This window comes from Pseudomonas frederiksbergensis, from assembly GCF_900105495.1.
In the GTDB taxonomy this organism is placed as follows: Bacteria; Pseudomonadota; Gammaproteobacteria; order Pseudomonadales; family Pseudomonadaceae; genus Aquipseudomonas; species Aquipseudomonas frederiksbergensis.
The window spans coordinates 3568398-3624928 of record NZ_FNTF01000002.1 but is presented as its reverse complement, the minus strand read 5'-3'; the positions used below and the strand labels follow the sequence as shown (position 1 = coordinate 3624928).

General features: G+C 58.1%; 55 protein-coding genes (2 of these 55 cut by a window edge). 26 read left to right on the top strand and 29 right to left on the bottom strand.

Going from position 1 to position 56531, the window contains the following annotated elements; all coding sequences use genetic code 11:
- Together BLW70_RS17230 and BLW70_RS17225 are read right to left on the bottom strand one after the other, a co-directional pair.
- Positions 1–78, bottom strand: the start of a protein-coding gene (locus BLW70_RS17230; protein WP_074875890.1) for a universal stress protein. The gene continues 825 nt to the left of window position 1, outside the view; the window shows 78 of its 903 coding nt (coding positions 1–78); it begins with the start codon at positions 76–78; its stop codon lies beyond the left edge, outside the window.
- A 148-nt stretch (positions 79–226) separates the two neighbouring features.
- Positions 227–847, bottom strand: a complete 621-nt coding sequence (locus BLW70_RS17225; RefSeq protein ID WP_074880628.1) for a cell wall hydrolase — start codon at positions 845–847, stop codon at positions 227–229.
- A 174-nt stretch (positions 848–1021) separates the two neighbouring features.
- On the opposite strand from BLW70_RS17225, the gene BLW70_RS17220 reads away from it, so the two are divergent.
- Complete coding sequence (locus BLW70_RS17220; protein ID WP_074875889.1) at positions 1022–1873, top strand: CAP domain-containing protein; 852 nt, start codon at positions 1022–1024, stop codon at positions 1871–1873.
- A 197-nt stretch (positions 1874–2070) separates the two neighbouring features.
- Entirely contained in the window at positions 2071–3069 is a 999-nt protein-coding gene (moaA, locus tag BLW70_RS17215; RefSeq protein WP_074875887.1) for a GTP 3',8-cyclase MoaA, read from the top strand.
- A gap of 2 nt (positions 3070–3071) precedes the next feature.
- On the opposite strand, the gene BLW70_RS17210 is transcribed toward moaA, so the two are convergent.
- Positions 3072–3860, bottom strand: a complete 789-nt coding sequence (locus BLW70_RS17210) for a DeoR/GlpR family DNA-binding transcription regulator (RefSeq protein ID WP_074875884.1) — start codon at positions 3858–3860, stop codon at positions 3072–3074.
- A gap of 297 nt (positions 3861–4157) precedes the next feature.
- Between BLW70_RS17210 and BLW70_RS17205 the strand changes: the two genes are divergently transcribed.
- The 3 genes from BLW70_RS17205 to BLW70_RS17195 all read left to right on the top strand — a co-directional run bounded on the left by BLW70_RS17205 (position 4158) and on the right by BLW70_RS17195 (position 9404).
- Positions 4158–5045: a serine hydrolase domain-containing protein gene (locus tag BLW70_RS17205; RefSeq protein ID WP_074875883.1), complete on the top strand. Its 888-nt coding sequence runs from the start codon at positions 4158–4160 to the stop codon at positions 5043–5045.
- A 130-nt stretch (positions 5046–5175) separates the two neighbouring features.
- A complete protein-coding gene (locus BLW70_RS17200) occupies positions 5176–7371 on the top strand; it encodes an ornithine decarboxylase (protein ID WP_074875880.1) in 2196 nt (731 codons plus the stop codon).
- Positions 7372–7727: 356 nt separating this feature from the next.
- Complete coding sequence (locus tag BLW70_RS17195; protein WP_074875878.1) at positions 7728–9404, top strand: MFS transporter; 1677 nt, start codon at positions 7728–7730, stop codon at positions 9402–9404.
- 299 nt (positions 9405–9703) lie between these two features.
- Here the strand turns inward: BLW70_RS17195 and BLW70_RS17190 are convergent, their stop codons facing one another.
- Together BLW70_RS17190 and BLW70_RS17185 are read right to left on the bottom strand one after the other, a co-directional pair.
- Positions 9704–10126 carry an HD domain-containing protein gene (locus tag BLW70_RS17190; RefSeq protein WP_074875876.1) on the bottom strand — a complete coding sequence of 141 codons (423 nt, stop codon included), beginning with the start codon at positions 10124–10126 and terminating at the stop codon, positions 9704–9706.
- Between the two features lie 65 nt (positions 10127–10191).
- A complete protein-coding gene (locus tag BLW70_RS17185; protein WP_046049313.1) occupies positions 10192–10563 on the bottom strand; it encodes a PH domain-containing protein in 372 nt (123 codons plus the stop codon).
- 198 nt (positions 10564–10761) lie between these two features.
- Between BLW70_RS17185 and BLW70_RS17180 the strand changes: the two genes are divergently transcribed.
- A complete protein-coding gene (locus tag BLW70_RS17180) occupies positions 10762–11187 on the top strand; it encodes a hypothetical protein (protein ID WP_074875874.1) in 426 nt (141 codons plus the stop codon).
- Positions 11188–11205: 18 nt separating this feature from the next.
- Here BLW70_RS17180 and BLW70_RS17175 read toward each other — a convergent pair whose 3' ends face one another.
- The 4 genes from BLW70_RS17175 to BLW70_RS17160 form a co-directional block, all read right to left on the bottom strand.
- Positions 11206–11685, bottom strand: coding sequence for a VOC family protein (locus BLW70_RS17175; RefSeq protein WP_074875872.1), 480 nt, complete (start codon positions 11683–11685; stop codon positions 11206–11208).
- Between the two features lie 103 nt (positions 11686–11788).
- Positions 11789–13558 (bottom strand): SulP family inorganic anion transporter, encoded by a 1770-nt coding sequence (locus BLW70_RS17170; protein WP_074875870.1) that lies wholly within the window; start codon positions 13556–13558, stop codon positions 11789–11791.
- Positions 13559–13607: 49 nt separating this feature from the next.
- Positions 13608–14429, bottom strand: a complete 822-nt coding sequence (ppk2, locus tag BLW70_RS17165) for a polyphosphate kinase 2 (protein ID WP_074875868.1) — start codon at positions 14427–14429, stop codon at positions 13608–13610.
- Positions 14430–14472: 43 nt separating this feature from the next.
- Entirely contained in the window at positions 14473–15135 is a 663-nt protein-coding gene (locus BLW70_RS17160; protein ID WP_074875866.1) for a VIT1/CCC1 transporter family protein, read from the bottom strand.
- Between the two features lie 347 nt (positions 15136–15482).
- Here BLW70_RS17160 and BLW70_RS17155 point away from each other — a divergent pair, with 347 nt between their 5' ends.
- The 7 genes from BLW70_RS17155 to BLW70_RS17125 all read left to right on the top strand — a co-directional run bounded on the left by BLW70_RS17155 (position 15483) and on the right by BLW70_RS17125 (position 22276).
- A complete protein-coding gene (locus BLW70_RS17155) occupies positions 15483–16793 on the top strand; it encodes a flavin-containing monooxygenase (protein ID WP_074875865.1) in 1311 nt (436 codons plus the stop codon).
- A gap of 24 nt (positions 16794–16817) precedes the next feature.
- Positions 16818–17234: a RidA family protein gene (locus tag BLW70_RS17150; protein WP_008027166.1), complete on the top strand. Its 417-nt coding sequence runs from the start codon at positions 16818–16820 to the stop codon at positions 17232–17234.
- A 153-nt stretch (positions 17235–17387) separates the two neighbouring features.
- Positions 17388–18065: a DUF1028 domain-containing protein gene (locus tag BLW70_RS17145; RefSeq protein ID WP_074875863.1), complete on the top strand. Its 678-nt coding sequence runs from the start codon at positions 17388–17390 to the stop codon at positions 18063–18065.
- Complete coding sequence (argE, locus tag BLW70_RS17140; protein ID WP_074875861.1) at positions 18062–19210, top strand: acetylornithine deacetylase; 1149 nt, start codon at positions 18062–18064, stop codon at positions 19208–19210. Before BLW70_RS17145 ends, argE begins: the two co-directional genes overlap by 4 nt.
- Positions 19211–19588: 378 nt before the next feature.
- Complete coding sequence (locus BLW70_RS17135; RefSeq protein ID WP_074875859.1) at positions 19589–21004, top strand: purine-cytosine permease family protein; 1416 nt, start codon at positions 19589–19591, stop codon at positions 21002–21004.
- A gap of 192 nt (positions 21005–21196) precedes the next feature.
- Complete coding sequence (locus BLW70_RS17130) at positions 21197–21415, top strand: PLD nuclease N-terminal domain-containing protein (protein ID WP_074875857.1); 219 nt, start codon at positions 21197–21199, stop codon at positions 21413–21415.
- Between the two features lie 567 nt (positions 21416–21982).
- A complete protein-coding gene (locus BLW70_RS17125; RefSeq protein ID WP_074875855.1) occupies positions 21983–22276 on the top strand; it encodes a fructose-bisphosphate aldolase in 294 nt (97 codons plus the stop codon).
- Between the two features lie 181 nt (positions 22277–22457).
- Here BLW70_RS17125 and BLW70_RS17120 read toward each other — a convergent pair whose 3' ends face one another.
- Complete coding sequence (locus BLW70_RS17120) at positions 22458–23063, bottom strand: LysE family translocator (protein ID WP_074875853.1); 606 nt, start codon at positions 23061–23063, stop codon at positions 22458–22460.
- 601 nt (positions 23064–23664) lie between these two features.
- Between BLW70_RS17120 and BLW70_RS17115 the strand changes: the two genes are divergently transcribed.
- Together BLW70_RS17115 and BLW70_RS17110 are read left to right on the top strand one after the other, a co-directional pair.
- Positions 23665–24165: an Hcp family type VI secretion system effector gene (locus BLW70_RS17115; protein ID WP_074875851.1), complete on the top strand. Its 501-nt coding sequence runs from the start codon at positions 23665–23667 to the stop codon at positions 24163–24165.
- Positions 24158–24844: a DUF4225 domain-containing protein gene (locus tag BLW70_RS17110; RefSeq protein ID WP_074875849.1), complete on the top strand. Its 687-nt coding sequence runs from the start codon at positions 24158–24160 to the stop codon at positions 24842–24844. Before BLW70_RS17115 ends, BLW70_RS17110 begins: the two co-directional genes overlap by 8 nt.
- An 11-nt stretch (positions 24845–24855) precedes the next feature.
- On the opposite strand, the gene BLW70_RS17105 is transcribed toward BLW70_RS17110, so the two are convergent.
- The 6 genes from BLW70_RS17105 to BLW70_RS17080 form a co-directional block, all read right to left on the bottom strand.
- Positions 24856–25278 (bottom strand): hypothetical protein, encoded by a 423-nt coding sequence (locus BLW70_RS17105; protein ID WP_074875847.1) that lies wholly within the window; start codon positions 25276–25278, stop codon positions 24856–24858.
- 381 nt (positions 25279–25659) lie between these two features.
- Entirely contained in the window at positions 25660–26109 is a 450-nt protein-coding gene (locus BLW70_RS17100) for a hypothetical protein (RefSeq protein ID WP_074875845.1), read from the bottom strand.
- Positions 26110–26176: 67 nt separating this feature from the next.
- On the bottom strand, positions 26177–26725 hold the full coding sequence (locus BLW70_RS17095) for a cupin domain-containing protein (protein WP_007895886.1): 549 nt from the start codon (positions 26723–26725) through the stop codon (positions 26177–26179).
- Between the two features lie 446 nt (positions 26726–27171).
- A complete protein-coding gene (locus BLW70_RS17090) occupies positions 27172–28458 on the bottom strand; it encodes an NAD(P)/FAD-dependent oxidoreductase (RefSeq protein ID WP_074875843.1) in 1287 nt (428 codons plus the stop codon).
- A 55-nt stretch (positions 28459–28513) separates the two neighbouring features.
- Positions 28514–30004, bottom strand: a complete 1491-nt coding sequence (locus BLW70_RS17085; RefSeq protein ID WP_074875841.1) for an aldehyde dehydrogenase — start codon at positions 30002–30004, stop codon at positions 28514–28516.
- A gap of 223 nt (positions 30005–30227) precedes the next feature.
- Positions 30228–31604, bottom strand: coding sequence for a glutamine synthetase family protein (locus BLW70_RS17080; protein ID WP_056745147.1), 1377 nt, complete (start codon positions 31602–31604; stop codon positions 30228–30230).
- 280 nt (positions 31605–31884) lie between these two features.
- On the opposite strand from BLW70_RS17080, the gene BLW70_RS17075 reads away from it, so the two are divergent.
- The 5 genes from BLW70_RS17075 (at position 31885) to BLW70_RS17055 (ending at position 37278) form a co-directional block, all read left to right on the top strand.
- Positions 31885–32646, top strand: a complete 762-nt coding sequence (locus BLW70_RS17075) for a gamma-glutamyl-gamma-aminobutyrate hydrolase family protein (RefSeq protein ID WP_074875839.1) — start codon at positions 31885–31887, stop codon at positions 32644–32646.
- Positions 32647–33015: 369 nt separating this feature from the next.
- Positions 33016–34158: a polyamine ABC transporter ATP-binding protein gene (gene potA, locus BLW70_RS17070; RefSeq protein WP_008151829.1), complete on the top strand. Its 1143-nt coding sequence runs from the start codon at positions 33016–33018 to the stop codon at positions 34156–34158.
- A gap of 29 nt (positions 34159–34187) precedes the next feature.
- Positions 34188–35069, top strand: a complete 882-nt coding sequence (locus BLW70_RS17065) for an ABC transporter permease subunit (RefSeq protein ID WP_162493971.1) — start codon at positions 34188–34190, stop codon at positions 35067–35069.
- The gene (locus BLW70_RS17060; protein ID WP_074875836.1) at positions 35066–35950 is read left to right on the top strand and encodes an ABC transporter permease subunit; all 885 of its coding nucleotides are present in this window, start codon (positions 35066–35068) and stop codon (positions 35948–35950) included. The genes BLW70_RS17065 and BLW70_RS17060 overlap by 4 nt, the downstream gene beginning before the upstream one ends.
- A 230-nt stretch (positions 35951–36180) precedes the next feature.
- Positions 36181–37278: a polyamine ABC transporter substrate-binding protein gene (locus BLW70_RS17055; RefSeq protein ID WP_074875834.1), complete on the top strand. Its 1098-nt coding sequence runs from the start codon at positions 36181–36183 to the stop codon at positions 37276–37278.
- Positions 37279–37560: 282 nt separating this feature from the next.
- Here BLW70_RS17055 and thpR read toward each other — a convergent pair whose 3' ends face one another.
- Positions 37561–38100, bottom strand: a complete 540-nt coding sequence (thpR, locus tag BLW70_RS17050) for an RNA 2',3'-cyclic phosphodiesterase (RefSeq protein WP_074875832.1) — start codon at positions 38098–38100, stop codon at positions 37561–37563.
- 60 nt (positions 38101–38160) lie between these two features.
- Here thpR and BLW70_RS17045 point away from each other — a divergent pair, with 60 nt between their 5' ends.
- Positions 38161–38355, top strand: a complete 195-nt coding sequence (locus BLW70_RS17045) for a hypothetical protein (RefSeq protein ID WP_033056474.1) — start codon at positions 38161–38163, stop codon at positions 38353–38355.
- Positions 38356–38369: 14 nt separating this feature from the next.
- Here the strand turns inward: BLW70_RS17045 and BLW70_RS17040 are convergent, their stop codons facing one another.
- The gene (locus BLW70_RS17040) at positions 38370–38723 is read right to left on the bottom strand and encodes a DUF1428 domain-containing protein (protein WP_074875830.1); all 354 of its coding nucleotides are present in this window, start codon (positions 38721–38723) and stop codon (positions 38370–38372) included.
- Between the two features lie 16 nt (positions 38724–38739).
- Positions 38740–39807 carry a hypothetical protein gene (locus BLW70_RS17035; protein ID WP_074875828.1) on the bottom strand — a complete coding sequence of 356 codons (1068 nt, stop codon included), beginning with the start codon at positions 39805–39807 and terminating at the stop codon, positions 38740–38742.
- 342 nt (positions 39808–40149) lie between these two features.
- Here BLW70_RS17035 and BLW70_RS17030 point away from each other — a divergent pair, with 342 nt between their 5' ends.
- Positions 40150–40410: a hypothetical protein gene (locus BLW70_RS17030; RefSeq protein ID WP_074875826.1), complete on the top strand. Its 261-nt coding sequence runs from the start codon at positions 40150–40152 to the stop codon at positions 40408–40410.
- Here BLW70_RS17030 and BLW70_RS17025 read toward each other — a convergent pair.
- The 6 genes from BLW70_RS17025 to BLW70_RS17000 form a co-directional block, all read right to left on the bottom strand.
- Positions 40382–41329: an NAD-dependent epimerase/dehydratase family protein gene (locus BLW70_RS17025; RefSeq protein ID WP_074875824.1), complete on the bottom strand. Its 948-nt coding sequence runs from the start codon at positions 41327–41329 to the stop codon at positions 40382–40384. The two genes, BLW70_RS17030 and BLW70_RS17025, sit on opposite strands and share 29 nt — an antisense overlap.
- Before the next feature lie 3 nt (positions 41330–41332).
- Complete coding sequence (locus BLW70_RS17020) at positions 41333–42448, bottom strand: HlyD family secretion protein (RefSeq protein ID WP_074875822.1); 1116 nt, start codon at positions 42446–42448, stop codon at positions 41333–41335.
- Between the two features lie 6 nt (positions 42449–42454).
- Positions 42455–43303, bottom strand: coding sequence for a hypothetical protein (locus BLW70_RS17015; protein ID WP_074875821.1), 849 nt, complete (start codon positions 43301–43303; stop codon positions 42455–42457).
- 2 nt (positions 43304–43305) lie between these two features.
- Positions 43306–44634 (bottom strand): glycosyltransferase family 2 protein, encoded by a 1329-nt coding sequence (locus BLW70_RS17010; protein ID WP_074880626.1) that lies wholly within the window; start codon positions 44632–44634, stop codon positions 43306–43308.
- 5 nt (positions 44635–44639) lie between these two features.
- Positions 44640–45977 carry a TackOD1 domain-containing metal-binding protein gene (locus BLW70_RS17005; RefSeq protein ID WP_459564930.1) on the bottom strand — a complete coding sequence of 446 codons (1338 nt, stop codon included), beginning with the start codon at positions 45975–45977 and terminating at the stop codon, positions 44640–44642.
- A 555-nt stretch (positions 45978–46532) separates the two neighbouring features.
- A complete protein-coding gene (locus BLW70_RS17000; protein WP_074875817.1) occupies positions 46533–47423 on the bottom strand; it encodes a LysR family transcriptional regulator in 891 nt (296 codons plus the stop codon).
- A 134-nt stretch (positions 47424–47557) separates the two neighbouring features.
- Here BLW70_RS17000 and BLW70_RS16995 point away from each other — a divergent pair, with 134 nt between their 5' ends.
- Positions 47558–48988 (top strand): MFS transporter, encoded by a 1431-nt coding sequence (locus tag BLW70_RS16995; protein ID WP_074875815.1) that lies wholly within the window; start codon positions 47558–47560, stop codon positions 48986–48988.
- A 13-nt stretch (positions 48989–49001) separates the two neighbouring features.
- Here BLW70_RS16995 and BLW70_RS16990 read toward each other — a convergent pair whose 3' ends face one another.
- The gene (locus tag BLW70_RS16990; RefSeq protein WP_074875813.1) at positions 49002–49442 is read right to left on the bottom strand and encodes a cupin domain-containing protein; all 441 of its coding nucleotides are present in this window, start codon (positions 49440–49442) and stop codon (positions 49002–49004) included.
- Between the two features lie 569 nt (positions 49443–50011).
- Positions 50012–51415, bottom strand: coding sequence for an MFS transporter (locus BLW70_RS16985; RefSeq protein ID WP_074875811.1), 1404 nt, complete (start codon positions 51413–51415; stop codon positions 50012–50014).
- A 691-nt stretch (positions 51416–52106) separates the two neighbouring features.
- Between BLW70_RS16985 and BLW70_RS16980 the strand changes: the two genes are divergently transcribed.
- Together BLW70_RS16980 and BLW70_RS16975 are read left to right on the top strand one after the other, a co-directional pair.
- Positions 52107–53081 carry a quinone oxidoreductase family protein gene (locus BLW70_RS16980; protein WP_074875809.1) on the top strand — a complete coding sequence of 325 codons (975 nt, stop codon included), beginning with the start codon at positions 52107–52109 and terminating at the stop codon, positions 53079–53081.
- 66 nt (positions 53082–53147) lie between these two features.
- Positions 53148–54077, top strand: coding sequence for a LysR family transcriptional regulator (locus BLW70_RS16975; RefSeq protein WP_074875807.1), 930 nt, complete (start codon positions 53148–53150; stop codon positions 54075–54077).
- 33 nt (positions 54078–54110) lie between these two features.
- Here the strand turns inward: BLW70_RS16975 and BLW70_RS16970 are convergent, their stop codons facing one another.
- Complete coding sequence (locus BLW70_RS16970) at positions 54111–54524, bottom strand: DUF1801 domain-containing protein (RefSeq protein WP_218022567.1); 414 nt, start codon at positions 54522–54524, stop codon at positions 54111–54113.
- Positions 54525–54565: 41 nt separating this feature from the next.
- The gene (locus BLW70_RS16965; protein ID WP_074875803.1) at positions 54566–54802 is read right to left on the bottom strand and encodes a hypothetical protein; all 237 of its coding nucleotides are present in this window, start codon (positions 54800–54802) and stop codon (positions 54566–54568) included.
- A 169-nt stretch (positions 54803–54971) separates the two neighbouring features.
- Between BLW70_RS16965 and BLW70_RS16960 the strand changes: the two genes are divergently transcribed.
- Positions 54972–56531, top strand: the 5' portion of a protein-coding gene (locus BLW70_RS16960) for an L-lactate permease (protein WP_074875801.1). The gene runs 204 nt beyond the window's last position; 1560 of the gene's 1764 nt are visible here — the first part of the coding sequence; the start codon lies at positions 54972–54974; its stop codon lies off the right edge, out of view.

Below are 56531 nucleotides of genomic sequence, written 5' to 3'. Positions count from 1 at the left end.
GGCGACAGCTCGCTCCAATGCCGGAGTGTGACGCATGCCTGGACCGGCTATCAGAAAGAGTCGTTGATACTGGCTCATGTAACACCTCCAAACGTTCCGGGATATCTAGCTCCCCCAGCGCTCTCGCCTGTCACACCACCGACGATTTACCATCGCCTCAACTATCGGGATCGACACTATCAATATACGCCTAAGAATGGCGAAGACCTCGCTCAGGCGAACATCCCTACTTCGCCGCCCCGGCACGCGGTTTATAAAAAAGAAACATCGAGGTCTCGGTGGTCTTGATGTATTTCCTGGCCCAAGCGGGTTTCACATTCCTGTCGTGAAAATACATTGCGCCGTGGGTTCGGTCGTTCAGTTGCTTGTTTAGCGCCTTGCGCGCGATTTCCTTGGCAATCGTGTATTGGGACTCTTCCTCGACCTGATCCGAGCGTCCATCGCACCACCACGAAAACTGACAATTTCTGGTTTCAGAACCCTGCTTGACCACGGCGCATACCGTGTCCGGAAAGCCCTCATGGCCCAGGCGGTTCATGACGACACTGGCCACGGCTTCCATGTCGGTGGTCGATTTGCCTTTGGCTTCCCAATAGATGGAGCGGGCCATACAGGTGATTGCATCGTCCAGCGGCGACGCACCCGCGGGATCGACTGCCTGAACTTCGGAAGTGGTGATGGCTTGGGACTTGGGCACTGGTACATCGCTGCCCTTCTCCGCCGCTTTTTGCTCAAGAACTTCGGCCTTATCCTCAGCCATATCCTTTTTTTGATCCTGCTCAGACGAGATGGCCTGGCCGGTGAAAAGGGTTATTGCCAAGCAGGTGGCTATCCAGACAACTCGCATGATCGACCCTTCGGACGGAACCGCAAGCACGCCGAACTGGCGACTTTGCTTGATTGTAGTTGTCAGAATCGATTCCAACAGACGAACAAAAAAACTGTCTTCGGGCGTGAAAGTCATTGCGCTCGCGGGGCGGAAATCGCGCATCATGAGCGCAGTCAGCCCAAGGGGATTTCCATGCGTTTCAAATCATCTGCTATGCGTCTTGCCACGTTGTCACTGGGGATGTTATTCGCCGTGAATGCGTTGGCGGTCGACGAGAAACAACTGATTGATTCGATCAATCTCTACCGCAGCCAGGTGCAGCGCTGCGCAGGTCAGGTCTCGCAGGAACTGCCACCGCTGGCCGGCGACCCACGGCTGGCGCTGAACGCCAACAGCGTCGGCAATCTGCAGCAGGCAATGGCCAGCGCGGGTTATCCGATGAAGAATGTGCAGGCGATCAGCCTGTCCGGGCCGCGTGATGCGCCATCGGCGATGAAAGCCATTCAGGAGAGTTTTTGCCAGATCGTGCTGGACCCGCAATTCGTCGATGTCGGCGTCAGCCATCAGGACCGCGAGTGGCGCATCGTGCTGGCGCGCCCACTGTTGAGCGCTCGCCTGGGCGACTGGCAGGCGGAAGGCCAAAAACTACTGGCCGAGCTCAACATCGTACGCAGCCAGCCGCGCCAGTGCGGCACGCAATCCTTTGCCGCCGCCACGCCACTGACCTGGAACGCCACGCTGGCGACGGCGGCCGAGGAGCATGCCCGGTCAATGGCCAACAACAATTACTTCGATCACAAGGACCGCGATGGCCGCATGCCGGGTGACCGGGCTGAATTGGCCGGTTACAGCGGCGGGCAGGTCGGCGAGAACATCGCTGCCGGCCAGGACACAGTGCGCAAGGTGGTCGAGGGCTGGGTGTCCAGCGCCGGTCACTGCGCCAACCTGATGAACCCGCAGTACCGGGAGTTGGGCGCGGCCTATGCGGTTGATCCGAAGAGTGATCCGGGGATTTACTGGACGGCGATGTTCGGGGCGCAATAAGTTCGGAACGCCCGATAGAAAAAAACCGGAGCCCTGTCATGGGGCTCCGGTTTTTTTTGCAATCAAATCCTTCATCGACCCTGTCGATCAGCCGGTCACTAATAGTGATTGGACGCCCTCTACAGTTGCTCTTAGTCTGCGCACAACAATTCCGGGGCTAGCGGAATACTCATTTCACGGATGCAGGCGAAGGGTTCATGTCAGAGCGAGTCTTGATCGATGGGTTTTCCAGGCGAGTGGACTATCTGCGGATGTCTGTCACCGACCGCTGCGATTTCCGTTGCGTGTATTGCATGGCCGAAGACATGCAGTTTCTGCCCCGACAACGGGTACTGACCCTGGAAGAAATCTATCAACTGGCCGAAAGCTTCGTGGCGTTGGGCACCCGCAAGATCCGCCTCACGGGCGGCGAACCGCTGATCCGTCCAGGCGTGGTGCAACTGTGCGAAAAGATCGCCGCCCTGCCCGGCCTGCGTGAACTGTGCATGACCACCAACGGTTCGCAGCTGGGCAAGCTCGCAACGCCCTTGTTCGAGGCCGGGGTCAAACGGCTCAACATCAGCCTCGACAGCCTGGACCCGCAACGCTTTCGTGAGCTGACGCGCACCGGCGATCTGGCGCAGGTCATCAGCGGCATCGACGCGGCCAACGCCGCGGGATTTCGCCACACCAAACTCAATTGCGTGGTGATGAAGGGCCGTAACGACCATGAGATCAACGATCTGGTGAGCTTTGCCATCGACCGACATCTCGACATTTCTTTCATCGAAGAAATGCCGCTGGGCACCATTCATGAACACAGCCGCGCCGAGTCGTTTTACGCAAGCAGCCAGGTCCGTGAGCGGATCGCCGAGCGCTACACGTTGATCGAGTCCGCCGAGTCGACCCAAGGCCCGTCGCGCTACTGGCGCCTGGCGGAGGCACCGCAGATTCGCCTGGGGTTCATTTCCCCCCACAGCCACAACTTTTGTGGCACCTGCAATCGGGTTCGGTTGACGGTGGAAGGCCGTCTGCTGCTGTGTCTGGGCAATGAACACGCCGTCGATCTCAAGGCCGTGTTGCGCAGCCATCCCGGACATCCCGAGCGCCTGGAAAAGGCCATCATCGAGGCGATAAAACTCAAGCCCTATCGACACAATTTCGAAGTGAACGACGATGTCCAGGTGGTTCGCTTCATGAACATGACGGGCGGCTGAACTCACGCCTCCACCTGCACCACCTCAATCCCGAGTTTCCGATAGTCCTCGACATTACCCGACGCCACGTGGCGTTCGGTGATCAGGGTATGAATGCGCTGGCATGGCGCGACCACGAACGGCTCCACCGCCCCCAGTTTGTCGGCGGTGGTGACAGCAACGACATAGGAGGCGCTGGCGAGCATCGCCTGTTTGACAGGCACCTCATCGAAATGCAGGGAGCTGATGCCGACTTCCGGGTGAATCGCACAGACGCCCGTGAACAGCAGATCAGCCTTGATGCCCTCGATCAGCCGCAGGGTTTCATGCCCGCTGGCCGACATGGTCGCGGGGTTGAGTTGTCCGCCGGCCAGAATCACCGTAATGCCTTTGTATTCGGCCAAGGTGATCGCGATCATCGGCGAGGCGGTAATAGCCGTAATGGCAATGTCCGACGGTAGTGATCGGGCGATCTGCAGTGTCGTGCTACCCGAATCGAAAATCACAATCTGGCCGTTGTGTACCTGGCGTGCGGCGAGTTGTGCCAGGTGAGTTTTCACCTCGTCGGTTTCACTGACGCGGGTGAAATAATCCTTGCCGGTGTCCTTGGGCCGCGGCAACGCCCCGCCATGCACCCGCTGCACCAGCCCGGCGGTCGCCAGTTCCGCCAGGTCACGCCGAATGGTGTCTTCGGACACCGCGAAATGCTGGCTCAGCTCGCCCGCCATGACCTTGCCGTCACGTTCGAGAATCAACAGGATTTTTTGCCGGCGCAACTGAGGGAGTTCGGCGGCCGTGTGTGAATCGTGCATGTTTTTGCCCGCTTTTGCGCGTAATTGCGTGTTTGTGCGAGACTAGCCAAATCACGGGGTAAACACAAACCAGCCGGACATCAATTGTTTCGATGATACAAATCATAAAGCCGAATTTTTTATTTCTTTGTGACCTATTCAAGATGGCGCCATCACATGTGTTTTGGATGAAAACTTCATGAATCTAAATTTTGTCTTCGCCTGCATGATCGTGGTCTCGTTCGCGATTGCGTTGGGTCACGCCTGATCGGCGGAAACCAAGGGCAATTCGCCTCCTCCTCCATCCAGAGTCAACACATGCTGTGCTCCCTTGTATCGAACGGTGCTCTCGTCACGCCTGAAAGGCTGGATACAACAGTGCCCTGGTGGAGTTTTACCAAAACCGTTCTCGCCGCCGCGGCGTTGTCACTGGTGCGTGACGGGTTGATCGAACTTGACGACGTCGTTGCTGAAGGCCGCTTCACGCTGCGCCAACTGCTGCGGCACGAGGCCGGGCTGGCGGATTATGGCGAGCTCGCTGACTACCACAACGCCGTGGCCCGCCACGAGGCGCCGTGGTCAGCCGATGACATGCTGCAACGCCTCGATGCCAGCCGGTTGCGCTACGCACCGGGGGACGGTTGGCGTTATTCGAACGTCGGCTATCTGTTCGTCGTGCGACTGATTGAGCGCATGACGGGGCGCACGCTTGATGATGCGCTCACGGAACGAGTGTTCGCCCCCCTCCGCTTGACCCGCGTACGCCTCGCCAGAACGCGCGCCGATCTGCAGGGCGTGAACATGGGGAGCGCGCCAGCTTACGACCCTGGCTGGGTCTATCACGGCTTGCTGGTTGGCCCGCTTGAGGATGCCGCCCGTTGCCTGGACGGTTTGCTGGCCGGGCGTCTTCTGCCAAACCCACTGCTGCAAGCGATGCAATCGGCACGCGTCCTCGGCGGCCCGATTCCCGGTCGCCCATGGACTTCCCCAGGCTACGGCCTCCGCCTGATGCAGGGTCTGGTCAGGGGCGATCTGATGTTGAGCGGACACACCGGCACCGGTCCGGGCAGCGTAGTGGCGGTCTATCGCTGCATGGATGGCGAAAACGCGGCGAGCTGCGCGGTCTTTCATGAAGGCGTTGAGGAAGGGGTTGTCGAAGCAGAAGTGGTCGAACGTCTGTCGGCGGTCCTTGGTAAAAACCGTTAAAAAAGCCGTAGCCCATGCTCGATAACCCGTGTCCACATGATGTGGATCAGGGACCATTGAAGGCTGCCTCGCTAAATTGATCTCTTGAAAAAAGCCGACAAGTGACTGTCCGCCAGGAGATTTCCCCCGCATGAAAGCAGCCCTGAAAATTGCCGCCAGTGATTCCTCGTTCGAGTGTTTCCAGACCTCCCGAGAAGTCATTCCGCTCAATCAAACCGACTACACCGATATCGCGGTTGCGGTGTTCTCTGTCGAGGATGTGATGGCGGGCGCCCTGGACACCTTGCAGCGAACCGGTTTCGACATCCCCATTTTCCTCGTTGCCTCCCCCGGTTCCGGCAACCGCGCCCGGGACGTCTACCAGCACCTGCAAGATGTACTGCTTCAGGTGAATGGCATTTTTGACCCCTCGCGCAACAACGCCGAATACCATGGCAACCAATTGGAGACCGCGGCAAAAGCCTATGAAGACAGTCTGCTGCCGCCGTTCTTCGACGCCCTCAAGCACTACACCGAGTCAGCCAACGCGACCTTCGCCTGCCCGGGTCACCAGGGCGGTCAGTTTTTCCGCAAACACCCGGCTGGCCGGCAGTTCTTCGACTTCTTCGGCGAAACCCTGTTTCGCGCCGACATGTGCAACGCCGACGTCAAACTCGGCGATTTGCTGATCCACGAAGGCCCGGCGCTGCTGGCGCAAAAACACGCCGCGAAAGTGTTCAACGCCGACAAGACCTACTTCGTGCTCAACGGCACCTCGGCCTCCAACAAGGTGGTCACCAACGCGCTGCTCACGCCTGGCGATCTGGTTCTGTTCGACCGCAACAACCACAAATCCAATCACCAGGGTGCATTGATCCAGGCTGGGGCTACCCCGGTTTACCTGGAAACCGCACGCAATCCTTATGGGTTCATCGGCGGGATCGACGCCCATTGCTTCGAAGAAGGCTACCTGCGCGAACTCATCAGCGAAGTCGCACCGGACAAGGCCCGACTGCCACGGCCGTTTCGCCTGGCGATCATTCAGCTGGGCACTTATGACGGCACCGTCTACAACGCCCGGCAAGTCGTCGATCGCATCGGCAAACTGTGCGACTACATCCTGTTTGACTCGGCGAGGGTGGGCTACGAACAGTTCATCCCGATGATGAAGGACTGCTCGCCGCTGCTGCTGGACCTGCATGAAAACGATCCCGGCATCTTTGTCACGCAATCGGTGCACAAACAGCAGGCGGGGTTTTCCCAGGCCTCGCAGATCCACAAGAAAGATCGGCACATCAAGGGCCAGGCCCGTTATTGCAGCCATGCGCAGCTGAACAACGCCTTCATGGCCCAAGCCTCCACCAGCCCGTTCTACCCGCTGTTCGCCTCACTGGATGTGAACGCGCGCATCCATTCCGGCCGCAGCGGCCTGCGCCTGTGGGAAGACTGTGTGAAGTTCGGCATCGACGCGCGCAAGTTGATCCTGGAAGCGTGCACCCTGGTTCGCCCCTTCGTGCCGGACACCATTGACGGTCGCCCCTGGCAGGACCATCCGACCGAAGACATCGCCAACGACATCCGGTTTTTCGAGTTCCATCCGAAGGATCGCTGGCACGCCTTCAGCGGTTACGCCGACAAGCAATACTTCATCGACCCGTGCAAGTTGTTGTTCACCACGCCCGGCATCGACCCGGTCGATGGCAGTTACACCGACTTCGGCATCCATGCCGGCATTCTCGCCAACTTCTTGCGCGAGAATGGCATCGTTCCGGAAAAGTGCGACCTGAACTCGATTCTGTTCCTGCTCACCCCGGCCGAAGACTGGGCAAAAATGACGCATCTCGCCTCGCAGATTGCGCGCTTTGAACGTTTCATCAGTGATGACGCGCCGATGAGCCGGGTATTGCCGGCTATCTATGCACAGCATCAGGAGCGCTATCGCAACTACACCATTCGTCAACTCTGCCAGGAAATGCACGACCTCTACCGCACCCACGACGTGCAGCATTTGCAGAAGGCAATGTTCCGCAAGGAACACTTCCCGAAAAAGGCGATGAACCCGCAAGCAGCGCAGTTCGAATTCATCCGTGGCAACGTCGAACTGGTGGCGCTGGCTGACGCGCAGGGTCGCATCGCTGCCGAAGGTGCCCTTCCCTATCCACCCGGCGTGCTCTGCGTGGTGCCCGGGGAAATATGGGGCGGCGCGGTGCTCAAGTACTTCCTGGCGCTGGAAGAAGGCATCAACTCACTTCCTGGCTTCACACCGGAGTTGCAAGGCGTGTACCTGAAACAGGAAGGCGATCGCATTCGAGCCTATGGGTACGTGATCAAGACCCTCCCACATTAAGTAACGCGCACATCATTTGTAGGAGCATGGCTGCCCGCGATGGGGCCGTCGGGAACGCCAACAGCATCGCGAGCAAGCTTTGCTCCTACAGGGCTGGTTTGCAGAGCCCGCAACCACTGATGCGCCGGATCGCGATGCGGCTCACGCGGGGAATCGGTCTTGGGATGAACTTGATGGCGAGTGGATATCTGCGAGAAGCCGATTATGCTTCAGTAAACCTTGCAGCGATGCGAGGCCGTCAGCCTGTGTGCATGCTTCGCGCAATCCGTAATCCGACGACTTCAGCCCCGGGGCCTGGGTGCGGCAATAAGGTAACGAGGTACTCCGGCCTATAACAAAAACGACGGAGAAGACTCATGGCCGCAATCGACAACACTTCCACGGGCAGCACGCCCCACCACGGGATCACCAAGGAGGAGCGCAAGGTCATTTTTGCCTCGTCCCTGGGCACCGTGTTCGAGTGGTACGACTTCTACCTTTATGGGTCTCTCGCGGCGATCATTGCCAAGCACTTCTTCGCCGGCGTCAATGAGACAACTTCCTTCATCTTCGCGCTGCTCGCGTTCGCCGCGGGCTTCGCGGTACGCCCATTCGGCGCCATCGTGTTCGGCCGACTGGGGGACATGATCGGACGCAAACACACCTTTCTCATCACCATCGTGATCATGGGTATTTCCACCGCCGTCGTGGGCTTTTTGCCGGGCTACGCGACCATCGGCGTGGCGGCACCGATCATCCTGATCACCCTGCGCCTGCTGCAAGGCCTGGCCTTGGGCGGTGAATACGGCGGCGCAGCGACCTACGTGGCCGAGCATGCGCCGAAAGGCAAACGCGGCTACTTCACCTCGTGGATCCAGACCACCGCGACCCTCGGCCTGTTCCTCTCGCTACTGGTGATCCTCGCCTGCCGAACCATTCTCGGCACCGAAGCGTTCGAGGCTTGGGGCTGGCGGATTCCCTTCCTGCTGTCGATCCTGCTGCTGATCATTTCGGTGTACATCCGCCTGCAACTCAGCGAGTCACCGGTGTTCTTGAAGATGAAGGAAGAAGGCAAGTCGTCCAAGGCGCCGCTGACCGAATCCTTCGCCCGCTGGGAAAACCTCAAGATCGTGATCATGGCCCTGCTCGGCGGCACTGCCGGCCAGGCCGTCGTCTGGTACACCGGGCAGTTCTACGCGCTGTTCTTCCTGCTGCAAACGCTGAAGATCGAAGCGCAGACCGCCAACCTGCTGATTGCCGGCTCTTTGCTGATCGGTACGCCGTTTTTCGTCATATTCGGCAGCCTGTCCGACCGCATCGGCCGCAAGGGGATCATCATGGCCGGCTGCATCCTGGCGGCAGTGACCTACTTCCCGATCTTCAATGCGTTGACCCAATACGGTAACCCCGACGTGTTCGTCGCACAGGAGAAGAACCCGGTCACGGTGGTCGCCGATCCCGGCCAGTGCTCGTTCCAGTTCGACCCGGTGGGCAAGGCCAAATTCACCAGCTCCTGCGACCTGGCCAAGACCGTGCTGGCGAAAAGGGCCATTCCCTACCAGAACGAGAAGGCTGAACCGGGCACCGTCGCGCAGGTCCGCATCGGCGGCAAAGTGATCCAGAGCTTCGAGGGCACCGGCATGCCGGCCGCCGACTTCAAAGCCAAGAACGACGCCTTCGCCGCCACCCTCGGTACCGCGCTCAAGGATGCCGGCTACCCCGAGAAGGCCGACCCGGCCAAGACCAATTACCCGATGGTGCTGCTGCTCCTGACCATCCTCGTAATCTACGTGACGATGGTCTACGGCCCGATCGCCGCCTGGCTGGTGGAACTGTTCCCGGCGCGCATCCGCTACACCTCGATGTCGCTGCCCTACCACATCGGCAACGGATGGTTCGGCGGATTTCTGCCCACGGTGGCGTTCGCCATGGTCGCGGCCACCGGTGATATCTACTACGGGCTGTGGTACCCGATTGTCATCGCCGTAATGACGGCCATTCTTGGCACGTTCTTCCTGCCGGAAACCAAGGATCGGGACATTCATCACACCTGAGGCTGGCGCTCGCCCTCTCCTGCCAGGGAGAGGGCGATCCAGAGACGGTCAAACGGTCTACGCTCATCGACATGGCTTCGGGGCTCTTTCCCCGCGCACTGATGATATTGCGCAGTAATGCAACTCGCACTATGTAGCAGCTGGCGAAGCCTGCGTTCGGCTGCGAAGCAGTCGTGAAATCAGACGATGCGGTGTTTCAGACAAAACTTGCACTCAGGTTTACGACTGCTTCGCAGCCGAACGCAGGCTTCGCCAGCTGCTACCAGTGCGGGGTGTTATTGATCTATTTGTTTGGCTTGTTACGAGCGCAACACGCCAATCGCCCGCCGATATTTTTCAACGCGTTCCAGGTCTTCCCACGACGGCTGCGCGATCCGCGACAAGTCGCTGTTCTCTTCCAGGTCCGCCAGTTTCACCACCCGGCCTATCGGGTTCTGCGCCGCGCGTTCGACGAAGGTTTCATAGGACTCGCCCGGCACTTTAGTGACGGACTCGATGGCGGTCAGAACGGCTTCGCTGAAGCCTTCCTTGCGCAGGTCATCAAGGCTGAGGCCGCAGTCTTCGACCACGTCATGCAGCACCGCGACGATGCGTTCTTCCAGCGTGTTGACCCGCAACATGACTTTCAGCGGATGCAGGATGTAAGGACTTCCGCCCTTGTCGACCTGGCCCTCGTGCGCGGTGGCGGCGATGGCAATGGCGCGTTCCAGTGTCTGGCTCATGTCGCTCTCCCTGGGTAATCGGCGTTCGCATTGGAGCTCGCCGTAATAACCGTGAAAATCGGGGCTCAGCCCAACAAATGCTGTGAGATAAGTTTGGAAATCTCGACCATCGACGTCCTGCCGGTGAATTCAAACTTCACTCTGCCCAGCGCCGAGAAATAGATTTCCAGCTCGGAATCCAGGTCGAAGGTGCCCGAGGTTTCCACGGAATAAGCGACGATGTTTTTGTAGGGCAACGAAGTGAAGTCTTTTTTGCTGCCGGTGATGCCTTGGACGTTCACCGCGATGATTCGCTTGTTGGTAAACACCACGCCATCGCGCATGGATTTATAGGCATCAATGACCTGTTCACCGTCCAGCAGCAGCGCGGTGACTCGCTCCGCGTACTCGTTGTTTTGCTTGAGTTTGAAAAAGCCTTTGTTGTTGAAATCGATCATCCGCCATCCCTTCCTTAAAGAGTGTTCCCTGGATTGCCAGCGCGTGGCGCGGCGAGCATACCATCGGGCCTGCGCTTTTTGCGCCCCCTCCCACAGCGGATCCGAAAACCAATGGAACCCCGCGCTTCATCGCGTTTTCAAAACCGTATCAGCGCTGATTTTGTTCAAACAAGGCGCCCCATTGGAGAGGAAATCGCGATGAACAGTAGACTGCTGCTTCTGCTTGCCAGCCTGAGCCCGACCCTGGTCATGGCTGAAGGCTGTGATGTGCTGACCCGCTCTCAAAGCCCTTCGGTGCCGGTGGTCGAAACGCATAGCTGTTATGAGTACGAAAACATGCCGGTGAACGCGATCGATTGGTCATGCAGCAACGAGAGCAAAGAAATGCTGACCAGCACCAAGAAAAAAGTCGAACAGTGCGCCGATCATTCTCAGGCCACTTGCGTCGCCACGTTGACGCAAGAGTCACTGGCCAATCCTCACTCCACCAGCAAGGACAAGAGCAGCACATCGCTGATTATTCCGAACAATGCCAAGGTCACTACGTATTACTACGGCGCTGAACACTTGGGTCAGGCAAAAATTGATTGCGAGTCGGGTGGAGGGCACTGGAAAACCCAGTAGCCCCCCAAGCAGGGTCGGTTAACCCTTAACAGCCGCTTCAATCGCAGCGATGTCGATCTTTCCCATCTCCATCATGGCGTCGAACGCGCGTTTGGCCGCGGCTTGATCAGGATTGGCTATCGCAGCGCTCAGAACCCGTGGGGTGATCTGCCATGACAATCCCCACTTGTCCTGGCACCAGCCGCATACGTTTTCCTGGCCGCCGTTTCCGACAATCGCGTTCCACAAGCGGTCCGTTTCGGCTTGGTCGTCGGTCGCCACCTGGAATGAAAAAGCCTCGTTGTGCTTGACCCCCGAGCCCCCGTTCAGCCCGAGACAAGGAATGCCCATCACCGTGAACTCAACCGTCAGGACATCGCCCTGCTTGCCTGCCGGATAGTCACCGGGTGCGCGAAGAATAGTTCCCACCTCGCTGTCCGGGAAGGTTTTGGCGTAGAACGTCGCAGCCTCCAGCGCGGTGCCGTCGTACCACAGACAAATCGTGTTTTTGCTGATCATCCTGGTTCTCCAGAAGAGGAATGGGTTCGCTCATTCTGGTACGGATTGTCTCTTCGCGCACCTTGAAGGCAGGAAACCCCAAACGACTCGGCGCCGATGCGACTCAGCGCGCGCCCTCCGCTGGATGGATCATCAGGTAGCTGTCGACGGCATTGCCGATGGTTGGAAAGAACGCCGTTTCGCCAAGCCGCGCGAACAGCCCGAATCGCTTCAGCTTGTCCTTGACCGGGTCTTTCATCTCGGCCACGCACAACTTGATGCCCGCCGCGTGCAAGGTGTCGTCCAATTCAGCCAGCATGTCGGCGGAGGTCACGTCCACACTGGTGACGGGTTCTGCCGCCACCACCAACCAGCGCACGGGCGTAGGCGATGCTGCCACCGCATCAAGCACTCGGTCATTGAACAGTTCGGCATTGGCGAAGAACAACGGCGCATCCCAGCGAAACAGCACCAGGCCGGGGATAAGGTGCGCGTCGGGATAGCGCTGGATGTCGTGGTAGCCCTTGACGCCATCGACTCGCCCCAGTACCGCGGAATACGGCCGCCAGCCATCCCACAGAAATTCGATCACAGCGATCACGATGGCCAGCCCGATGCCCTCGATCGCACCGAACACGGCCACCCCGACGGTGCAAACGATCGAGAGCCAGAATTCCCAGCGCTGGATGCGATAAATACGTCGCAGGTCAGCGACTTCAATCAGGCCGATGGCCGACGCGATCACGACCGCTGCCAGTGCGCTGGTGGGCAAGTTCTGCAACAGGTTGGGCGCCACCATCAACAGCAGGGCAACGGCCAACGCGCCGACCACCCCGGTCAACTGGGTTTTGGCGCCAGCGGCTTCGGCCACGGGGGTCCGTGAGGAACTGCTGCTGATCGCAAAGCCCTGGAAAAACCCAGCCGCCAGATTGGCAAAACCGAGCCCCGCCATTTCCTGGTTCGGATCGACATAGGTGCGGGTCCGTGCCGCATAGACACGCGAGAGCACGCTGGTGTCGGCGAACGACACCAAGGCAACGGCGCACCCGCCGATGAGCACGGGGACAATATCGGCGCGGGTAATCCAGGGGATGGCGAACGCAGGTAACCCTTGTGGCAGAACACCGAGGACCGACACACCCGCACGCTCGGCAAGGTCCAGCACACCGACGGCGATGGTGGCGCCCGCCACGGCGATCAGGATGCCCGGTACGCGCTTGAAGCCCTTGAGCAGCAGGATCACGATCAAGGTAGCGGCGCCGATCGTGAACGCAGCCCAGTTGGTCTTTCCTTCAATCACCGCGTTGAAGATTGCCCATATGTTTCTCAGCGGGCCATCGGACTCAATCGAAAAACCGAAAAACTTGGGCAGTTGGCTGATCAATACGGTCAGCGCGATGCCGTTCATGTACCCGTAGCGGATCGGCTTGGAAAGCAACTCGGTAATGAAGCCCAAACGCATGATGCCCGCCAGGATACAGACGACGCCTGAAACGATCGCCATCATGCTTGCAAGTGCGACGGCGCGATGCGGATCACCGCCCGACAGGGGCAGGACGACAGCCAGGATTACCGCGGCCAGTGAAGAATCCGGACCCAGCACCAGAATCCGGCTAGGCCCGAACAATGCATAAGCGAGTAGCGGAACGATGGTCGCATAGAGGCCATAGATGCCGGGTACGCCCGAAGCCACGGCATAGGCGATGCCGACGGGCACCAACATCGTGGTGAGCACCAGCCCGGCCATGATGTCGTGACGCAACCAGGCAATCTGGTACTCGCGCAACGTGCGAAGCCCGGGAAGCCAGCGGCTCCAGCCGGATTGCCCGCTGGTATTGCGGTGTGCAATCCGGCCCGGTTCCGGGACGGGAGACGAAGCATCCGAATCGCTCATAAAGCTATGGCCTATAGGTGTACCGCGCAGATCCGCTTGAACGTGCCCGTCAGAATTTTTCGGGTACTCGCCGGTGCGGATAATCCGGCTCTTTATAGCCAGCTGGTTTCTGCCGCTTGGGCAACACCACCTCCTCGCGTGGGACTTCCTTGTACGGGATGCGGCTGAGCAAATCGGAGATGATGTTAAGACGCGCTCGCCGTTTGTCGTTGGAGTTAGCCACCAGCCACGGGGCATGATTGGTGTCGGTTGCCTGGAACATGTCGTCACGCGCGCGCGAATAGTCATACCAGCGGCTGTATGACTTGAGATCCATGGGGGTCAACTTCCAGATTTTGCGCCCATCCTTGATGCGCTCCTGAAGCCGGCGGGTCTGCTCATCTTCGCTGACTTCCAGCCAGTATTTGAGCAGGATCACCCCCGAGTCGACGATTGCCCGCTCCACCAAAGGCGTTGTCTTCAGGAAACTGGCCACCTGCTCTTTGGTGCAGAACCCCATCACCCGCTCGACGCCCGCCCGGTTGTACCAACTGCGATCGAAGATCACCACTTCGCCGGCCGCGGGAAGGTATGGCAGGTAACGCTGGACGTACATCTGGCTTTTCTCTCGATCACTCGGCGCCGTCAGCGCCACGACCCGAAAGACACGCGGGCTGACGCGTTCGGTGATCGCCTTGATCGTTCCGCCCTTGCCAGCGCCATCGCGCCCCTCGAAGACGATGCAGATCTTGACGCCCTTGGCTTTTACCCACTCCTGTAACTTGACCAACTCGACATGCAGGCCACGCAGTTGCTCAAGATAATCCTTGCTTTTAAGTTTCGCGGTTTCAGCAGCTTTACTCTTGGGGGCTTTTTTCTTGTCTTTTGCCATGTTCGAGACCTCACCAATAAACAGCCTAGGGTTTGCCATCTGCTCATCCGCCGAGGGCGATGATCGCAGTAATCAGTACAGCGCCGGTGACGGCCATCGCGAGTCCGCCTTGCCACGGTTTTGCGCCGGCATACGTCGAGAGCATCCAGCCGGCGATGAACAGCACCACAAGTCCGACCAGGTTAGACATGCGCACAGCGAGCGCTGTCTGGTCGAGCAACAGAAACGGCACGACTAGCGGGAATGTCGAGAACACCACCAACAGGAAAACGCCGAAAGCGCCCTTGAAATCATCCCAACCTAGGTTCGGTTGTACTGGCATGGATGAATACTCGACCAGGCGGCGGCGCAACGATTCCAGCTCATCAGGGCCGGCCGCTGCGGCAAGACGCGGGGGTAACGCCTCGGCAATGAGCGCTTGCCCGGCGGCGGCATCCGTCGCATCACGCAGATTGGTGCGAAGCGTACGGTTACGCGTGCGCTCGATCAGGGTTCGCAGCAAATACATCACCGCGTCTGCCAACCCCCAGGCGAGGTTGCAACCCAGCGCGGCGATCATCATCGTCCGTTCCTCCTCCTGACCAGATGTGGCCACGCTGATCGTCCCAGTGAACGTCATTGCCATGAGCAGGCCGAAAATGACCTCCGTGACACGGTCAACCGGATCAAGAACACGGGCCCGCTTTTGCTCTCCAGTGCTTTGCATGCGCTCATCCTCGCCACGGCGGCCGTGTCAGCGTGATCCTGGTTTTCAGCCGTGCCGGGGCGGTCAAGACCCGCCATCGGCAAGCACATCGAACAGCTTAGTTCAGACTTGATCTATCACAACGCGACCTATCCACAACGACTGATCTTTTGCGCTTGCACCTTGTTTTCAAGGAGATTTCTCTGAGCGCCATTCCCCGTGTCCGGACTCGATGCCGTTCTGCATCAGTTATTTATACTCAAATGCCAGCTTAATAATATTTTACCGATACCAGGGTGATCCCTAGTCTTGACCCCAAGAAATGGCAGGCCGTTACCGACCTAAATCCAACTTCGAAGGGTATAGAGATGACCACTGAAAAAATAAAAACAGATACGCTGATTGTTGGCGCCGGTCAGGCTGGCGTGGCCATGAGTGAACACTTGAGCAAACTCGGCGTGCCGCATTTGGTACTGGAGCGCAACCGTATCGCCGAACGCTGGCGCACCGGACGCTGGGATTCGCTGGTGGCCAACGGTCCGGCCTGGCACGACCGTTTTCCCGGTCTCGATTTCGACGACCTCAGCCCCGACGACTTCGCCCCGAAAGAGCGGGTCGCCGACTATTTCGAAGCCTACGCCAAAAAATTCAACGCCCCGATCCGCACCGGCGTGGACGTGCTGAAGGTTGAGCGCAATGTCGGTCGCCCGGGCTTCACCATAGAAACCTCTGAAGGCGTGATCGAGGCCAACCGCGTGGTGGCTGCCACCGGGCCTTTCCAGCGTCCGGTCATCCCGCCGATTGCGCCGAAAGATCAGCCATTCACCCAAATCCACTCGGCCGAATACCGCAACCCGGCGCAACTGCCCGAGGGTGCAGTGCTGGTCGTCGGCGCCGGTTCGTCGGGCGTGCAAATCGCCGATGAACTGCAGCGTGCCGGCAAGAAGGTGTACCTCTCGGTCGGTGCCCACGACCGCCCTCCTCGCGCCTATCGCAACCGTGATTTCTGCTGGTGGCTGGGTGTGCTGGGCGAATGGGATCAGGCCGCCATGAAACCTGGCCGGGAACACGTCACCATCGCGGTCAGCGGCGCACACGGCGGCCGCACGGTGGACTTCCGTGGGCTGGCCCATCGCGGCATGACGCTGGTGGGTTTGACCCAATCGTTCAACGGCGGCGTAGCGACTTTTCAACCGAACCTTGCCGAGAACCTGGCGCGCGGCGATGAGAACTATCTGGCGCTGCTCAACGCGGCTGACGCCTACATCGAGCGCAACGGCCTGGACTTGCCGGAAGAACCTGAAGCGCGCATGACCTTTTCCGATCCGGAATGCGTGACCAACCCGATTCTTGAACTCGACCTGGCCCAGGCCGGCGTGACCTCGATCATCTGGGCCACCGGTTTTGCCACGGATTACAGCTGGCTCAAGGTTGATGCCTTCGACGACAACGGCAAGCCAGCGCATCAGCGCGGCGTCTCGAGCGAGCCGGGCGTGTATTTCCTCGGCCTGCCGTGGCAGTCCCGCCGCGGGTCTTCGTTCATCTGGGGCGTTTGGCACGACGCCAAGTACGTGGCGGATCACATCGCCATCCAGCGTTCCTACCTCGACTACCACGACGCCGCGCAACGCGAGGCTGAAACCGTCCCGGCCGCCCAAAAAGCAACCGTCAGCGCTTGAGCCATTTTTCTTTAGGAGCTTCAAATGTCCACGCCAACTCATACCCGTATTCGCATGTTCAACACCAAGGAAACCTACCCGAACCAGAGCCTGGACAATGACCTGTGCCAGGCCGTCCGGGCCGGCAACACTGTGTATGTTCGCGGTCAGGTCGGGACTGATTTCGAAGGCAACCTGGTGGGCCTCGGTGACCCGCGAGCGCAAACCGAGCAAGCCATGCGCAACGTCAAACAGTTGCTGGAAGAGGCTGGTAGCGACCTTAGCCATATCGTTAAAACCACCACTTACCTGATCGATCCGCGGTATCGCGAGCCGGTTTATCAGGAAGTGGGCAAGTGGCTGAAGGGCGTGTTTCCGATTTCGACCGGGTTGGTGGTCTCCGCACTGGGGCAGCCGCAGTGGTTGATGGAGATTGATGTGATTGCGGTGATTCCCGAGTAGACCGAGTCGCGGCCATCGCAGGCAAGCCAGCTCCCACAGGTTAGTCGTCGTACACAAATCTGTGGCCACTGAAGATCCCTGTGGGAGCGGGCTTGCCCGCGAAGGCGTCCGCCCAGACACCCACTTCGCCAAGGCAATACAAGGAACAACCCCATGACCTTCTCCATCGCAGCACGTTGCCCCGAAACCGGTCAGTTCGGCATTGCGATCAGTTCCTCGAGCATCGCCGTCGGCGCCCGTTGCCCTTGGCTGCTGCCGGGCGTCGGCGCCGTCTCCACACAAAACATCACCTTGCCGTCACTCGGCCCGGAAGTCCTCGCCCTGATGGAACAGGGCCTTGCACCGGCCGAGGCACTGGACAAAGTCCTGACCCGCAACGGCTACAGCCAATATCGCCAGATCACGGCGATTGACCACCTCGGCCGCACCGCGCATTTCAGCGGTTCGCAAACCCTGGGCAACCACAACGCCGTATCCGGTGATCAATGCGTCGCGGCCGGCAACATGCTGGCGGACCGTGCAGTGATCGAGGCCATGGTCGAGGCATTCGAGCATGGCGAAGGCCAACTGACCGACCGTCTGCTCGCGGCCATGAAAGCGGCCATCGCCGCGGGTGGCGAAGCCGGGCCGGTGCATTCGGCGGCGGTGGTGGTGGTCGGCGAATTGACCTGGCCTATTATCAACCTGCGGGTGGATTGGGCGGATCACGACCCGATCGGCCAGCTTGAGAAACTCTGGGACGCCTATCGCCCCCAGGTCCAGGACTACATCGACCGCGCCCTCGCCCCCGACAAATCCCCCGGCTACGGCGTTGCCGGAGACGACCGATGAGCAACAGCCGCGATTTGCTGAAAACATTGGTGGCGTTTGACACCACCAGCCGCGAATCAAACCTGCAGCTCATCGAGTTTGTCCGCGACTACCTCGAGCGCTTCGACGTGCCTTGCGAACTGGTCTACAACGAGCAGCGCAGCAAGGCCAATCTGTTCGCAACCATTGGCCCGGCGGATCGGCCGGGCATCGTGCTGTCGGGGCACACCGACGTGGTGCCCGTCGACGGCCAGCCGTGGACCGTTGCTCCGTTCGAACTCACCGAGCGCGACGGCAAACTGTACGGTCGCGGCACCGCGGACATGAAAGGCTACATCGCCTGCGTACTTGCGCTGGTCCCGCCGCTGGTGAACGCCACGCTGCGGCTGCCGGTACACATCGCGCTGTCCTACGATGAAGAAGTCGGCTGCCTGGGTGTGCGTTCGTTGCTGTCGGAATTGGAAAAGCGTCCGGTCAAACCGATGCTCTGCATCATTGGCGAACCGACCGAGCTCAAACCGGTGTTGGGCCATAAAGGCAAACTGGCGATGCGCTGCGACATTCACGGTCAAGCGTGCCATTCGGCGTACGCACCGCTTGGGGTCAATGCGATTGAATACGCCGCCGAACTGATCGGTGAACTGGGGCGGATCGGCAACCGGCTCAAAGCCCCCGAGCATCACGACGCCCGTTTCGATCCGCCGTTCAGCACCGTGCAAACCGGGGTGATTTGCGGCGGCAAGGCCCTGAACATCGTCCCCGCCGATTGCCGCTTCGACTTCGAAATCCGCGCCCTACCCTCGCATGATCCGAGCGACGTTGCGCAGGAGCTCAAAGCTTATGCCGAACAGCAAGTCTTGCCGCGCATGCGGGCGGTGAGTGAACAGAGTGAAATTCGATTTAGCGAGTTGTCCGCGTATCCCGGGTTGGCGACCGATGCGCAGAGTGAAGCGGCTGAGTTGATTGCGACTTTCTGCGGCTCCCGAGAGTTCGGCACCGTAGCCTTCGGAACCGAGGGCGGCCTGTTCGACGCCGCAGGCATTCCCACAGTAGTGTGCGGCCCCGGCAGCATGGACCAAGGCCACAAACCCGACGAATTCGTCAGCCTCGAACAACTCACCGCCTGCGACACCATGCTCCAGCGAATGCTGCAATCAATCAGCTAACTCGCCCCCACAAAAACGCGTCCGCAACAGGTTCCTGTAGCAGCTGGCGAAGCCTGCGTTCGGCTGCGAAGCAGTCGCAAAATCTGACGACTCGGTGCATCAGGAAAACCGCGTGCGCAGGGTTTACGACTGCTTCGCAGCCGAACGCAGGCTTCGCCAGCTGCTACACGTTGCGCGGTGTTTCGACGATCCAATCCCCTGTACCCCACAGGTTTTCGGCGACCACCCGACATACATTTTTTAGCGTCTATACCCACAAACTTACTAATTTATCTCTCACTCACCACCGCACATCATCAACTCCAACAAGAAAAGCGTCGCCTCCGCGCGGCGCTCACCGAAGTACGTCCACGTACTCAAATTGCCTTGGAGTCCGTCATGGTTACCGCAGCAACAACCTCCGCCCCGCTCATCGAAAAACACACCATCGGCTACGTGCCACCCGAAGATCGCCACGGCAAAACCCGCGACCTGTTCACCCTCTGGTTCGGCGGCAACATCGCCCCATTACCCATCGTCACCGGCGCCCTCGGCGTGCAAATGTTCCACCTGAACCTGGTGTGGGGCATCGTCGCCATCCTCGTCGGCCACCTGGTCGGCGGCGTGCTGATGGCGCTGCACTCGGCGCAAGGCCCGCAGATGGGCATCCCACAAATGATCCAGAGCAGGGCCCAGTTCGGCTCCCTCGGCGCGCTGCTGGTGGTGCTGATCGCCGGCATCATGTACATCGGCTTCTTCGCCTCCAACATCGTCCTCGCCGGTAAATCCCTGCACGGCGTGGTCGACAGCGTGCCAGTGCCGGTGGGCATCGTCATCGGCGCCCTCGGTTCGGGCATCATCGGCATCATCGGCTACCGCTTCATTCACGTGCTCAACCGCATCGGCACCTGGGTGCTCGGCGCCGGAATCGTGCTGGGCTTCGGCTACATCTTCACCCACGTGCAGACCACCGACTTCCTCACCCGCGGCAGCTTCAACATCTCCGGTTGGCTCGCCACCGTTTCGCTCGCTGCGCTCTGGCAAATAGCCTTCGCGCCCTACGTCTCCGACTACTCGCGCTACCTGCCCGCCAATGTGCCCGTGGCCGCAACGTTCTGGACCACTTACCTCGGCACCGTGCTCGGCTCCAGCCTCTCGTTCATCTTCGGCGCCGTCGCCGTCCTCGCCACACCCGTCGGCATGGACACCATGGAGGCCGTCAAACTCGCCACCGGCTCCATCGGCCCACTGATGCTCGTGCTGTTCCTGCTCAGCGTCATCAGCCACAACGCCCTCAATCTCTACGGCGCCGTGCTGTCGCTGATCACCCTGGTGCAAACCTTCGCCTACCGCTGGATCCCCACCGCCAAAAGCCGCGCCGTCCTCTCCATCATCGTCCTCGCCGCCTGCTGCTTCGCCGCCGTCGGCGCCTCCGCCAACTTCATCGGCCACTTCGTCGACATGGTGCTGGTGTTGCTCGTGGTACTGGTGCCGTGGACCGCGATCAACCTGATCGACTTCTACGCGATTCACAAAGGTCAGTACGACATCGGCTCGATCTTCAAAGTCGACGGCGGGATTTATGGCCGGTACAACCCGCAGGCACTGTTGGCCTACGCGATTGGCATCGTGGTGCAGATCCCGTTCATGAACACGCCGCTGTACGTCGGCCCCATCTCCGAACACATCAACGGCGCTGACTTGTCCTGGCTGGTAGGCCTACTCATCACCTCCCCGCTCTACTACTGGCTAGCCAACCGCGACACCGCCTACAAACGCCGCCTCTCAACCGGAAAACTCGCCACCAGTCTGTAATTGGAACCCAATCCCCTGTGGGAGCGAGCCTGCTCGCGAAGAGGTCATGACATTCAACACTCATGTCGACTGTCACACCTTTAGCGAGCAAACCCGTTTTCGCTTCACCCGTCCTCGCCACAAAACCCCAAAATTTAATGAACCCTGCCCACACCCGTTCGCCTAACTGAATGACTATCAGGAGGGTGACCAATGCAAACCGAAACCATCTGGATCGTACTCACAGCAATTCTTTTGCTCATCGAGCTATGGGCAATCAACAAAGTGCGCAAAGCCGAAGGCAAATCCAGCAACAAACTCGTATGGATGGTGGTAATCGTGTTCGTACCGCTGTTCGGGCTGATAGCGTGGGCACTGGCCGGACCGAAACACACCGATCAGAACCCGCATTCACCGCAGGCCAGGCAATAACGTTGCATGCTGTGCGGTAAGGATTTTTTGAACGGCGCAATCGCAAACAACAAAGCCCCGAAGATTCGGGGCTTTGTTGTTCCTGGCCACCCGATTTCATAAACCTGACATCCGAAATTCGCGTAGGAATTCACCCTTTGTGGCGAGGGGATTTATCCCCGTTGGGTCGCGAAGCGGCCCTAAAACCTGCCTCCCATTTCCCAAGGGCCTCCACACGACCCGAATCACCGCGACAAGCCCGAAAACAGTGGTATTCAGCCTTGTCAAAACAAACGCCAAACCGTCCTACAGCCCGGTTGTGAGCAGCAAAATGGCCGCCTATATTCGACCTGTCGCTGACCGCAGTTAGCGATAGGGTTTCGCAGCCCTCGAGATTGACACCAAAGCACTGTCAGGCATGATGCAGCCGACTTCGACTGCATCGTGTTTTATGGCGGTTGTGTGCGGGAGACTTACGGGTCTGCCGGAACTGGTGTAAATCCCCCGGTCTGCGAACCCGCACACAGCTGCCACCCATTTGTTTCGCAGCAGAAAGGTGGCAATTCTTCTTTTGTGAGGATTTACACCATGAAAACCCAAAACCCGCCCCACCGCTTCACCCCTATGTCCCAATTCGCCACCGACTACCCCGTTCTGCTCATCGACAGCGACGCCCCACTCCAAGAACTCCACAACTGCGTCAGCGAACGCCTCAGCGCCGTCCTCAAATACCTGCACCTCATGGCCTGCACCAGCCTGCCGGACTATGCCGAGAACGACATCAACACCGTCACCAACATCGCCCGGATCATGGTCCAGGATGTGAGCGATGTGTTTCGGGTGATTGAGCAGCGTGGGTTTGATACGCCAAAAGGTCAGTGATCATTTCAACCCCAATAAAAACCCGCGTTGATGCGGGTTCTTATACTTGATCATTACGGGCAATGACGGTGGAGTTTCAGGCGATCGCGGCAAGCATCTACCGATCATGATCACTAAGAATGTCGATAAAACTTCTGAAAGAAAAAAGTGACAGATCTATTTATTCAAATAGATCTGTCACCTACGCCATCATTTCTCCACTAATAAGATGGTGCAATTTCCATATAGAGAATGCAATCAGATAAAAGCCACTCAGCCAGCTTAGTATTTTAAAATTCACCCGACCAGACAATGTATTACTTACAGCACCCCCTCCTAACACATACACCATTTGACAAGTAAAGCTACCGATAAAAAAGCCTGAAAGAAAGGCAGGAATATTGACCGCTGCGCCACCCGAGTGATTGGCAAAAACGTAAGAAGTAATTGCCACGATGGTCAGTGGATTAGTAATCGTCAAAGCAAAAACGGAAATAAATCCAGCCTGTTGCGAAACCGATATGTCAGCACCCGCAGACATGAATATTTTTACACCCAAGTAAAACAGATAAACTATAGATGCAATAATCAACAGACCTTGAAGTTGAAACACAAAAACACTCACAAGTGTGGCACTCATCAATGCAACTGCGGCATATAAAACATCGGCGATAGCGGCACCTAACGCACTTGGCACTGCACTCATTCGCCCAAACAAAACTGATTGCCTCAATACAATTAAGGCAATCGGCCCAAATGAAATCGATAGCATCATAGAAAATAGCAGAGACTGCTGAAAATCTTGCATTACTTTTCGACCACCTTAAATACTCCACGCTGGCGCGATAATGAGGACGATTAAAATCTTCAGCCAGCAATATTATTGCAAGTAGCATCGTATAACGCTTGTTCATTTTCCCTTATATTAAACGCATTCCTGAATGCTCATCAGATTCTCTCCGTGTATTCCTTGGTTTTATTATTGTCGATCCTTGTTGCGCTGTCCTGCGCCGGAGAAATATTCAATTTCACAAAAAAAATGTCAACAGTTTTTTCTAAAAATACTCTCGAACCCGTAGATGCCTATGTTGCAGTCCTAGCCTGAGACGTCCGAGCTAGAGGGTCGCGACTATGAAGAAATCCAAATCTGAAAATCAGCGATTGCTAGTAACTAACTTGTACGAAATATGAGTCAGAATATTCATACCTTAATTTACTACCTTTTTTAAGTAAGTCGTCATTCACATAAATTAAGAGTCTGCTTGTAGGATTATTCCTCGCCTAAATTCTTTACCCGCCGCAAGACAAGTCTGAACTTAATTAGTTGCTGAATCACCTCGCCATACTCCCTCTAATGCAAATGTTACGCTCGAAACAACGCGAGCAGCTGACTATAAGGAGTGGCACATATGGCTAATCACGGTTACATGAGCATGACCGGCAAACGACAAGGTTTGATTTCCGCCGGTTGTTCTGGCCTGAATTCAATCGGCAACAAATGTCAGATTGATCATGAAGACGAAATCATGATTCTCGCGTATTCGCACAACATGATTACGGGCAATGACGGTGGAGTTTCAGGTGGTCGCGGCAAGCATCTACCGATCACGATCACGAAAAATATCGATAAATCTTCACCGTTGTTGGCCAGCGCACTTCATGAGCGCGAGGAGATAGAGTGCACGATCCATTTTTATCGAACATCACCAACTGGCGGCCAGGATAAATATTATTCAATACGGCTCACGGGTGCGAAAATTGCGCATATCAACCTTCAAGTCACTCATGCCATTCATATGAATGATGCACAACCACAAGAAATGGTATCCATTCGTTATCGTGATATTAGCTGGACGCACATTCAGGGAAGTACGTGTGCTTATAGCACTTGGGGAAATGAGGATGAGTGATGAATCCTGTGACATTCACGACGTTACTAAAGCTGCATCGAATCTTGTAGCGTTCGGGTGCACTATCGGCGCTACGCAGTTATACGATAGCTTTTTGCAGCTTCAATTTAGTTCGATTGTTTCATCTTTTGCTAACGAGATTATCCAAGCGGTTGATGAAGGCTTGATCAGTGCGCAGCAGGGCTTGCAACAGCTCAGAGAAGAATATGCCGATTTGACGGCCAAAGCGATGTTTTACACTCAAAATGGCATTGGGATCTTAGCGGGTGCAATTCAAATTCAAACTGGGGTTTCATCACTCGCAAACTCAAGAGGTATTAAATTAGCCAGTGGGTTAACCTACGTTGCGCATGGAGCAAACAATATTTATGAAAGCGCAGGAAATATATACAACGGACCTGACGCGCCCAGCACAGTAGGGCCAGTTAGAAAAACATACCAACATCTAGCCAAAGACACTAAAATCGGAAACACTATCTATTATTCTATGGACTTAGGGCTATCAGCTTTCGGCGCAATGAGTTTAGTGCGTAAAACCGATACGCTAGAACTTTTCAGGGAAGATCCTATCAACTATGAACGAGCGTACAAACAAATGGGGAAACTAGCACTGGCCTTTGAAGCATTGATCGATACAATCACAATAAAAAACATAGCAGAAGAAACAGCTTTAGAATGAATTCAATCACATCACTTTCTTCGACGCAGCCTCATTATATAAATGCATAAACAGGCAAAAACCAACATAAAAACAGCCACATTAACGATAAACGAAAGATTGCCTTGCGGCGAAAACTCTTGATCAATTTGTAGAGCAATAACGGCAGTCCAGAACAAAGAACCGATAAAAGCGCCAAAATACGCAACCCAAGCAGAGTCTCTTTCGGGGTTAAAATCCCGCCCAAGTAAAACATCAATATAGCTGGGAAAACAGTAATAAAAATTAACAAACAACAAAAAAACAAAAAAAACACCCAGCACCAGCCAATAATAAACCCCACTTATAGGGACCACTTTTTCTATTAACCAAACAAGCAATGCCGCATAAAACATCGAAAGCATGACAGCTAGTGAATCCGAAATTAAAACGGTAAAGAAAACCCGCAACCGCATTAACACCCCCTCAAACAGTCTGATGGTTTTTTGAGCTTCGATACAACCAGTTCATGCACCCAAAACTATAATCATATTATTACTATTGCTCACTCTAAAAACGCCCTAAACGAGCGACGATCCGAAGAGCCCTACACACCACTTCTTTTTTTCTTACGTATTTTTCCCAACGCCACAGACGCAACTCACCAAAAAACCAGGGCTATAGAGGATCTTCAGAATGGAAAGCTTTTGTCTGAGTAATAAAGATGTTTTTAAAGCGGCGCATAAATAAAAAGTCCGAAACCTGATCAGGAATCGGATTTAATAAAAAAAGGTGACAAAAAAAGGTGACAGATCTATTTATCCAAATAGATCTGTCACCTTTTTTGCTGGAATTAATTAGTGCCTGCGACCCGGCTTCCAAACATAGTGAGAAAAAACAGAAACGGCACATGCAAAAGCAAAAAACAAAACCCCAATGGCACCCCAACGAGGTAAATCACTCAAGAATTTGATCTTATCAATCTGAGGGATAAAAATTATGGTCCCAATTGAAGCACCGATGAAGATTGCTATCCTGGAAGCTCGCACACTGGTGTACCTGCCATTCAACGTCTCATCGAGTTCCATTCTCCGCAACCTTGGAACGTAGTAGCGCAAGCCGAGAAAGCAAAAAACCACATAAACTGCAAGGCCTACAGCATAGAACTGCGTGTCTTCCAGGATTATTACCTGCATCAACCCCAACATAAGTATCACGGAATAAAACGCTGCACAGGCGAAGACCATGATCCATGCCCAGAGGTAATAGCCAATTGTTCGAATATCCTTCAACACATAATCCATCATGAGTACAACGTTCAAAAACTTCAGGGCCCTGCATCCAATGCAGGGAAACACTGAAACAGTTAACTAATTAGAAGTTAGCCGGCGTATTCGCACTAATAATCTCCGCCTCATCCGCCCCAATATTCCGAAACCGATGCGGCAGCGTCGTCGGAAAGTAATACCCATCCCCAGCATTCAGCACACTAATCTGCCCATCCACCGTGAGCTCAACCGTCCCCCGCGTAACCAGCCCACACTCCTCCCCTTCCGAATGCACAATCGGTTCTTCCCCCGAACTCGCCCCTGGCGCGTATTGCTCGCGCAAAAGGCGCATCTGCCGACTCGGCACCGAAGCGCCAATCAGCAGCAACCGCAGCCCATGACGGCCTAGATCCGGCTGTTCGTTGGCGCGGAACACGTATTGGTGTTCGCGGGGCGGTTGGTCGAAGGTGAAGAAGTCCGCCAAGGACATGGGGATGCCTTCGAGCAGTTTTTTCAGGGAGCTGACGGAGGGACTGACGCGATTTTGTTCGATCAGGGAGATGGTGGCATTGGTGACGCCGCTACGCCGGGCCAGCTCGCGCTGGGAGAGTTTGTAGCTTTCGCGTACTAGTTTGAGTCGTGAGCCCGTGTCCATGACAGCCTTATGCGAGGAATACTTAAGGGTTATGGGGGTGGATGGCGGGCGACTTTTGGCCGCGAAAAACACCGCTTCCCTGTCCCGGAAATTTGAAAGGCGGGTATTAAATCACGTTTGGTTGTGTTGCTCAGCAGGTTCGATGAATGGGTGGATGAAAAGGTTGTTTTAGCCTGAAGTTGGGGGGATTTGGGTGTGAAAGGTGTAGGTGTGGTTGCTGTGTGTCAGTTGGGGTTGATAGTGACTGGTATGGCCTCATCGCGAGCAGGCTCACTCCCACAGTTTGGATTTGGTTGGTCGCAGATTTTGTGTAGGCCATGGATCTCTGTGGGAGCGGCGGTGCGACGATTCGACTTGCTCGCGAAGGCGGTGTGTCAGCTACATCATTGTTGGATGTTAAGCCGTCTTCGCGGGCAAGCCCGCTCCCACAGGGATTGTGTTGACGACTAGATGCCGAAACGGTCCCGCAGCGCGTAGTACGCGGCACCCATGGCGGTGAGTGGGGCCTGGAAGGTGCGGCCGCCGATCATGGGCATGTGCGGGAGCGAAGCGAAGGCATCGAAGCGTTCGGCGTCGCCGCGGATCATTTCCGAGATCAGTTTGCCGGCCAGGTGCGAGCAGGTGACGCCGTGGCCGCTGTAGCCTTGCATGTAGTAGGCGTTTTTCTCGATGCGGCCGAATTGCGGCATGCGCGACATGGTCAGCAGGAAGTTGCCGGTCCAGCGGTAGTCGATCTTCACGTCCTTCAGTTGCGGGAAGGTCTTGAGGATTTTCGGCTTGATCAGTTGTTCGATGTCGTCCGGTTCGCGGGCGCCGTAGACCACGCCGCCGCCGTACAGCAAGCGGTTGTCGGCGGTGAGGCGGTAGTAGTCGAGCAGGTAGTTGCAGTCTTCGACGCAGTAGTTGTTTTTGATCAGGCTGCGGGCAACCTTCTCGGACAACGGTTCGGTGACGACGATTTGCGAGCCGCACGGCATGCTTTTGCGCGTGACGCGGTTATCGAGGTCTTGCGGCAGGTAGGCGTTGCCGGCAATCAGCAGGTACTTGGCGCGAACCACGCCTTTGGCGGTGCGCACGGTGATCGGTTCGCCGTAGGTGATTTCCACTGCGGCCGATTGTTCGTAGATTTTGCCGCCCAGGCCGATGATGGCCGAGGCTTCGCCGAGGGCCAGGTTCAGCGGGTGGATGTGGCCGCCCTGCATGTCGAGCAGGCCGCCGACGTAGTTGTCGCAACCGACTTCGCGCTTGATGTCCGCCGCGTCGAGCATTGTCAGGTTTTTGTTGCCGTAGCGTTCCCAGCTGCTTTTCTGCTCGGCCAGGCCTTTGAGCTGCTTTTTGTTCAGCGCGGCGAAGATGCCGCCCGGGCGGTAGTCGCACTGGATGTCGTAGTGCTGGATGCGCTGACGGATGATGTCGGCGCCTTCGAAAATCATGCTGCCGAGGACTTCGGCGGTTTTGTCGCCGTAGCGTTCTTCGATGACATCGACGTCGCGGCTGTAGGAGTTGACCAATTGGCCGCCGTTGCGACCGCTGGCGCCGAAACCGACTTTGGCGGCTTCGAGCACGGTCACGCTGTAGCCCGCTTCGGCGAGGAACAGCGCCGAGGACAAACCGGTGTAGCCGGCGCCGATCACGCAGACGTCGCATTCCACCAACTCTTCAAGCACCGGGAAGTCGCCGGTGAAGTTGCGGGTGGCGGCGTAGTAGCTGTTTACATGTGTTGTTTGTTTCATAGGTTTCTCCGATGGCCGCTGGCACCTGCCGGCGACCGTCGCTTTTTTATAGGTGTTAGAGCTTGATCCAGGTCGCTTTGAGTTCGGTGTATTTGTCGAACGCGTGCAGCGATTTGTCCCGACCGTTACCCGACTGCTTGTACCCGCCGAACGGCGCGGTCATGTCGCCGCCGTCGTACTGGTTGACCCAGACACTGCCAGCACGCAAGCCGCGCGCGAAGGTGTGGGCCTTGCTCAGGTTGCTGGTCCAGACGCCTGCGGCCAGGCCGAAGATGCTGTCGTTGGCGATGGCCAGCGCTTCTTCTTCGGTGTCGAAGGTGATCAGCGACAGCACCGGGCCGAAGATTTCTTCCCGGGCGATGGTCATGGCGTTGGTCACGCCGTCGAAGATCGCCGGTTCCACGTATAGGCCACCGGTGGCTTCGAGGGTGCGGCTGCCGCCGGCGATCAGTTGCGCGCCCTGGTCTTTACCGATCTGGATGTAGCGCAGCACGTTGTCCAGTTGACGCTGATCGACGACCGCGCCGACGGTGGTTTCCGGATCGAGAGCGTGTCCCGGTTTCCAGGCTTGCAGCGCTTCCACCAGCAGCGGAATGAACTGCTCGCGAATCGAGCGCTCCACCAGCAAGCGCGAACCGGCGGTGCAGACTTCGCCCTGGTTGAAGGCAATCGCACCCGCCGCCGCTTGGGCTGCCGCGCGCAAATCCGGCGCGTCGGCGAACACCACGTTCGGGCTCTTGCCCCCTGCTTCGAGCCAGACGCGTTTCATGTTGCTTTGGCCGGAATAGATCAGCAGTTGCTTGGCAATTGCGGTCGAGCCTGTGAAGGCCAGCACGTCGACGTCCATGTGCAACGCCAGCGCCTTGCCGACGGTGTGACCGTAGCCCGGCAGGACGTTGAATACGCCTTTGGGGATGCCCGCTTCCAGCGCCAGTTGGGCGATGCGAATCGCGGTCAGTGGCGACTTTTCCGAAGGCTTGAGGATGAACGAGTTACCCGCCGCGAGGGCTGGAGCGAACTTCCAGCTGGCCATGATCAACGGGAAGTTCCACGGCACGATGGCGGCGACCACACCCGCAGGTTCGCGGGTGATGAGGCCGAGTTGGTCGTGCGGCGTGGCGGCGACTTCGTCGTAGATCTTGTCGATGGCTTCGGCGCTCCAGCGGATCGCGTTGGCGGTCGCCGGGATGTCGATGTTCATCGAGTCGTTGATCGGCTTGCCCATGTCGAGGGTTTCGAGCAGGGCGAGTTCTTCCTGGTTGGCCAGGATCAGGTCGGCGAAGCGGATCAGGATGCGCTTGCGTTCGGCCGGGGCGAGATTGGCCCAGATGCCGGATTCGAAGGTGCGGCGTGCGACGGCGACTGCCGCATTGGCGTCGGCTTCGTCGGTGCTGGCGACGTTGGCCAGGAAGCGGCCGTCGACCGGGCTCATGCATTCAAAGGTGTCGCCGCTGAGTGCCGGGCAATATTGGCCGTCGATGAATGCGCGGCCTTCGAGTGTTAGGGACTGGAAGCGTTGTTCCCAGTCGCTGCGAGTGTTTGTCATGGTTGTGACTCGACGCAGAGGAATAAGTAGTTGTCGGATTGAAGCCAACCAGCGAACACCGCCACTCCCTGTGGGAGCGGGCTTGCCCGCGATAGCGGTGTGTCAGGCAAAATCAATGTTGGATGTGCTGCCGTCATCGCGGGCAAGCCCGCTCCCACAGGGATGGGAGGTGCACACTTGTTTTGTGTGCACCCCATGACCCATAACTGCCGGGTAATAGCCATCAGACGGTGTGCAAATACCAGTTGTACTCAAGGTCCGAGATGGAGTTTTCGAACTCGGCCAGCTCGCTTTCCTTGCACGCAACGAACACGTCGATGTACATCGGGTCGATGTAACGGGCCATGACTTCGCTGTCGTCCAGCTCGCGCAATGCATCGCGCAGGTTGTTCGGCAGGCTCTGCTCGTTCTGCTCGTAGCTGTTGCCTTCAACCGGTGCGCCCGGTTCGATTTCGTTGGTCAGGCCGTGGTGGATACCGGCCAGCACCGACGCCATCAGCAGGTACGGGTTGGCATCAGCGCCCGCTACGCGGTGTTCGATGCGCACGGAGTCCGGCGAACCGGTCGGCACACGTACCGCAACGGTGCGGTTGTCGATGCCCCAGCTCGGCGAGTTCGGCACGTAGAACTGCGCGCCGAAACGACGGTACGAGTTGACGTTCGGGCACAGGAACGCCATCTGCGCCGGCAGGGTCTCGAGCACACCGCCGATCGCGTGTCGCAGCGCGGCGTTCTGCTCGGGATCCTCGCTGGCAAAGATGTTGTTGCCTTCTTTGTCGAGAATCGAAATGTGCACGTGCAAACCATTGCCCGCCTGGCCCGGATACGGCTTGGCCATGAAGGTGGTGTCCATCTCGTGGTCGTAGGCGATGTTCTTCACCAGACGCTTGAGCAACACCGCGTAGTCGCAGGCCTTGATCGGGTCGTTGACGTGGTGCAGGTTCACTTCGAATTGCGCCGGGGCGCTTTCCTTGACGATGGCGTCGGCAGGGATGCCCTGCTCTTTCGCGCCTTCAAGGATGTCTTGCAGGCAATCGACGTATTCGTCGAGGTCGTCGATCAAATACACCTGAGTCGACATCGGACGTTTGCCGGAGACCGGCGAGCGTGGCGATTGCGGACGACCGTTCACGTTATCCTGGTCGATCAGGTAGAACTCGAGTTCGAACGCGGCGCAAATGGTCAGGCCCATTGCATCGAACTTGCTCACGACCTGACGCAGCACTTCGCGCGGGTCAGCGAAGAACGGCTGGCCTTCGAGTTCGTGCATGGTCATTAACAGTTGCGCGGTTGGGCGCTTCTGCCAGGGCTCGATGCTGAGGGTATCGGGGATGGGGAAGCAGATTCGGTCTGAGTCGCCGATGTCCAGACCCAGGCCGGTGCTTTCCACCGTAGAACCGTTGATGTCCAGAGCAAACAGAGAGGCCGGGAGGTTGATGCCTTTTTCGTAAACCTTATGAAGACTGGTGCGCTCGATGCGCTTGCCGCGCACCACACCGTTCATATCCGCAATCAGAAGGTCGACGTACAAAACCTCAGGATATTTCTTAAGGAATGCGTTTGCTTCGTTGAGTTGAACGGTACGCAGAGGGACCGACATGATGCACCTATTAGCTGTTAATTATTATGTTCACTACCTTGTTGCGAGCCCAGTCAACCCGAACGGCAAAGTGAAGTCAATAGCGAACACTCAGCCTCTCAACCTTTATTTTCGGGCCTTTCTTGGGCACGAGAGTGCCTAATCAGTCTTGCGCACCGTGTAAATCCTGAAGATCGGACGTGCGGCGTTTAGAATTTTTTACATGAGAGTTGTTAATTAAAATCAACAAGGCTAAGCTCCGGAAAAGCTCGTTCAAGTGTGAAACTTCGAGGTGATAAAAATGGCACTCAAGCCATTGATCGGCGTTACAGCCTGCGTCAAACAGATTGGCCTGCACCCTTACCACGTCAGCGGCGACAAGTACTTGCGTGCTGTCAGCGTCGCGGCTTTGGGGCTGCCAGTCATCATTCCTTCCTTAGGCGACCTGACCGAAATCGATGACCTGCTCGCGCAGCTCGACGGTCTGCTGCTGACCGGCTCACCCTCGAATGTGGAACCCTTCCACTATCAAGGCCCCGACAGCGCTCCCGGCACGGATCACGATCCGCAACGGGACGCCACCACCCTTCCTTTATTGCGTGCGGCCATTGCGGCAGGCGTTCCAGTGCTCGGCATCTGCCGGGGCTTTCAGGAAATGAACGTGGCGTTCGGCGGCAGCCTGCATCAGAAGGTCCACGAACTCCCGGGCATGCTGGATCACCGGGAAGCGAATCATCCGGACCTGGCGGTGCAATACGCACCGGCGCATGCAGTCAACGTGCAACCGGGCGGTGTGTTCCAGGCGCTGGATTTGCCGCAGGTGTTCCAGGTCAATTCGATTCATAGCCAAGGCATCGACCGACTGGCGCCCGGCCTGCGCGCCGAAGCGATTGCGCCGGACGGTTTGATCGAAGCGATTTCGGTTGAACACAGCCCGACTTTTGCCGTTGGCGTGCAATGGCACCCGGAATGGCAGGTGCTTTCGAATCCGCCCTACTTGAGTATTTTCCAGGCGTTCGGTGATGCATGCCGGCGACGGGCGGCGCTACGTAACAAGCGCTGACTTCAAACACAACTAAATCAATTACTGCCCCCGAGAGTCAGGCGGGCGTGCCTTTGCGCGCCGGTCCCTCACGACAACGACAAACGCGATAACAACAAGTACCACCAGGCAGCCAGGACGGCGGCGCCGAATAAGCCCGAGCATGGGCGATGCCAGTGAAGTAAGCGCAAATCCCTGTGGGAGCGGGCTTGCCCGCGAAAGCGGTGTGTCAGGTAACGATGATGTCGACTGACACACCGCCATCGCGGGCAAGCCCGACTCCCACAGGGTCCGCAGTTGAATTGACTGACACCGTACAGCTCGGGCTTGCAATCAACTATTAAGTCAGGCCGCGTTGGCCCGACGACTGAAACCTGTTGGGAGTTTCACATGGCAAACGCCTCCAGCATCTACAGGAAGGCTCTTGAAGGTCACCAGTCACCGAAAAAGGTGCTGGTGAAAGTCGACCGCGTCACCAAGAAATTCGACGAAACCACCGCGGTGGACGATGTCTCGCTTGAGATCCATCAAGGGGAAATCTTCGCCCTGCTCGGCGGTTCCGGTTCGGGCAAATCGACCCTGCTGCGCATGCTCGCAGGCTTCGAGCGCCCGACCGAAGGGCGGATTCTGCTCGACGGTGTCGACATCACCGACATGCCGCCGTACGAACGGCCGATCAACATGATGTTCCAGTCCTATGCGCTGTTCCCACACATGACGGTGGCGCAGAACATTGCGTTCGGGCTCAAGCAGGATCGTCTGTCCACCAGCGAAATCGACGCCCGCGTTGAAGAGATGCTGCGACTGGTGCACATGACCCAATATGCCAAGCGCAAACCCCATCAATTGTCCGGCGGCCAGCGTCAGCGCGTGGCCTTGGCTCGCTCCCTGGCCAAGCGTCCGAAGCTGTTGCTGCTCGACGAACCGATGGGCGCGCTGGACAAGAAGCTGCGCTCGCAGATGCAACTGGAGTTGGTCGAGATCATCGAGCGCGTCGGCGTGACCTGCGTGATGGTGACCCACGATCAGGAAGAGGCCATGACCATGGCCCAACGCATCGCCATCATGCACCTGGGCTGGATCGCACAGATCGGCAGCCCGGTAGACATTTATGAGGCGCCGGTCAGCCGCATGGTCTGCGAATTCATCGGCAACGTGAACGCCTTCGACGGCACCGTTGTGGAAGACCTTGAAGGTCACGCGATCATTCACAGCCCGGACCTGGAGCAGAAGATTTACGTCGGTCACGGCGTCAGCACCTCGGTGCAGGACAAGTCGATCACCTACGCCATCCGCCCGGAAAAACTGCTGGTCAGCACCACCCAGCCGGATACCCGCTACAACTGGTCCAGCGGCAAGGTGCATGACATCGCCTACCTCGGCGGCCACTCGGTGTTTTACGTGGAATTGCCTGGCGGCAAGATCGTGCAGTCGTTCATGGCCAACGCCGAACGCCGTGGCGCCCGTCCGACCTGGGACGACAAGGTCTACGTGTGGTGGGAAGACGACAGCGGCGTGGTACTGCGCTCATGAAAACACTCAATCAGCGGTTTATGCGGCTGATGCCGAGTGGTCGAAAGCTCGTCATCGGGATTCCTTTCCTGTGGCTGTTCCTGTTCTTCATGCTGCCGTTCTTCCTGGTGATGAAGATCAGCTTCTCGGAAGCGGCCCTGGCCATTCCGCCTTACTCGGAGATCTACACCTTCGCCGAGCAGAAGTTCCAGCTGCTGCTGAACCTCGGCAACTACACGTTGCTGACTCAGGATGAGCTGTACATCTCGGCGTATTTCGGCTCGTTGAAGGTGGCGTTTTTAAGCACGTTGATGTGCCTGGTGATCGGTTTCCCGATGGCCTATGCGATCACCAAAGCGAACAAGGAAACGCAAAACGTTCTGCTGCTGTTGATCATGATGCCGACCTGGACTGCGATCCTGATCCGCGTCTATGCGTGGATGGGCATCCTCAGCAACAACGGATTGCTCAACGGTTTCCTGATGTGGACCGGGCTGACCGATCACCCGATCGAGATCCTCAACACCAACACGGCCGTGTACATCGGCGTGGTTTACGCCTACTTGCCGTTCATGGTGTTGCCGCTGTACGCCAACCTGGTCAAGCACGACGGCAGCCTTCTGGAAGCCGCTTCGGACCTGGGTTCGAGCAACTTCAACAGCTTCTGGAAAATCACTGTGCCGTTGGCCAAGAACGGGATCATTGCCGGCTGCATGCTGGTGTTCATTCCGGTGGTCGGTGAGTTCGTGATTCCTGAACTGCTGGGTGGCCCGGAGACGCTGATGATCGGTCGCGTGCTGTGGCAAGAGTTCTTCAATAACCGCGACTGGCCGGTGGCATCTGCCCTGGCGGTGGTGATGCTGTTGATCCTGATTGTGCCGATTCTGCTGTTCAACCGCAGCCAGGCCAAAGAGATGGAGGCACGGGGATGAAACGCTTCGGATTTTCAAAGTTCATGCTGATTTTCGGCCTGTCGTTTATCTACCTGCCGATGTTGATTCTGGTGATCTACTCGTTCAACGCCTCGAAATTGGTAACCGTGTGGGGCGGCTGGTCGTTCAAGTGGTACGCCGGTCTGCTCGATAACTCGCAACTGATGGGTTCTGTGGTGCGCTCGCTGGAAATCGCCTGCTACACCGCGATTGCCGCGGTAGCGCTGGGGACGTTGGCAGCGTTTGTGCTGACGCGCGTCACGCGCTTCAAGGGCCGCACGTTGTTCGGTGGTTTGGTGACGGCGCCGCTGGTGATGCCGGAAGTGATCACCGGTCTGTCGCTGTTGCTGCTGTTCGTGGCGATGGCGCAGATGATTGGCTGGCCGATGGAGCGTGGCATCGTCACCATCTGGATCGCTCACACGACGTTCTGCGCAGCGTATGTGGCGGTGGTGGTTTCGGCGCGTTTGCGTGAGCTGGACCTGTCCATCGAAGAAGCGGCCATGGACCTCGGGGCGAAGCCGTTCAAGGTGTTTTTCCTGATCACCATTCCGATGATCGCGCCGTCACTGGCGGCCGGCGGCATGATGTCGTTTGCCCTGTCGCTGGATGACCTGGTGCTGGCGAGCTTCGTGTCCGGCCCGGGCTCCACGACCCTGCCGATGGAAGTGTTCTCGGCGGTGCGTCTGGGCGTGAAACCTGAGATCAATGCCGTGGCCAGCCTGATTCTCCTCGCCGTATCGCTGGTGACCTTTATGGTTTGGTACTTCAGCCGCCGCGCCGAAGCGACCCGCAAACGTGCGATCCAGGAAGCGATGGACCAGACCGCCAGCGAGTCCTGGCAGCAACCTAAAAAGCAGATGGTAGAAGCGACGGCATAGTGTCATTGCCGATGAGGTAAGTGAACTTCATCCTGTGGCGAGCGAGCTTGCTCGCGCTGGGTTGCGAAGCGACCCCAAGGATTCTGGCAACCCTGCCAATTTTGTGAGTGCTGCGCACTCAAGCGGGAGCAAGCTCCCTCGCCACAGGGTTTGTGTTCGCTGCACAGGTTGTATGTTCACTGCCTTTTTGCTGTGTGATTTTGAATAAAAAAAGAAATGGAGTTGTACCGATGAAAATGTTTGGCAGGACTCTGCTGACACTGTCCTTATTGGGCGCGATGACCACCGGCGCCCAGGCCAATGACAAGGTACTGCGCGTCTACAACTGGTCGGATTACATCGCCCCGGACACCGTCAAGAAATTCGAAGACGAGACCGGGATCCGCGTGACCTACGATGTGTTCGACAGCAATGAGACCCTTGAGGCACGGCTGCTCGCCGGCAAATCCGGCTATGACATCGTCGTGCCGTCCAACAGTTTCCTGGCCAAGCAGATCAAGGCTGGGGTCTACCAGGAACTGGACAAGTCGAAGCTGTCGAACTGGAAAAACCTCAACCCGGTCCTGCTGAAAAATGCTGCCGCCAGCGATCCCGATAACGGCCACGCCTTCCCGTACATGTGGGGCTCGATCGGCATCGGTTTCAACCCGGAGAAGGTCAAGGAAGTGCTCGGCAGCAACGCGCCGACCAATTCCTGGGACTTGCTGTTCAAACCGGAAAACGCCGCGAAGCTGAAAGCCTGTGGCATCAGTTTCCTCGATTCGCCGACCGAGATGCTCCCGGCTGCCCTGCACTATCTGGGCTATGCGGTGAACTCTCAGGACAAGAACCAGATCGCCGAAGCTGAAGCGCTGTTCATGAAGATTCGCCCTTCGGTGGCGTACTTCCATTCGTCGAAATACATCTCCGATTTGGCCAACGGCAATATCTGCGTGGCGGTCGGTTACTCCGGTGATGTGCTGCAAGCCAAGGCCCGTGCCCAGGAAGCAGGCGATAAGGTGAAGGTCGATTACAGCATTCCCAAGGAAGGCGCCGGCAGTTTCTACGACATGGTCGCTATCCCACGGGACGCGGCGAACGTGGAAAACGCCTACCTGTTCATGAACTTCCTGATGCGCCCGGACATCATCGCCGAGATCACCAACAACATCGGCTACAGCAACGCCAACTCGGCAGCCACGCCTTTGGTGGATGAAGCGATCCGGGATAATCCAGGCTCGTATCCGTCGCAGGTGGTGATGGCGACGTTGTACGCCATTCCAGACGTGCCGATTGGCGTTCAGCGAGTGATGACCCGCGGGTGGACGCGGGTGAAGCTCGGCAAGTAATTCACTCGAAGCCGCCATCGCGACATCCAACATCAAAATTGCAGCCTACCGTGATCGTTCCCACGCTCCGCGTGGGAATGCAGCCCGGGACGCTCTGCGTCCCTTCCAGAGCCGAACGCGGAGCGTCCGTGGAGGCATTCCCACGCGGAGCGTGGGAACGATCGGTATAAAAGTTTTCCGTTCACGCAGCGCCTTACCACCGCTGCACTCCTGTCTGTAGAACGGCCTCACCTGGCTTCCTCGGTTAAGGTGAATTTGGGCGCCCTCCTCGGGCGCCTTTTTTTATGAGGTGACGAGCGGCCACTCGGCCAGCGCTCGGTAGCGGCCCTTATGGGATTCGAACAGGGTGAAGTGATCGGCCCGCAGATAAAACTCGGGCGGTGTCGCGGACTCTGGCACCGGCACTTGGTAATCACGCATCAATGTCAGATGCGGCCGGAACTCCTTCGGCGAGTCCTCAAACCCGAACGGCAGCATGGCCTGCTCAAGCGCATACACCAACCGCAGCAGCTCCGGGGATGCCTGCTCCGGCGCGAGCACCAACACCCCTGCTCTGCGCCAGACATCCAGCCGATCGAGCGCCACCCTCAAAGGCACGCCCGGCGTTCGAATACTGGCAGCGGCTGTGCAGATATCGGCGATTTTTGCCACCTCGACAGCGCCCAAGAACATCAACGTCAGATGAAAGTTTTCCACCGGCACCGGCCGGCCATCCCTGAGCCCGAGTGCGCTGCGCCATTGGGCAATGGCTCGACGTTGCTCGGGCGTGCAGTTCAAGGCAAAAAACAGGCGTTTTAACGGCTCATGGGATTCGTCGCTCATCGCTGGCACCTCCTGACATCCAAGTTATAGTTCATGCAAACGATTCAACTGGAGGGGGCCATGCGCGAGATCATCAGCAAGGAACCGTGGTGGGCCGTACCACCGAAACCCGGTCAGGATGAGTCCGAGCTGGAATGGGGCTGGCTGGTTCATTACAACGAAGGTGAGCCGCGCTTCGAATTCATCAAAGAGCGGCCGACGGACAGCGAGATTCGTAATCGCAAGAGTTGCAGGATCACCCCGACGCCGGAGTGATCCGCAGTCGGTTTTCAGGCCTTCACGATCATTTCGAAGCCACCGAAAATCATCCTTTGGCCGTCGAACGGCATCGAATTCATGTCCGGCTGTATCCGCGGATCGGCCATGACTTTTTCCATTCCGGCATCACGGGTGGCCTTATCGGGCCAGACGATCCAGGAAAACACCACGGTTTCGTCATCCTTGAGTTTTACCGCCATGGGAAACGACGTCACTTTGCCCTCTGGCACGTCGTCACCCCAGCATTCGGCAAGGCTGAGCGCACCGTGTTCGATGAAAACGGCGGCGGCGGACTCGGCGTGTTGCTTGAACTTTTCGCGATTGGCGGTGGGTACGGCAATAACAAAACCATCAACGTAGGACATGGTCGTTCTCCTTGGGTTATGGGGCGATCTGCTGGTTAGTCGATTCCGGCGGCGCCCAATCGACAGATCCGCTGCCCGAGCTGACCGACGGTACTTCGGCGCTCCCCGCCAGATTGCCCTCGATCTGCGCCGCCATGTACAACGTACCGGCCATCACGCCGCTGGTCGGGTTTTGCACCAGCTTGAGCCAGGCCTTATCGAACGTGTTACCCAGACTGCTGCGAATCAGCGCCTCGCTGTCGGGCCGATCATTGGCCTGGATAAGCGCGCGAATCCCCGCCACCCCTACGGAAATCAAGCCCCCGGCCAATTTTCCCGCAGCGGCAGCCACGGCACTGGCGGCACCTCGCGGGATCATTTCGGCTTCTATCCGTTTACTGGCGCGCTTGGCCACCGGTGCCATGGCGGTGTCTGTCGAATCAACGCCCCTGTCGCCACCGGCCTTGTGGATTTTCTCGATCAGCGCCGCATAGGCCGGCAACGTATTCAGGGGCTGGGTGTGCACGACCTGATAAAGCGAGGCGTTCCTGGCGGGGGGCGGTCCCAGGGCGATGGCGGGGATTTTCTGGATCCGCCCGTTGAGCTGAGCCATCGGCACGCCGTGGCGCTTGGAGATTTTCTGCAGCTCTTCCTGAAGAATGTCGACGTAAAACGCGGTTGCCAGGCCGAGAATCGCGTCGGGATCGATTTCCACTGCGACCGGCGCCAGCACGCGCCGCTGGTATTGCTCCAGCAGATAGGCCGCCAGGCGCTTGGCAGAGGCATCTTGCTCACCCTTGGCGTTGAGGGTGTACCAGCTGACCTTCATCGACAGCCATTCCTGGGTCCAGTAACTGCTGAACCAGGGTATGAAGTTTTCTTCGGTCAGTTGATAGACCCGCGTTCGCCAGTATTCCATGGCACCGCGCGAGTAGATTTTGGTCTGTTCGGTGGCCGATTGCGACGCCGCGACAATCTCTTGATCGACGATCTGCCAGGTGCTGGGGGAAACAATCACCGGCACCACTGGCACCGGGGCAGGCGCAGTCGTGACGCATCCCGCCAACACCACCAACACGGCGACGATCAGCGAACGCACGTTCAAGATCGCGGTTCCTACAGACTTGCCCGAACGGGATGTCCGGTGTTCAAAGGTCTATTAATTTGAGTATAGGTGTCGGTGTTTGTTCGTTTGGGTTGAGGGTGTTCTTGCTCGCGAATAGGCCGGAACAGTCAGCGATAATCCCACCATCACTTATGTCGATATCCACCATCGCCACGAATGCCTTTCGCTCGAAAATCGTCAGCGTAGGATCGCCCCTAACCCAACGCAAAACCCCGCATCGGAGGGGCGAATCATGATTATTCATCTCTTGACCTGCCTGGCCCTGACGGCCGTCACCCTGAGCGTTTTTTCCTGGTACGTCCTGTCCGAGGAGCGCACGTCATGATTCATTCCGTGACCCTGGCCGTGAGTTTTGCGGCGTTCGGCAACAACTACTATTCCCAGTCATTCGTTTCGCGCAAAACGCTCGAACTGGTGTTCGACGAAAACTTTGAGGCGTTGTTGATGCCGTCCGCCGCCAATCACTTCAACAATGAAGTGATCGGGCTCAATGATCAGTTCCGATTCTTGAGCGATGTGCTGGAGGAGCACCTGCTGGCGACTGAGATCGCCGCTACCGCCCCCCGGAATCGATACTTCTGAGCAACTGCCCCAGGCCCTCGGAAAAACAGGTCGGCGAGCGCAAGGAAAAACGCTCAAGCAGGCGACTGTTGTCGGCCCGCGAATGCTTGATATCACCGGAACGCGGCGTGTCGTAGTTCAACGTCAGGGACCGCCCCAAAAGCTCGCTCAAGGTCGCCGCCAGTTCGTTAACGCTGGTGGATCGGTTAAAACCGACGTTGACCGGCTCGTTAATCGGTTCTGACTGACTGACCGCCTGTACCAACACTTTCACCAGGTCATTGACGTACACAAAATCCCTTGTTTGCTCTCCATCACCGTAAACCGTGATGGGGAGCTTTTTTTGCGCCCTCTCGCTGAAAATGCTGATGACACCGGAGTAAGGCGATGAAGGGTCCTGACGGGGACCGTAAATATTGAAAAACCGCAGGATGACCGGTTCGAGCCCATGTTGGCGGCGATAGAAATCAAGAAAATGTTCGCCGGCCAGTTTGTCGGCGGCATACGGCGTCAGCGGATTCTTGGGCGTGTCCTCAGTGATCGCCATGCCCTCGCCATTGTTGCCATAGATCGCCGCACTGGAGGCGTAAACCACTCGTCGTACGCCCGCCTGGCGCATGGCTTCGCAGATATTCAGGGTGCCGACGAAATTACTCTGGTGAGTCGCCACCGGATCATCGACCGACGCCTGCACCGAGGCCACAGCCGCCAGATGCACCACCGCGCTGCAGTCTTTCATCGCCCGCTCCACCGTCGGTGCGTCGGCGACATCGCCCACAACCAAGGTCAAATGGCAGCGATCAACCGGCAAGTTCGACAATTTTCCACTGGAAAGATTGTCCAGAACCCGAACGCTATAACCGCTTTCAAGCAGTGCTTCGACCAGGTGCGAACCGATGAAACCGGCACCGCCCGTCACGAGAATTCGTTCAGCAGTCATGATTTATTTACTCCCCGGTGCAGTGGTGGGTGTTTTATCCATTGCAATGAAGTCGCCTAACTGTTCAATGAGCTCACGGCTGTCACTGAGCATTCGTTGCCAGTCGGTGGGAAAACGAACATTCAACGGCAGTTGATCGATTCTCCAGCGCGGCGACAGAGGACGATCGAACCGGGCGGCAACCTGCAGACCCATCTCGCTGGCAGCGAACGGCCCACGCAATACCGTCGGCGTACGACCGGCGCTGTCGACAGCCTGGACCACATGGGCGGCCAACCACTCGCCATCGGGCATGCGAACGCGCAGCGGCTGGCCAATCGCGGCGTAGCTGATATTCAGCGGTTCCAGATAAATCCACAGCAGAGGCTCTTCCAGCCGCTCAAGGCGCATCAACAAGGTACCCGCCCCGACGTTTTCGCCAGGGGTGACCAACACCTCCGCAATTCGACCGCTCTGCGTAGCCTTGACCGACAACGCGGCTAGGCGCGTTTTCAACCACTGCTGCTCGGCGGTCTGTTGAATGATCTCGCGCTCGACGCTCAACGGCGATTGACGAGCCAGTTGTTCGCGGCGCTCGAACGCCAACAGGTCGGCTTTGAAAGCGTCGAGTTCGGACTGGGCGGCCAGCACTTCTCCACGAGAGACCGCGCCTGATAAAACCAGGTCCTCGAGTACCTGCACGCGCTCCTCCGTCCTGCTCACCCGGGTCCTGAGCAACTGACGCTCGCGGGTGTCCAGTTTGGCGTTGGTGGCGGGCACCGATTTCTTCGGCATTGCGGCAAGTTGCGAGAGCCGCGCACGCCATTCGGGATTGTCGAGACTGACCAACGGCTGATCGATCTGGACCTGCTCCCCGGCCATGACGAACAGCTGATCGACCCGGCCGGCATCCCGTGCGCGCACCTCAAGAATCGGCAGGCGCAATTGCGCCGGCGCGTCGATCATCACCAGGCCATACGTCAGCTTCGCGCCCAGCCAGATCAACGGGCTCGCGACCAGGAACAGGATCAGATACCACCGCGCGCGAAACGCCATGCGTTTGCCCGGCGCGTAGAGCACAGTCAAACCTTGTTCCTGGGTAGGGTTGAGTTCTTTGCGACTATCGAATCGAATCTTCATGACGGCTCACCGTTTTGGAAAGTCTCGCCAGGCTTGCCAGTCAATACCGGCAATCCCCCGTGGTTGCAGCTGTTCGCGCCAGACGCTGGTCTGGTGCTGCAACTGCTCAGTCGACGCGCCGGCCCAGGATTCAGTGGCATCCAGTTGCGGCTCTGTGCTTTGCGCGAGGCGAAATTGCAGGTCAGGCCAACGTTGGGCGATCTGCTCTGCCTTGCGTGCACTGTTTTTCGGATTACGGGTGTAGATCATAAGGCTGACCTGACGCACGCCCGCCTCGGGAAGCGCGCACGGCAGACAGGTTTTCCCGGGTTTTGCCTCTTCAAACCAACGATGATGGCTGGAGATTTCTACCGGCCATGGGCTGGCTGCGGAGGCTGCATGCAAGGTGTCGAGCAAATCCTTCAAGCGCTGATCCGGAACCGGAACGCCCAGTTGTTCGAGTTCCAGGTCCAGGTGCAGGCTGGTGAATGAAAGCCCCTTCAGTTTTGCCAGTAAATCGGTGAGCTGATGGCGGTCCTGCGGCTCCATCCAGGCCGGATCACCGAGCAACAGGCTGACTTGCACCCCCTTGCCGGCCGCGTCCTGGAGCAATTGCGCCAGCCGTTGGCGCGTGGTGGCAAGGTCTTTCAACTGGGAGGACTTGAGGCCAAGGTAGATCTTGTCCATCCCGGCCTTACGCAATTGTTCGAGTTCCGCCTTGCGTTGATCGGGATCGAGCAATGCTTCGCTGTCCCAGACATAACTGCCTTGGGACCATTGGCTCGACGGCGTCACCGCCGCCTGGGCCGCCAAGGGTTGTGCGGCCAGTATCAACGGGGGTAACGACAGCGTCAGCAGCATAAGTATCGATCGCATAATCAAAACCTCGTGGCTCGTTTAAGTACCCACCACGGCGCCATAGAGCTTTCTTCGTGACCCCTGCGAAAGATCTCGTTGAGCATGGCCACTGCGCTCCAGCACCGCAGGATTAGCATGAACAGCGGGAAGAAAGGCACCAACAACCCCAGAATCATGTCCTTTGCAGGTCGATCGGAGACCATCAACAACATGGCGCCGAATAACATCGCGGTGATCGCCAGGTACAACGCATAAATCAGGATGAACAGGAACAACAGCGTCTTGCCCGGCAGAACGAATAGCGCCAGCAAGGTGTAGCTGAAGATGAGAAACGGCAGCACCAGCTGAAAAAAGAAGCCGCTGAGCAGGATCATCAGAAAGCTCGGCCAGCCCAATAAATTGGGGCTGATGTTGTGGTTGTGCTTTCTGATGTACAGAAAAAACAGGTCGCCATCCCAGCGCAAGCGCTGCATCAGAAACTGACTGAGCGTCGACGGTGCATCGGTGTGCCCAATCGCTTCCGGCTCGAAGGGGATCCTCAAGTCGTGTCGCTTGAAGTAACTCTTGATGCGCAACGTCAGGTCCAGATCCTCGGCGGTGTGCGTGTTCCAGCCACCGATTTTCACCAGGAAGCTGCGACGGAATGCGCCGAAGGCCCCCGAGACGTTATTGACCAGGTTCCATTCGGCCAGACCGATTTTCGACATGTGAATGGACAACAGGTATTCCAGCGCCTGCATCGCGGTCACCCATGACGCCCAGACATTGCGCACTCGCAGGCTGCCAGCGACCGCCGGCACCGACGGGTCCTCGAAGTGGCGCACGATGGAGCTGACCATGTTGTTGTCGAAGGACGTATCGCCATCGAGTGCCATCACGATTTCGCCGCTGGCAAGCGACAGGCCGGCGTTCAATGACGACACCCGCCCGCCCCTCTGCCATTTGGCGATCGGGCGCAAATGGCGTCTGGGGTACAACTTCGGGTCCACGTTGAACTTGCGAACGGCGCTGAGCGTCGGCTGGTTCACCGTGGCTCCGTCCACCACCGGAATCATCTCGATGTGGCCGGGGTACGTCTGCTCGCACAGGCTTAACAGCGTGGTCTGAACGTCCATCCCTTCGCTGTAACAGGTAATGATGCAAGAGACCTTGGGCCGATAGACACTGATCTTCGGTACACGGGTACGCCGACGTGCGAACCAGCGCAATACCCCCAGCATCACCATGATCATCAGGGGTAATTCGAAGATCAGAAACAAAGGGAAAAGCATGAAGAACACCCGGCTCAAACCATCCGGCCCCATGAGCCCGCTGAATGCGCTGAAGAGTTGCTCGAAGAAAGGGCTCATGGCGGTCACGCCAATTCACTGGCCAGACGGGCCAGTAGTAGTTCGCCATCTTCCTGCTCGAGCAGATCCTGGGGCGCCGTGATGCTGACGACACGCAAGGAAATGTCGCTGACCTCCGGTGCTGAAAACAACTCGGCGACCCGGCTCAAGCGTTGTTTGACAGTTTCCAGGCCCGTGTCATCGGTATGCGGAAGCATGATCCAGAAGTACTCTTCGGTACTGCGAGAGCAGCGGTCCGTGTCCCGGACGGTTTCTTTCAACCGTTCGGCCACGCTATCGATGAAGGCATGACCGTGATGTTCACCCAGGCGGGACAACGTACTGGCCAGGTTGACGAAGCGCAGGCCGAGCACTGAGAAAGCCGGCACCGGGTAGCGGCGCACGACCTGGATCTGCCAGGTCAGCAGGTCATAGAAATCCTTGCCGCCTAACAGATTGAGTCGACCAAAGTGCCTGACCGATTGATCGCTGAATTCCTGACGGCAGCGGAATCGCCCGGCCTCGGCCAGGCGAAAATCCCTGACCTCGCGTACTCGCAACTTGTCAGGCGTGTGCGACAGGCCGCAGTCCAGGCAGCGCGCCTGCACGTCGGCATCGACAAAAAACGCCTGACAGGAGCGACAGCGATAGTTTTCCATTGGACGGTCGTAATCGCTGCCGATATGCCGCAACCGGTTCAAGCAGTTGGGGCACAGCAATACCCCGTCTTTGAGAAAGTTTTCCTGTGGCCCCACGTGCCCACAGGTAAAGCAGTGCAATGAAGGTTGCCGCGAAATGTCCAGGGCCTGGCATTCGGCACACACATCGATGTAATTGAGCCGGCCCGAGCCACACTCCGAACACAGGCGCACGCGATCGACCAGGACCCCTTCTTCCAGCCAGTCTTGCTGCACCATCAAACTGAGCCAGACAAACGGGTTGATCTGCTCGCTGTCAGCCAGGGCGTCCAGCAAGGGGTAGCGATAGTGCTGAGGCACCTCGGGGTCTCGCAGGGCATAAATGTGCGCGTTGTCGCGCAGCCACAACCATGAAAGCACCCGACTTTCAAAACGCTCAGTGGCAGAACCCTGGACGAACAATTTGTAGCGTTCGCGCCATACGCCCCAGAGGGCTCTTATTTCGCTGGAATCGACAGGGCACGCGCCATCACCCAAGGCTTCACACCAGCCGTTCTGATCACGGCAACAGTAAATGAGGCTGTAGCGATAAGGGGGAATCGTACGCAACTTTCGAAGCACCCGCCCTGCGTAAGCGGCGGGCAGATCCAGCAACACGACATCGAATGCGGGGGCAGCCAACAAGCTGGCTATATCGGCAAAGTGTTCAAGTTCTGGACTATTCAAGCTTGGCGCTCTAATACCCAGTATTGCAATCCGTGGAATTGGAGACGGCATAACGCACGGCCTCTGCAGACAGACAAGTACGATTAAGTGGAGTTAGAAACACTAGCACCGCAGCAGAAAAACGTCAGCATTATTATGAAGTTATTTTTCAATTGCTCGACTGCCAACATTTTGTCATCGGCGTTCAGCCAAGCGGCCTATTCAACTGTGCCGCGACACGATTTTAACTGCGATAAAACCAAATTAATATTTTCTTGTTATTCATATACTTACGCCAACTAAGTAACTCCTGCTTTACAACCATTTTCACTGCTAGTTAATTGCCATCAATTGATAGCGTTGCGCCACTTCATGGATTAGTAGTCAATTCGCATTTACGATAAACCACCCGCAACACTTGTCTACCATCGCCGTTACCGCATATGCATTAATAAGTTCAAACTCTTTTTATAGCAAAATCGCACACCGTTAATGTCGGCGCTATCAGCCAGTCGTTACATATATGAAACACTGAGTGTTTCAACAATGAACACACGCTAAAAATTGACAACTTTCTTAATCCGCACAAACATCCCGAAGGCAACTGCGCAACCAGCGATGCACAGGATCGGCATCCAGCCGCGGATGCCAGAGCATGGCGACGGTGAACGCCGGCAGAGACAACGGCAGGGCAAAACTGTACAGGCCGGCGCGCAGGCTGGCGGTGTGGCGTTCGGGAACGCTGGCGATCAGGTCAGTGGTCCGGGCGAGCGCCAGCGCGGTGGAGAAGCCTGCAACGATGGTTGCTATGTGCCGCTCCAGTTCCAGCAGCTCAAGAGCCTCATCAATGGGGCCTTTGTCGAGCCCTCGCCGGGAAATACTGATGTGGCTGCCCGCCGCATAACGTGCGGGGGTTATCTGGCCGTCGCTCAGCGGATGCCCACTTCGCACGACGCCGATAAAACGATCCCGAAACAAGCCTTGGGTACGCAACTCCGGCCCGGCGGCCTTCCCCACCACCCCTGTTTCCAGATCGACCGTCCCGTCGCGCAGTGCCGCGCTGTCCTTGTCGGGTTTGTGCATGAAACGCAGCCGCACGCCTGGGGCTTGCTCGGCGATGCGGGCAATCAGGTCCGCGCCAAAATTCTCGACAAAGCCTTCACTGGTGCGCAGCGTGAAGGTGCGGCTCAGCTGTTTAAGGTCGGGTTGCTCGGCAGGCCGAAGGACCGCTTCTGCGTCCTGCACCAGCTGACTGACTCGCTCGCGCAGTTCGAGCGCTCGCGGGGTGGGCACCAGACCCCGTCCGGCCCTGACCAACAGCGGATCGCCGGTGGTTTCACGCAATCGCGCCAGTGCCCGGCTCATGGCCGACGGGCTCAGCCGCAAGCGTTTGGCGGCGCGCGCCACGCTGCCTTCGGCAAGCAGCACATCAAGGGTGATCAGCAAGTTGAAATCGGGAGTGGACATGCGGCGCCCCGTGGCAGAGTGACATGGCGTTGGACGCACGTATGAAGTGCAAACGGTGCGCCTTCCGCCATGTTAGGCCGGGGCGTAGCTTTCTGATAGCTCCGCTTCGGGAGTGGCCAGAAAAGAGGAACCGCATGAAATCAATCAGCGCAGTTGCAGAGCGTGCGCAACAAACACTGTCGGTTCGGTGGGCGTTGGCCAGTCTTTCACTGTCGATGCTGCTGTCCTCGCTCGGCACCAGCATCGCCAATGTGGGTTTGCCGACCTTGGCCCAGGTGTTCAACGCCTCCTTCCAGCACGTGCAGTGGATTGTCCTCGCCTACCTTCTGGCGATTACCACCCTGATCGTCAGCGTCGGGCGGATCGGTGACATTACAGGCCGTCGGCGGCTGCTCTTGGTGGGCATCGGCGTGTTCACCCTCGCGTCGGCCCTGTGCGGTTTGGCACCCACGCTGTGGTTGCTGATTGGCGCCCGGGCGCTGCAGGGGATTGGTGCAGCAATCATGATGGCGCTCACCATGGCCTTTGTCGGCGAGACGGTGACGAAGGCAAAGACCGGTAGCGCCATGGGCTTGCTCGGGACGATGTCGGCGATTGGCACCGCGATGGGACCGTCGCTCGGTGGCCTGCTGATCGACGGGTTCGGCTGGCAGGCGATCTTCCTCATCACCGTACCGCTGGGCTTGCTGACGCTGGTGCTCGCGCATCGCTACTTGCCCGCCGATCGCCAGCAGCCCAAGACCGATCGCGCCGGTTTCGATCCGCTGGGCACATTGCTGCTGGCATTGACCCTCGCCGCTTATGCTCTGGCAATGACCCTTGGGCGAGGCAGCTTCGGCCCGCTCAACATCGCCTTGCTGTTGGCGGCGGGCGGCGGCGCCTGCCTCTTTGTGTTCACCGAGGCGCGAGTCACCTCACCGTTGATTCGCTTGGCGGTGTTCCGTGATCCGGTGCTCAGTGGCAGCCTCGCCATGAGCCTGCTCGTCGCGACCGTGATGATGGCAACGCTTGTGGTCGGCCCCTTCTATCTCGCGCATGGGCTGGGGCTCGATGCCGCTCTGGTTGGCCTGGTCTTGTCGGTCGGGCCGTTTGTCGTGGCACTGACGGGTGTGCCCGCAGGCCGTATTGCCGACCGCTTTGGCGCCTACCGCATGACCCTCGCCGGGCTCTTCGCCATGGCGATCGGGTGCCTCATGTTGTCTGTACTGCCGGAGTCGTTCGGCATCGGCGGCTACCTCTTGCCGATGGTCGTGATCACGATTGGCTATGCCCTGTTCCAGACCGCCAACAACACGGTGGTCATGGCGGATGTTCAGCCGGACCAGCGCGGCGTCATCTCCGGCATGCTCAACCTGTCGCGCAATCTGGGGCTCATCACGGGAGCGTCCGTCCTGGGCGCGGTGTTTGCGCTCGCATCGGCTGCTGCCGACATGGCAACGGCGCGACCCGAAGCAGTGGCCAGCGGTCTGCGGATCACCTTTGTCGTGGCGCTGGTGTTGATCGTTGTCGCACTGGCCACCGCGCTGGGAAGCCGCGCGTTGGCTGTGCGCCGTGACCGCCGGTAAGCCGACGGCTCGTTTACTTTTCCAGCACGACCAGAGGCGTGTCTTTCTTCACGATGTACGTCGCCAGCTCAGACGCTTTGCCCGCGCCGACGTTCTTCGCGACATGCGCCGTGCCTGCGGGGATGTACAAGGAGTCGCCAGCCTTGAGCGTTATTGGAGGCTGACCTTCGAGTTGATATTCAAACGTGCCTTCAATGACGTGGGCCACTTCCACCCCGGGATGCGAATGCTTGGGAGACACCACGCCCGGATCAAAATCAACGAGGACCTGGATCACTTCACGACCGGCGACGTCGAGGTCCTGGCGCAGCAGATCGGTGCGGTGAAGACCCGCCTGCCAGCTTTTTGCCGGCGGCGCCTCTTGGGCTTGAGCGAGGCCCGCGAAGGCGGTGAGTGCTGTGGCAACGGCGATGCCAAACATGCTGGCGCCCATACGGTGGTTGAAACGGAACATGGCATTTCTCCAATCTGTGCGCGGGAATGTCGCGCGGAGCCTGCCGCGGATGCGGTGGCTCTATTGGGAGGTTGCCGTGTATCGCGCAAGTGTCGCCAATGCCCTGGTTTTGTATGCGAAGGTAGCTGCGGGTGGGCGGGATACGTTCCGATACAAACCGTTCCGGCGGACATTAAAAAGCCCGCACAAGGCGGGCTTGGTAAATCGAGTAGGTGGCCGGTGCTGGTCTCCGGCTTACAAGGTTTATCAGGCTTCCCACAGAACAGTTTTGTGCTGTCCTGCTTCACACGGCATAAGGGCTGGATCTCAGCGCGGAGATCTTTCTAACCGTGTACCCTTCGGAACGCGCCCCACGTTTCCTCGCCATCCGCTTGCGCATCAGTCTGCGTCTTCACCTACAACTTCAAGGTTAGTACAAACTCCAAAGCGCAAGGCGGGCTTTTTAGAACGATTTTGCACAGCGGCAAGCGCAGCAGGATGGAAAAACACTAATGCCCGTACTCCCTCACGGGTTCGGACCGGGCGAATGGCCTGCGCACGGGAAGTCAGCAGGCCAGGCGCGTCGTCGTTTACAGGTCGGTGATTTCCTTATGGCGTGGCACCAGCGCCTTCATCACGCTCCATGCCACCAGATAGGCCAGCGCACAGATGGCAAACATGATCATGTAGCCGGTGTGGATATCGCCGATCAGTTTGTAATGGTCGATCACCCAACCGCCGGTCTTGGTCATCACGACGCCGCCCAAGCCGCCGGCCAAACCGCCAATGCCGACCACCGACGCGATGGATTTTTGCGGGAACATGTCAGACACCGTGGTGAAGATGTTGCACGACCACGCCTGGTGCGCCGACGCGCCCACGCCGATCAACAGCACCGGCACCCAGTAACTGATGTAACCGAATGGCTGCGCCAGCAGTACCAGCAGCGGGAAGAAAGCGATCACCAGCATGGCTTTCATGCGACCGTCATACGGCGCATCGCCGCGTGACATGAAATAGCTCGGGAACCAGCCGCCGCCGATGCTGCCGATCATGGTCATGCTGTACAGCACGGCCAGCGGCAATACGATGGCCTGGCCCTTCATGCCGTATTGCGCCGACAGGTAGGTCGGAAGCCAGAACAGGAAGAACCACCACACGCCGTCGGTCATGAATTTGCCGAAGGCAAAGGCCCAGGTCTGACGGTAGGTCAGCAACTTGAACCACGATACTTTTTTGGCAGCGGCACCCGAGTCGGTGCCGGTGAGCGCTTGCGCGCCCTGATCGCTGCGGATGTAGGCCAGTTCCTGCACCGACAGGCGTTTTTGCTGCTCCGGCTTTTCGTACAGCGCAATCCATACCACCACCCAGACGAAGCCCAACGCACCGATCACGATGAACGCCGCTTCCCAGCCCCAAAGGCCGGCGATCAGCGGCACGCTGATCGGCGCCAGGATCGCGCCCACATTGGCGCCGGAGTTGAAGATGCCGGTAGCGAAGGAACGTTCCTTCTTCGGGAAATATTCGGCGGTGGCCTTGATCGCAATCGGGAAGTTCCCTGCTTCGCCAATCGCCAGTACGGCGCGCGACAGCATGAAACCTGCAATCGAAACCGGAATGACGGCAAGGCCCAAGGCGCTGCTGATGCCGGCAATACCCTCGCCCATCGGCTCTGCAAAGGCGTGCATGATCGCACCGGTCGACCAGATGCAGATCGCAATCACATAGGCCTTCTTGGTGCCGATCTTGTCAACGAAACGGCCGGCGAACAGCATGGAAATCGCGTACACGAACTGAAAGACAGAGGCGATGTTCGCGTAATCGGTGTTACTCCAGCCAAATTGCGTCGACAGATCCGGCGCCAACAGACTCAGTACCTGGCGGTCCAGGTAATTGACGGTGGTGGCAAAAAACAACAGCGCGCAAATCGTCCAGCGGTACTTGCCGACGGCTTGGCCGACGCGTTGCACATTGATGGGCTCGTTCAGATTCATGGCATCACTTTATTGTTGGATTAGGGTGATGATCTCTCGGTTTCAAGCGAGATCTAGGATGTCGTGAAGCATCGTCAAAACGCGATGGAGCCACGCCACGGTATTGCGGGATCGAAAATGGGACTCCAAGCTCAGCGGCTGGAGTCGGACATTTGGCAAGAGCTATCGAGCGTTGGGCGGGACAGTCGTATGCGACGGGCCTGACCGTGGGGATGGGCAAGCAGTCGAGGTCGAACCATAAAAAGCGGCATTCAAGGAGATGCGCGGGCGGGTTGTATTCATGATGTGGCCGACACTCTTTTTTATTTTTAGTGTTTAACAGTCGATAATCGTCTGTCGTCGTACAACTGCGCCTTTTATATCGAGTTCAATGCCGGGCTGTCAATCTGAAAAAACAGCCGTTCGTCTCGACAAAGTCTGCCCATTAAAAGTGCAAATTCGTACAGATGCCGCTGGCTGTAGGGCCATCAGCTTTTTATTTTTCGGGTGTTGCTCGCTAGGTCTGAGCGTCTTGATATCAAAAAAAGTCGTACGACAACGCCATCCAGCATGATGACAGGCCAAATCCAGACCGTATTGCCTCGCCGACCATTGCTGCACCTGCTACAACAATGAACTGCAATTACCCTTACTAGTGCTTCACTGGCAACTCATTAGACTCCCAGCACGACCAACGCATCGGGAGTTCCAAATGGTAAGCACCGTTACACTTCAGGAAACTGGCGGGCCTCAGGTTTTGCAGCTCGAAAAAACCACGGAGCAAGCACCGGGAGCCGGAGAAGTCTGGCTGGCGCAAGCGGCCATCGGGGTGAACCCTTTGGACGTGAGCCAACGCTCCGGTGCTGCCCGTGTTCCCCTGCCCTCAGGACTTGGCCTTGAAGGCGCCGGACAGGTGACGGCGATAGGTCCAGGCGTCACCGAAGTTGCCGTTGGGGACCGGGTCGCGTACGCCACTGGCCCGATGGGTGCTTATGCAAGCGGTCGCCTCTATCCGGCGAATCGGCTCGTGAAGATTCCCGATGACCTCGGTTTCGACGAAGCAGCGGCCCTGCTCTTCAAGGGCATCACTGCCCACTATTTGCTCAAGACGACCTACCCCGTTGGCCCAGGCACCAGAATGCTGGCGTATGGCGCCGCGGGTGCGTTGGGGCAAATCATGGTGCCCTGGGCCAAACACCTTGGCGCCTTCGTGATAGGTGTGGTCTCGAAACAGGACAGCATCGAGCGGGCCAAGGCCGCCGGTTGTGATGAAGTACTGGTGTTCGACGCAGCGACATTGGCCGCCCAGGTTGCCGAGGTCACCCACGGGCAAAAGGTTGACGTCGTATATGACCCTATCGGGCGGGTGTCTTTCGAAGCCTCCCTCGACAGCCTTCGACCGCGTGGCTTGATGGTGTCTTTCGGCATGGCCTCGGGCATCCCGCCGGCTGTCGAGGTCAGCACCCTCAACGCCAAAGGTTCTCTGTTCCTGACCCGACCGTCTCTCGCCGCGCATACGGCCACCGCGCAGGAGTATCAGGAGCGCGCACAGGAGGTGTTGCAAGCGGTCGCCGCCGGTATCATTCAACCTCGAATCTGGCGTCGCTACCCATTGGCTGACGTAGCACAAGCGCACGCTGATATGGAAAGTGGACTGTCGCAAGGTGCAATTGTCCTTACGCCCTGAGTAGAACCTGGGACGATGCCTGCGGCCCGTGCCCTTGTTCCTTGAATTTGCGAGGTTTGCCGTTGCATGGATCTGTTCGATAGTCGACAGGCAGATGAACTCGCCACCCTCTTGGCGCTGTCCGAACACGGCTCTTTTGCGGCCGCCGGAAGGATGCTGCAACGGCATCCGTCGGTGCTGTCCAAACGGCTCAGTGCCTTGGAACTTCGTCTCGGAATACGTCTGGTGGAGCGGACGACAAGGCAACTGCGTTTTACCGACGAGGGACAGCGTCTGGTCTCACAGCTTGGTCATGCCGTCAGTTTAATTACCCAAGCGGAGCAAGAGGCGGCCCAAGGCGCGGCACAGGTCAGGGGACGATTGCGACTCGCCCTGCCAGCCGCGATGGGGCGATTATGGCTCAGCGCGATGGTGTCCGAGTTCGCCCTGGCTTACCCCGAGGTGACGCTAGAGGTTGAATACTCGGAGAGATTCGTCGACATCGTCGCGGAGGGTTTCGATGCCGCGATCCGAATCGGTGAGCTGTCAGACAATCGACTGGTGGCCAGGAAGTTGTGCGATCACCGCCGAATCCTCTGTGCGGCACCCGCCTACCTGCAACGCCAAGGCGAACCGACGACACCGGCAGACCTCGCCGAGCACAATTGCCTGGGCTTCACCGGGCTGCATTCGTACCCGGAATGGAAGCTGACACGCGATGGCGATCAGCAGAGCATCAGGGTGCGCAGCGCCATGGTCAGTAACGACAATGAGGCCCTGCTGTCCGCCGCCCGCATGGGGCTGGGCATTCTTGCCGGCGGTGAGTGGCTCATGACGAGGGACATCGATAGCGCTCACCTCGTCAGAGTGCTTCCCGACTGGCAGCTGGATGCAGACGCGGGTGTCTATCTGGTGCGCCCGTCGGCCAAGTACAACACGGCAACGACGACGGCGTTCAAGCACTGGATCGAGGCAGCGTTTGCACGAGGCGCGCCCTGGCAGTTGCCCCAACCGTAGCGCTTGAAACCGAAGCCTGTCAGCGAGGCCGCGTCAGGGTTTCGCACGCCTGCTCGTGTTGAACGCCACGGCGGCGAGAATCAGCGCCTTCAAGGCGTTCTCATCGAACGTGTCGCCCTCATGCAAATCGATGGCACGTCGGGTGTTGCCTTCCAGGCTGGCGTTGAAGAGGCCGGAAGGGTCTTGCAGCGCGGCGCCCTGGGCAAACGTCAACTTCACGACCTGCTTGTAGGTCTCGCCGGTGCAGATGATTCCGTCGTGCGACCACACTGGGACCCGCCACTTCCATTCCTCGACCACGTCGGGGTCGGCCTGGCGGATGAGCGTTCGGACCCGGGCGAGCGTCTCGCCCCGCCAATCGTCCAGTTCCTTGATTCTCGCGTCGATCATCTGAGAGGCCGAAGCTCCCCTCTCTTCTTCATTTGCACCGCCCTGCTCTTTCTTCATGGTGGTTGTCGCCTTCTTCACGAGGGTGTCCAAAACCGCGTTTACAGTGTTTTTTGACTGTTGCCGAGGGTCTTGGCCTTTTCGATCCCCCAGTCAAAGGCAGCCTCCATGTCAAGCAGATGCGGTTTGGGATCGTGATCCTCAACAATGGCCGTGCCGTCCGGCCGGTAAACACCGATGAACATCCCCAGTGAACCGTCCTTCAATATCTCGGCTTTGACTTCGATCCTGCATCCGTTCGACAGCGTTTCCTTGTGGTGCATATGGCGTTCAGTCATGGCTGCATTTCTCCTGTTGAAATCCGAGTTGCGCATTTACCCATTGGCCATGTTAGCTCAGCGCGGCCCACTCAAAGGCCTGCCAGGACAGCGGCGTAATGCCACCTATACTAGAAGCCACCGCCCCCTCGGGGTCTGCACTCCCAACAATAAAAAGCAGAGGTGGAACATGGTCTGGCAGCAAATCTACGATCCGTTCGCAAACCCGATACTTTCAACCCTCATGGCAGCCGTGCCGGTCGTGGTGATGTTGGCAGCCCTGGCGTTTTTCCATGTGAAAGCGCATCTGGCCGCATTGATGGCCCTGGCGTCTGCGCTGGTGATCGCGATCTTCGCCTTCGACATGCCAGCGGACATGGCCGGCTCGGCCGCCCTGTACGGCGCCGCCAACGGCTTACTGCCGATTGGCTGGATTGTGCTCAACATTATCTTCCTGCATCGGCTAACCACCGAGAACGGCTCGTTCAAAGTGCTGCAGGATTCCCTGGCGCGCATCACCGACGATCGACGTTTGCAATTGCTGCTGATTGCCTTCTGCTTCGGTGCATTCTTCGAAGGGGCTGCGGGTTTTGGTACGCCGGTGGCGGTGACCGGGGCGATTCTGATCGGGTTAGGCTTCTCGCCACTGGCCGCCTCTGGCCTGGCGTTGATCGCTAACACCGCGCCCGTGGCGTTCGGTGCGCTGGGTACGCCGATCATCACTCTGGCCAAGGTGACCGGCCTGGATGAAATGGAACTGTCGATGATGGTCGGCCGGCAATTGCCGTTCTTCTCGGTGATCGTGCCGTTCTGGTTGATCTGGGCCTTCGCCGGCTGGCGCAAGATGCTGGAAATCTGGCCGGCGATTCTGGTGGCCGGGGTCAGTTTCGCCGTGCCGCAGTTCCTGGTGTCCAACTACCACGGGCCGATGCTGGTGGACGTGATCGCCGCACTGATTTCCATGGCCTGCCTGACCGGTTTCCTCAAGGTCTGGAAGCCGGCCACCGTACATACCTCCGCAGCACTGTCCGGGCGCGTCGACAACTCAAAAATTGCCGAAGAGCATGACGAAAAGCCCGTCGCCAGCGCGGCTTTTGCCAACGATGCCAAGCCTGCGGTGATGCGCGCGTGGATGCCGTGGATCATCCTCACCGTGTTCGTGTTCGCCTGGGGCACCCAGGGTTTCAAAAACATGTTCGATACCCGTCCGGCGATTGATCCGGTCACCCACTCGGCCAAGCTCGACCCTCAAGGCAAACCGATGCGTGAAGCCAACCCGATCTTCGCTCCGGTCGTGACGTTCACCACGATTCACCAGCAGATCGAGAAGGTCCCGCCTGTAGTGCCCGCGCCTAAAACCGAGGAAGCGGTCTACAAGTTCACCTGGTTCACCAGCACCGGTAGCGGCATCCTGCTGTCGGCGATTCTCGGCGGGCTGCTGATGGGCTATTCCATCCCGCAACTGATTCACCAGTACCTGCGAACGATCTGGGTCGTGCGCTACTCGCTGATCACAATAGTCGCGATGCTCGCCCTGGGTTTCCTCACCCGCTATTCAGGACTGGACGCCACCATGGGCCTGGCCTTCGCCGCGACGGGCATCTTCTACCCCATGTTTGGCACTCTGCTCGGTTGGCTTGGCGTGGCGCTGACCGGCTCGGATACGGCGTCCAACGTGCTGTTCGGCGGCTTGCAACGGGTGACCGCCGAGCAATTGGGCATCAGCCCGGTGTTGATGGCTGCCGCCAAC

Coding starts and splice junctions, on each gene's coding strand:
- BLW70_RS17170 (WP_074875870.1), bottom strand. CDS start 13,558: ATGAGCGATTCGGATGCTTCGTCTCCCGTCCCGGAACCGGGCCGGATT.
- BLW70_RS17200 (WP_074875880.1), top strand. CDS start 5,176: ATGAAAGCAGCCCTGAAAATTGCCGCCAGTGATTCCTCGTTCGAGTGT.
- BLW70_RS17100 (WP_074875845.1), bottom strand. CDS start 26,109: ATGATGGATTATGTGTTGAAGGATATTCGAACAATTGGCTATTACCTC.
- BLW70_RS17110 (WP_074875849.1), top strand. CDS start 24,158: ATGAGTGATGAATCCTGTGACATTCACGACGTTACTAAAGCTGCATCG.
- BLW70_RS17095 (WP_007895886.1), bottom strand. CDS start 26,725: ATGGACACGGGCTCACGACTCAAACTAGTACGCGAAAGCTACAAACTC.
- moaA (WP_074875887.1), top strand. CDS start 2,071: ATGTCAGAGCGAGTCTTGATCGATGGGTTTTCCAGGCGAGTGGACTAT.
- BLW70_RS17135 (WP_074875859.1), top strand. CDS start 19,589: ATGGTTACCGCAGCAACAACCTCCGCCCCGCTCATCGAAAAACACACC.
- BLW70_RS17030 (WP_074875826.1), top strand. CDS start 40,150: ATGATTCATTCCGTGACCCTGGCCGTGAGTTTTGCGGCGTTCGGCAAC.
- BLW70_RS17080 (WP_056745147.1), bottom strand. CDS start 31,604: ATGTCGGTCCCTCTGCGTACCGTTCAACTCAACGAAGCAAACGCATTC.
- BLW70_RS17160 (WP_074875866.1), bottom strand. CDS start 15,135: ATGCAAAGCACTGGAGAGCAAAAGCGGGCCCGTGTTCTTGATCCGGTT.
- BLW70_RS17060 (WP_074875836.1), top strand. CDS start 35,066: ATGAAACGCTTCGGATTTTCAAAGTTCATGCTGATTTTCGGCCTGTCG.
- BLW70_RS17210 (WP_074875884.1), bottom strand. CDS start 3,860: ATGCACGATTCACACACGGCCGCCGAACTCCCTCAGTTGCGCCGGCAA.
- BLW70_RS17195 (WP_074875878.1), top strand. CDS start 7,728: ATGGCCGCAATCGACAACACTTCCACGGGCAGCACGCCCCACCACGGG.
- BLW70_RS17090 (WP_074875843.1), bottom strand. CDS start 28,458: ATGAAACAAACAACACATGTAAACAGCTACTACGCCGCCACCCGCAAC.
- BLW70_RS17055 (WP_074875834.1), top strand. CDS start 36,181: ATGAAAATGTTTGGCAGGACTCTGCTGACACTGTCCTTATTGGGCGCG.
- BLW70_RS17040 (WP_074875830.1), bottom strand. CDS start 38,723: ATGTCCTACGTTGATGGTTTTGTTATTGCCGTACCCACCGCCAATCGC.
- BLW70_RS17020 (WP_074875822.1), bottom strand. CDS start 42,448: ATGAAGATTCGATTCGATAGTCGCAAAGAACTCAACCCTACCCAGGAA.
- BLW70_RS16980 (WP_074875809.1), top strand. CDS start 52,107: ATGGTAAGCACCGTTACACTTCAGGAAACTGGCGGGCCTCAGGTTTTG.
- BLW70_RS17145 (WP_074875863.1), top strand. CDS start 17,388: ATGACCTTCTCCATCGCAGCACGTTGCCCCGAAACCGGTCAGTTCGGC.
- BLW70_RS17125 (WP_074875855.1), top strand. CDS start 21,983: ATGAAAACCCAAAACCCGCCCCACCGCTTCACCCCTATGTCCCAATTC.
- BLW70_RS17205 (WP_074875883.1), top strand. CDS start 4,158: ATGCTGTGCTCCCTTGTATCGAACGGTGCTCTCGTCACGCCTGAAAGG.
- BLW70_RS17190 (WP_074875876.1), bottom strand. CDS start 10,126: ATGAGCCAGACACTGGAACGCGCCATTGCCATCGCCGCCACCGCGCAC.
- BLW70_RS17045 (WP_033056474.1), top strand. CDS start 38,161: ATGCGCGAGATCATCAGCAAGGAACCGTGGTGGGCCGTACCACCGAAA.
- BLW70_RS17175 (WP_074875872.1), bottom strand. CDS start 11,685: ATGATCAGCAAAAACACGATTTGTCTGTGGTACGACGGCACCGCGCTG.
- BLW70_RS16975 (WP_074875807.1), top strand. CDS start 53,148: ATGGATCTGTTCGATAGTCGACAGGCAGATGAACTCGCCACCCTCTTG.
- BLW70_RS17065 (WP_162493971.1), top strand. CDS start 34,188: ATGCCGAGTGGTCGAAAGCTCGTCATCGGGATTCCTTTCCTGTGGCTG.
- BLW70_RS17105 (WP_074875847.1), bottom strand. CDS start 25,278: ATGCGGTTGCGGGTTTTCTTTACCGTTTTAATTTCGGATTCACTAGCT.
- BLW70_RS17010 (WP_074880626.1), bottom strand. CDS start 44,634: ATGAGCCCTTTCTTCGAGCAACTCTTCAGCGCATTCAGCGGGCTCATG.
- BLW70_RS17000 (WP_074875817.1), bottom strand. CDS start 47,423: ATGTCCACTCCCGATTTCAACTTGCTGATCACCCTTGATGTGCTGCTT.
- BLW70_RS17130 (WP_074875857.1), top strand. CDS start 21,197: ATGCAAACCGAAACCATCTGGATCGTACTCACAGCAATTCTTTTGCTC.
- BLW70_RS16965 (WP_074875803.1), bottom strand. CDS start 54,802: ATGACTGAACGCCATATGCACCACAAGGAAACGCTGTCGAACGGATGC.
- BLW70_RS16985 (WP_074875811.1), bottom strand. CDS start 51,415: ATGAATCTGAACGAGCCCATCAATGTGCAACGCGTCGGCCAAGCCGTC.
- BLW70_RS17075 (WP_074875839.1), top strand. CDS start 31,885: ATGGCACTCAAGCCATTGATCGGCGTTACAGCCTGCGTCAAACAGATT.
- BLW70_RS17150 (WP_008027166.1), top strand. CDS start 16,818: ATGTCCACGCCAACTCATACCCGTATTCGCATGTTCAACACCAAGGAA.
- BLW70_RS17120 (WP_074875853.1), bottom strand. CDS start 23,063: ATGCAAGATTTTCAGCAGTCTCTGCTATTTTCTATGATGCTATCGATT.
- BLW70_RS17225 (WP_074880628.1), bottom strand. CDS start 847: ATGCGAGTTGTCTGGATAGCCACCTGCTTGGCAATAACCCTTTTCACC.
- BLW70_RS16995 (WP_074875815.1), top strand. CDS start 47,558: ATGAAATCAATCAGCGCAGTTGCAGAGCGTGCGCAACAAACACTGTCG.
- thpR (WP_074875832.1), bottom strand. CDS start 38,100: ATGAGCGACGAATCCCATGAGCCGTTAAAACGCCTGTTTTTTGCCTTG.
- BLW70_RS17180 (WP_074875874.1), top strand. CDS start 10,762: ATGAACAGTAGACTGCTGCTTCTGCTTGCCAGCCTGAGCCCGACCCTG.
- BLW70_RS17115 (WP_074875851.1), top strand. CDS start 23,665: ATGGCTAATCACGGTTACATGAGCATGACCGGCAAACGACAAGGTTTG.
- BLW70_RS17220 (WP_074875889.1), top strand. CDS start 1,022: ATGCGTTTCAAATCATCTGCTATGCGTCTTGCCACGTTGTCACTGGGG.
- ppk2 (WP_074875868.1), bottom strand. CDS start 14,429: ATGGCAAAAGACAAGAAAAAAGCCCCCAAGAGTAAAGCTGCTGAAACC.
- BLW70_RS17085 (WP_074875841.1), bottom strand. CDS start 30,004: ATGACAAACACTCGCAGCGACTGGGAACAACGCTTCCAGTCCCTAACA.
- argE (WP_074875861.1), top strand. CDS start 18,062: ATGAGCAACAGCCGCGATTTGCTGAAAACATTGGTGGCGTTTGACACC.
- BLW70_RS17015 (WP_074875821.1), bottom strand. CDS start 43,303: ATGCGATCGATACTTATGCTGCTGACGCTGTCGTTACCCCCGTTGATA.
- BLW70_RS17155 (WP_074875865.1), top strand. CDS start 15,483: ATGACCACTGAAAAAATAAAAACAGATACGCTGATTGTTGGCGCCGGT.
- potA (WP_008151829.1), top strand. CDS start 33,016: ATGGCAAACGCCTCCAGCATCTACAGGAAGGCTCTTGAAGGTCACCAG.
- BLW70_RS17185 (WP_046049313.1), bottom strand. CDS start 10,563: ATGATCGATTTCAACAACAAAGGCTTTTTCAAACTCAAGCAAAACAAC.
- BLW70_RS16990 (WP_074875813.1), bottom strand. CDS start 49,442: ATGTTCCGTTTCAACCACCGTATGGGCGCCAGCATGTTTGGCATCGCC.
- BLW70_RS17025 (WP_074875824.1), bottom strand. CDS start 41,329: ATGACTGCTGAACGAATTCTCGTGACGGGCGGTGCCGGTTTCATCGGT.
- BLW70_RS16970 (WP_218022567.1), bottom strand. CDS start 54,524: ATGAAGAAAGAGCAGGGCGGTGCAAATGAAGAAGAGAGGGGAGCTTCG.